Genomic DNA, 42,339 nt, shown 5'->3' with positions numbered 1-42,339 from the left:
CCAATTACTGACCGAGTGGATGCACGATTACAACACCCTGCGCCCGCATCAAGCGCTGGGGTTTTTAACCCCGATGGAATTTAAACAAGCAGCCTGACTCTGGTTTTGATTGGCCCACCAAACGGGGAAGCTTACACTACGAAAGAGTATGTTTTTCTACTGTACCAAAGAAAAACGTAGACCTTCGCGTAGGTACCAGAACGGTTGTTAGTGTCGATTTCAAGACAGATACCAGCGCAACTAATAAAGATGAGCCCGGACCCGAAACTGCCCCTTTTTAGAGCAGTCACAGTCTAATATCCATATTACGACAAGCCCCTTTCTTCTTTTACGTTCAGTAGTCTGAACTGAACCAATCATAGAAGCAAGCTAGAACAGAAAAAGCCGACCGGGTCACCCCAGTCGGCTTTTCCATTACAAACCTACGGCAGATTACTCAGCCGACACTTCGCGCTTGCCAGCACGGCTGGGGCGCTTGGCGGGAACGGCTTCGGCGGCAGTCTGGGCGGCTTGGGCAGCCTCCATCTCCTCTTTCGAGCCTACTACCTGACGCGTGTATTCGCGCAAGCCAGTACCGGCCGGGATGAGGTGACCAACGATTACGTTCTCCTTCAAGCCCAACAACTGGTCGGCCTTGCCACGGATGGCAGCTTCGCTCAGCACCTTGGTCGTCTCCTGGAAGGATGCGGCCGAGATGAACGACTGCGTACCCAACGAGGCCTGCGTGATGCCTTGCAGCGTGGGGCGCGACACGGCGGGCTGGGCATCGCGTACTTGCACGAGGGTCAGGTCGCGGCGCTTCAGGCTGCTGTTCTCGTCGCGGAGGCGACGGGCCGTCACAATCTGACCGGGCTTCAGGTTGGTCGAATCACCGGCTTCGGTCACGACTTTCATGTCGATAATCATGTCGTTCTCGGCCATGAAGATGATTTTATCAATCACCTGGTTTTCGAGGAACGACGTGTCACCGGCATCCAGAATCACAACTTTCTGCATCATCTGGCGGACTACCACTTCGATGTGCTTGTCGTTGATTTTCACACCCTGCAAGCGGTACACTTCCTGAATCTCGTTCACGAGGTACTCCTGCACGGCGCCGGGGCCCTGAATGCTCAGGATGTCCGAAGGCGTGATGGCGCCATCCGACAGCGGCATGCCGGCGCGGATGAAGTCGTTGTCCTGCACCAGAATGTGCTTCGACAGCGGCACCATGTATTTTTTCTTCACGCCGTCTTTTGACTCCACGAAGATTTCACGGTTGCCACGCTTCACGGTGCCGTAGGTTACCACGCCATCGATTTCCGATACCACAGCGGGGTTCGACGGGTTCCGGGCTTCGAAAAGCTCGGTCACACGCGGCAGACCACCGGTGATGTCGCGGGTTTTGCCCACGGAGCGAGGAATCTTGGCGAGGATGTGACCGGCCGAGATTTTGTCGCCGTTCTCCACGTTCAAGTGCGAGCCCACGGGGATGCTGTAGCCTTTCTGCCCTTCCACATCGCCTTTTTTGCCGGGGCGAACGATGATGGACGGGTTCTGGTCCTTGGCCTTCGATTCGATAATTACCTTCTCGCGGTGACCGGTCTGTTCGTCCGACTCCTCACGGAAAGTGATGCCTTCGGTGATGGCGTCAAACACCACGGTACCATCAAACTCGGCCAGAATAACGGCGTTGTAAGGGTCCCAGGTATTCAGCTCCGTCCCTTTCTCTACTTCCTGGCCTTCCGTCACGAGCATGAAAGAGCCGTACGGGACGTGGTTGGAAGTGAAGATGCGGCCGGTGCCTTTCTCCACGATGCGGATTTCGCCCGAGCGGCCCATCACCACAGCGCCCTTCACGCCTTCCGGCGTGGTGGTAGCCACGGTACGAACGTCTTCGAACTCCACCACACCGGCGAATTTGGCTTTGATGCTCGACTCAACGGCGATGTTGGAAGCCGTACCACCTACGTGGAAGGTACGCAGGGTTAGCTGCGTGCCGGGCTCACCAATCGACTGGGCGGCGATGACACCCACGGCCTCACCACGCTGCACCATGCGGCCCGAAGCCAGGTTGCGGCCGTAGCATTTGGCGCAAATACCGCGCTTGCTTTCGCAGGTCAGCACCGAGCGGATTTCTACCGACTCAATACCCGCTATGTCGATGCGACGCGTGGTGTCTTCCTTGATTTCCGAGCCGGAAGTGAGGAGCACTTCATTGGTGTTCGGGTCTACGATGTCGTGCACGGTCACGCGGCCGAGGATGCGCTCCGACAGCGGCTCCACGACGTCCTCGTTGTCTTTCAACGCGAAGGTCTCGATGCCGCGCAGGGTACCACAGTCTTGCTCGTTCACGATTACGTCCTGCGAAACGTCCACCAGACGACGGGTCAGGTAGCCGGCGTCAGCCGTCTTCAGAGCTGTGTCGGCCAGACCTTTACGGGCACCGTGGGTCGAGATGAAATACTCGATTACGTCTAGGCCTTCTTTGAAGTTCGACAGAATCGGGTTTTCGATAATCTCACCAATGGAGCCTTGCAGCGACTTCTGGGGCTTGGCCATCAGGCCACGCATCCCGCCCAACTGACGAATCTGCTCGCGCGAGCCGCGGGCTCCCGAGTGCATCATCATGTAGATGGAGTTGAAGCCCTGATTTTCTCTCTCCAGGCGGCCCATCAACGTTTCCGTAATCTGGTTGTTGATGCGCGTCCAGATGTCGATAACCTGGTTGTAACGCTCGTTGTCGGTAATCAGACCCATCTGGTAGTTCTGAGTAACGGCCTTCACGTCGTTCTGCGCTTGCAGCACCAGTTCGTCTTTCTCTTTCGGAATCTGGATATCACCGAGACCCATGCTCAAGCCGCCTTTGTAGGCCGACTGGAAACCAAGGGTCTTGATGTCGTCCAAGAACTGAGCAGTACGAGCCATGCCCGTGCGCTTGAACACCAGCGAAATGATTTGCTGAAGCTTCTTCTTGGTCAGCAGTTCGTCAACGAAACCTACTTCTTCGGGCACGAGCTGGTTGAACAGCACGCGACCGGCTACGGTCTCGACGACTTTAGTTACCAAGTCGTCATTCTCGTCGCGCACTTTGGTACGCACCTTAATGTAGGCGTGCTTCGAGAGCTGGCCTTCATTCAGGGCAATAACAACTTCCTCGTCCGAGTAGAACACACGGCCTTCGCCTTGGATGGTCTCGTTCTCGGTGCTGCGCTTGCCTTTGGTTACGTAATACAGACCCAGAACCATGTCCTGCGATGGCACCGCGATGGGTGCGCCGTTGGCAGGGTTCAGGATGTTGTGCGAGGCCAACATGAGCATGGAGGCTTCCAGAATAGCAGCAGGGCCGAGGGGCACGTGCACGGCCATCTGGTCACCGTCAAAGTCAGCGTTGAAGGCCGTACAAACGAGGGGGTGCAACTGGATAGCCTTGCCCTCGATGAGGCGCGGCTGGAACGCCTGGATGCCCAAGCGGTGAAGCGTAGGAGCACGGTTGAGGAGCACCGGGTGGCCTTTCAGCACGTTTTCCAGGATGTCCCAAACGACTGCATCCTTGCGGTCAACAATCTTTTTAGCCGATTTCACCGTCTTCACAATGCCGCGCTCGATGAGCTTGCGGATGATGAACGGCTTGAACAGCTCGGCCGCCATGTTCTTGGGCAGACCGCACTCGTGCAGCTTCAACTCAGGACCCACAACAATTACCGAACGACCCGAGTAGTCCACACGTTTACCGAGCAGGTTCTGACGGAAACGGCCCTGCTTGCCTTTCAGCATATCGGACAGCGACTTCAGGGCGCGGTTGCCTTCGGCGCGCACGGCGTTCACCTTACGCGAGTTGTCGAACAAGGAGTCAACGGCTTCCTGCAGCATGCGCTTCTCGTTCCGCAGAATCACCTCGGGCGCTTTGATTTCAATCAGGCGCTTGAGGCGGTTGTTGCGGATGATAACGCGACGGTACAGGTCGTTCAAGTCGGAAGTGGCGAAACGGCCACCGTCCAACGGCACGAGGGGACGCAGTTCCGGCGGAATCACCGGCACCATGCGGATAACCATCCACTCGGGCTTGTTCTCGATGCGGGTAGCGGCGTCGCGGAAAGCTTCCACCACGCGCAGGCGCTTCAAGGCTTCAGCCTTACGCTGCTGCGAGGTTTCGTGAGCAGCGGAGTCACGCAATGAGTAGCTCAACTCGTCCAGGTTGATGCGCTCCAGCAGCATGTGCAAGGCATCGGCACCCATGCGGGCGATGAACTTGTTGGGGTCCTCGTTGGGCAGCATCTGGTTCTCCCGGGGGAGTTTGTCGATGATGTCCAAGTATTCATCCTCGGTGAGGAAGTCGAGCACTTGCACGCCTTCCTCAGCCAGCGTACCGGGCTGAACAACGACGTACCGCTCGTAATAGATAATCTGGTCAAGCTTCTTGGTGGGCAGGCCCAGCAGGTAGCCGATTTTGTTGGGGAGCGACTTGAAGTACCAGATGTGAGCAACGGGCACCACCAGTTCGATGTGGCCCATGCGCTCCCGACGCACCTTCTTCTCGGTCACTTCCACGCCGCAACGGTCGCAGATAATGCCCTTGTAGCGGATGCGCTTGTACTTACCGCAGTGGCATTCCCAGTCCTTTACCGGACCGAAAATCCGCTCGCAGAACAAGCCACCCATCTCGGGCTTGTAGGTGCGGTAGTTGATGGTTTCAGGTTTCACAACTTCGCCGGTGCTGCGCTCCAGAATTGCTTCGGGCGAGGCCAGCGAAATGGTGACTTTGGAGAAGTCCTGAACCAGTTTCTTGTTTTTTGCGAAAGCCATTTGATTGGTTTTAAGCTGTTAGCTGTTGGCTTTGAGCTGTTTGCTTCTTCACCCTTCGCCAGAAGAGGTGCAAGAGTTCCAAACAGTTTGACACTTAGAAAAGTGCCTTTGCGGAACAGATAGGTATGTTTAGCAAAGGCACTTTCAAAAGGTCGAATTATTATATCTATCCGGCAGAACTGACCGATAAGAAGGCCTTCGATTAAGATTCGCTGGGGGGTTGATGCTGTACTGACCATATCTCGGAACAGCCCCCGCTCCTCTTTCACCGAAGCGTTTTCTCACCTTTCGTTACCAGAGTCGCTCAATCAGCGCCTCCTGTTGCCTGCCGGGTAGCAAGCGTGCTGGTTGCCGCCGAGACTTGCGCCCCGGCAGCAACCAGCGGTTCTTACTATTCCATCGTGATTTCGAGTGCCAGACCACGGAGTTCGTGGAGCAACACGTTGAACGACTCGGGGATATTCGGCTTGGGCAGAACGTCGCCTTTTACAATGGCTTCGTACGCCTTGGCGCGGCCCACCACGTCATCCGATTTCACGGTCAGGATTTCCTGGAGAACGTTGGAAGCACCGAAGGCCTCCAATGCCCACACCTCCATCTCGCCGAAGCGCTGGCCACCGAACTGCGCCTTACCACCCAGCGGTTGCTGCGTGATGAGCGAGTACGGCCCGATGGAACGAGCGTGCATCTTGTCGTCAACCAAGTGACCCAGCTTGAGCATGTAAATCACGCCCACGGTTACCGGCTGGTCGAAACGGTCGCCCGTCAAGCCATCGTGCAGGTAAGCACGGCCCCAGTCGGGCAAGCCAGCTTCGGTCAACTCACGAGCAACCTCGTCTTCGGTAGCACCGTCGAAAATCGGGGTAGCATAGGTGCGACCCATTTTCAGACCGGCCCAGCCAAGTACGGTTTCGTAAATCTGACCGATGTTCATGCGGCTTGGTACACCAAGCGGGTTGAGCACGATATCCATCGGCGTGCCGTCGGGTAGGAAGGGCATGTCCTCATCGCGCACGATGCGGGCTACCACACCTTTGTTACCGTGGCGGCCCGCCATTTTATCACCCACCTTCAGCTTGCGCTTCTTGGCGATGTAAACTTTGGCAAGCTGCACGATGCCGGCGGGCAGTTCGTCCCCCACTTCCAGGGTGAAACGCTGACGCTTGAATTTCGCGGTGATGGTGTTGCGGCGCTTGGCGTAGTTACGCACCAGCTCCAGCACCAGGCCATTCACGCGGGCATCAGCCGTCCAGCCTTCCAGAATCAGGTCCTTAAACAGGTTCACTTCTTCCGGAACGGCGTAGTTGCTTTCGTCCTTGTAAGGGTTCTTCTCGGGGAACATGCCTTCGTTGATGTTCTTGCGGTTGAACTTCACGCCCTTGGCAATCATCTCCTCGCCGAAGCGGTGTTTGATGCCCTGCGACGTTTTGCCTTCCAGCAATTGCACCAGCTTGTCAATCATGATGGCTTTCACACCACGCAGTTCCTGCGCGTAGGTCGCCTTCAGGTCTTCTACTTCCTTCTTCGACTTGGCCCGGAGGTTTTTATCTTTCTTAGGACGCGAGAAGAGTTTGGTGCCGATAACCACACCCTGCAAGGAGGGCGGCGCCTTAAGCGAAGCATCCTTCACATCGCCGGCCTTGTCGCCGAAGATGGCGCGGAGCAGCTTCTCTTCCGGAGTTGGGTCCGTCTCGCCTTTCGGCGTGATTTTACCAATCAGGATGTCGCCTTCCTTCACCTCCGCACCGAGGCGGATGATGCCGTTGTCGTCGAGGTTGCGCACGGCTTCTTCGCTCACGTTCGGGATTTCCGAAGTCAGTTCTTCTTCGCCACGCTTGGTCTCGCGCACTTCCAGCTCAAACTCCTCAATGTGAATCGAGGTAAAGATGTCGTCGCGCACCACACGCTCCGAGATGACGATGGCATCCTCGAAGTTGTATCCCTGCCACGGCATGAAGGCCACCTGCATGTTGCGGCCCAGAGCGAGTTCGCCCTGGTTGGTGCCGTAGCCTTCGCAGAGCGCCTGGCCTTTGGTCACCCGCTCGCCGCGCTTCACGAGCGGCGTCAGGTTGAGGCAGGTGTCCTGGTTGGTACGACGGAACTTGATGAGGTCATAGGTAATGCGCTCAGCGTCGAAGCTCACCATGATGTCGTCCTCCGTGAGGTCGTACTTCACCACGATTTTGTTGGCGTCAACGTAGTCAATTACGCCTTCGCCTTCCGACATAATCAGGGTACGCGAGTCGCTGGCAATGCGGCCTTCCAGACCCGTGCCCACAATCGGAGCCTCAGGACGAAGAAGAGGAACTGCTTGGCGTTGCATGTTCGAGCCCATCAGTGCACGGTTGGCGTCATCGTGCTCTAGGAACGGAATCAGCGAAGCAGCTACCGATACAATCTGGTTCGGGGCCACGTCCATATAGGAGTACTCCGAAGGATTCACCACGGGGAAGTCACCTTCAAAACGGCCTTTCACCAGCTCCTGGGTCAGGTTGCCACCCTCATCCAGCAGGGAGTTAGCCTGCGCGATGTGGTGGGTGTCCTCTTCCTCAGCAGTCAGGAACTTCACGTTCTCGCTCATGTCCACCTTGCCGCCTTTCACGTCGCGGTAAGGTGTCTCGATGAAGCCCATCGAGTTAACCCGAGCGTGCACGCAAAGCGACGAAATCAGACCAATGTTCGGTCCTTCCGGCGTTTCGATGGTGCACAGACGGCCGTAGTGGGTATAGTGAACGTCACGTACTTCGAAACCAGCGCGCTCACGCGACAGACCTCCCGGCCCGAGTGCCGATACGCGACGCTTGTGCGTCACTTCAGCCAGCGGGTTGGTTTGGTCCATGAACTGCGACAGCTGGTTCGTACCGAAGAATGAGTTGATAACGCTCGACAGCGTACGGGCATTAATCAGGTCAACCGGCTTGAAGTCCTCGTTGTCACGCACGTTCATGCGCTCCTTGATGGTACGCGCCATACGGGCCAGACCCACGCCGAACTGGGCGTAGAGCTGCTCCCCTACCGTGCGCACACGACGATTGCTCAAGTGGTCAATGTCATCGACAATGGCCTTGGAGTTGATGAGGCCAATCAGATACTTCACGATGAGAACAATGTCCTCATTGGTCAGCACCCGCGACTCCTGCTCCATGCCAATCTGCAGCTTCTTGTTAATCCGGTAGCGACCAACCTCGCCGAGGTCGTAGCGCTTGTCCGAGAAGAACAGCTTCTGGATGATATCACGAGCAGTTTCTTCGTCCGGAGCCTCCGTGTTACGGAGCTGGCGGTAAATCTGCTCAACAGCTTCTTTCTCCGAGTTGGAGTTGTCCTTTTGCAGCGTGTTGTAGATAATTGCGAAGTCCGCAATGTTCACGTTCTCACGGTGCAGGATTACCGACTTAGCGCCGGCCTCCAAAATCACGTCGATGTCAGCGTCCTCAATCGTGGCATCGCGCTCCAGCAACACTTCGTTGCGGTCGATAGATACCACTTCGCCGGTGTCCTCGTCCACGAAGTCTTCCGTCCAGGTGCGCAGCACCCGGGCAGCCAGCTTGCGGCCCACCACTTTCTTGAGGTTTTTCTTATCAGCCTTAACCTCCTCCGACAGCCCGAACAGGTCGAGAATGTCTTTGTCGGTGCCGTAGCCGATGGCGCGAAGCAGGGTCGTAACCGGGAATTTCTTCTTCCGGTCGATGTACGCGTACATCACGTTGTTCACGTCCGTGGCAAATTCAATCCACGAACCTTTGAACGGGATAATCCGGGCCGAATACAGCTTGGTACCGTTCGTGTGCTTGCTCTGGGCGAAGAATACGCCCGGCGAGCGGTGCAGCTGCGATACGATAACGCGCTCGGCGCCGTTGATAACGAACGAGCCCTTCACGGTCATGTAAGGGATGTTCCCAAGGAACACCTCCTGCTCAATCGTCTCGAAGTCTTCGTTGTCCTTATCATTGCAAATCAACCGGAGCTTGGCCTTCAGCGGAACCGAGTAAGTCAGGCCACGGTCGATGCACTCGTCAACCGAATATTTCGGCGGGTCGACGTGATAATCGATAAAGTTGAGCACGAAATTTTCGCGCGAATCCGAAATCGGGAAGTTCTCGGCAAACACTTTGAACAATCCCTCGTTAGAACGACGCTCAGCAGCGGTTTCTAACTGGAAGAATTCCTGGAACGAGCGAACTTGCACGTCCAGGAAGTCCGGATATTCAATAACCTTCTTAATCTTGGCGAAATTGATTCGCTCGGCGGCCGTTTTCTTCAGGGCAGCCGTCGTTGCTTTCGGTGTAGCCAATGCGTTGGGGATTAAAAGATGGACACAGAAGCGTAATAAAGGAAGCCAGGGTGGTGGCCGGTCAGCACTACGAAGCGGGGCCTCGCATTCCTTAACGCACTAATAAACAGTGACGTTAGCTGACGCAAAGAAGCGCGAACTAAAAAGCTCGCGCTTTTGACACACTACAAACAGGAAAAGACCTGGCTAAGTTGCCAGGTCTAATCCTTATTTGAAGCGGGTCCAGAGATGCTTCAGGAGCAGAAATTACTTAACCTCTACTTCAGCACCGGCTTCTTCGAGCTGCTTCTTCAGCGACTCAGCCTCGTCTTTGGTTACGCCTTCTTTCAGGGGCTTGGGAGCACCGTCAACCAGTTCTTTGGCTTCTTTCAAGCCAAGGCCGGTCAGGTCTTTCACCAGTTTCACAACAGCCAGTTTAGCGCCACCGGCAGCCTTCAGGATAACGTCGAACGACGTCTTTTCCTCAGGAGCTTCTTCGGTTGCAGCAGGACCAGCAGGACCAGCTACCACAGCAGCAGCAGCAGGCTCGATGCCGTACTCGTCCTTCAGGATGCCTGCCAATTCGTTTACTTCTTTCACCGTCAGGTTTACGAGCTGCTCAGCGAATGCTTTCAAATCTGCCATTTCTGTAGATTGTTAAAAAAATGTTTGTTGAAAATTTATTGTTGAAGTCGAAAAAGAGAAGTGGCGCTTAGGCGGCCTCTTTTTCGGAAAGCGTTTTGAGGATACCGGCCAGTTTGTTGCCGCCGCTCGACAGAGCAGAGATAACGTTCTTGGCGGGCGACTGGAGCAGGCCGATGAGTTCACCGAGCAGTTCCTGTTTGCCTTTGATGGTAGTCAGACCTTCGAGCTGTTCGGAACCGATGTAGATGCTGGCATCCACATAAGCGCCTTTCAGCACGGGCTTCGGCGTAACGCCGCGGCCGTAAGCCTGAGCCTTATAGAAGTCACGCAGCATTTTGGCAGGAGCCGAACCGCTCTCCGTAGAGAACAGCACGCCCGACTGGCCTTTCAGCGCGGCATCCATTTCCGACGTGTCGTGGCCGAGGGTGTCCAGTGCTTTCCGGATGAAGGTGTTTTTGTACACCTTGTATTCCAGGCCGCGGTTGAACGCCAGGCGACGGAAGTCGTTGATTTTCGCTACCGACATTACCGAAGCATCGACAATGTAGAACGAGTTGTGCGATTGCATCTTTCCGCTCAACTCATCCACGAGGGCTTGTTTTTCTTCCCGGGTCATGTTTGGTTGGTTTAATTAGCTAGCGGAATTTACTTGGCTGTCCACCGGAACGGCGGGCGACATCGTGCTCGAGAGCGTGATGCTCTTGATGTAAGTACCTTTTGAAGACGAAGGCTTCAGGCGACCCAACGTCTGGATTACTTCCAGGGCGTTTTCGGCCAGCATGCTCGGCTCGAACGATACTTTACCAACCGAGCAGTGAATGATACCGGTTTTGTCAACTTTGAAGTCGATTTTACCAGCTTTCACTTCCTGCACAGCCTTGGCTACGTCGGTCGTTACGGTGCCCGACTTCGGGTTCGGCATCAGACCACGGGGACCGAGCACACGGCCCAGGCGACCTACCTTAGCCATTACGGCGGGCATGGTGATGATTACGTCGATGTCGGTCCAGCCTTTCTCGATTTTCGAGATATAGTCGTCCAGACCCACGAAGTCGGCGCCGGCGGCCAGAGCTTCGGCCTCCTTGTCGGGAGTAACCAGAGCCAGAACGCGAACGGTTTTGCCGGTGCCGTGGGGCAGGGTGGCCACGCCACGAACCATCTGGTCCGCTTTGCGGGGGTCCACACCCAGGCGAACGTCAATATCTACTGAAGCGTCAAACTTGGTGTAGGTAATGTCCTTCACCACGATTGCGGCTTCCACGAGGCTGCGCATTTGCGTCAGGTCGTGTTTGGCAAGGGCTTCCTTGCGCTTTTTGCTTACTTGTGCCATCTGTTCGTTCTCCGTTTAATTATTCAGCAAAAGGAGAGTCGCCCTTGATGGTAATACCCATGCTGCGGGCCGTACCTGCCACCTGCTTCATGGCTGCTTCCACCTTGAAGGCGTTCAGGTCAACCATTTTAGTTTCGGCGATGGTGCGTACTTGGTCCCACGTCACGGAGCCCACTTTGTTACGGTTCGGCTCTTTCGAACCGCTCTGCAACTTGGCAGCTTCCATGAGCAACACCGGAGCCGGTGCCGTCTTCACCACGAAGTCGAACGACTTGTCGGTGTACATGGTGATGAGTACAGGACAAACTTGGCCGGCTTTATCTTGGGTGCGAGCATTGAACTGCTTGCAAAACTCCATGATGTTCAAGCCTTTGCTACCAAGTGCAGGTCCTACCGGCGGCGAAGGGTTCGCGGCGCCTCCCTTTATCTGCAGACGCAGATAACCTCTGATTTCTTTGGCCATTGTTGTTGTAAGGCTGCGGCTCCTACGTCGTAACTCGTACTCGCCTCAGTTGTATAAAACTCCTGTTTGGAAGCCCCGCCGACCCGGAGCAATTAGTCGGCGTGGTATAATCGAGAGAGGATTACACCTCTTTTTCTACTTGGGTATAGCTGAGTTCCACCGGCTGTGAACGGCCGAAAATCTTCACAACTACATTAAGCTTCTTACGCTCTTCAAATACTTCGTCCACATTACCAGAGAAGCCGTTGAACGGACCATCCACCACTTTCACGAGCTCGCCCACTACGTAAGGCTTGTCGAGAGTCGCGTCGGCTTGCTGTTCGGCTTCATCCACGATGCCGAGGATGCGATTCACTTCCGAAATGTGCAGCGGGACGGGTTTGTTGTTCGTTGCGTCCTTCTTGTCTTTGTCGCCGAGGAAACCAATCACGCCAGGCGTGCTGGTGATGATGTGGTCAACTTCACCGTGGCCGAGGTCAGCGTGGATGATGATGTAACCGGGGTAGAGGTTACGCTCGCGGACGCGCTTCTTGCCGTTGCGCATCTCGAATACCTTCTCCACCGGAATCAGTACCTGCGGAACAAGCTCGGTCAGGTTGTGCCGGCCGAGCTCCGTTTCGAGGTAATTTTTGGCTTTCTTTTCCTGGCCGCTCACTGAGCGAACCACGTACCATTTCAATTCGCCCATCTTAGTTGCTGATTAGCGAAACGAGTTATAAAACGCTTTGAGGATTGACTCAAAGCTGACGTCCATTACACCTACCACGACGGCAAACACGAGCGAACCAATCAGCACGAGGCCGGCGCTCTTCTGCAGTTCCGTCGTCGAGGGCCACGTTACATTGTAACGCATTTCCTCAATGGTGGTGCGGAAATAATTGCTCAGTTTGTCCATTGTGATAAGAAACACAGCGTTACCGCTGGAATAACATGGAGCGGGCCAATTGGCCCAGATTGCACGAGTGGAGAGATTCGAACTCCCATCAAAGGTTTTGGAGACCTCTATTCTACCCTTGAACTACACTCGTGTTTAAACATTCCCGGTTAGCGCATTTCGCCAAAGGGAGTGCAAAGGTAAGAGAAACAGCGGACAAAACAAATATGCCTTTCTGTTTCAGCGTAAAAAAGCCGCTCCCGAGAACACGAGAGCGGCTTTTTTTACTGATTAAGCCGGAGCTTAGTCGAGAACTTCGGTTACCTGACCGGCACCTACCGTACGGCCACCCTCACGGATAGCGAAACGGAGGCCTTTCTCCATTGCCACCTTGTTGATGAGCTCAACAGTGATGGTGATGTTGTCGCCGGGCATTACCATTTCAACGCCCTCAGGGAGGGAGATGATGCCGGTAACGTCGGTGGTACGCAGGTAGAACTGCGGACGGTAGTTGTTGAAGAACGGCGTGTGACGGCCACCTTCCTCTTTCGAGAGAACGTAGACCTCTGCCTTGAACTTCTGGTGAGGAGTTACCGAGCCGGGCTTGCAGATAACCATGCCGCGACGGATGGCTTCTTTTTCAATACCGCGGAGCAGCAGACCTACGTTGTCACCAGCTTCGCCACGGTCGAGGATTTTGCGGAACATTTCCACACCCGTAACCGTCGACTTCAAGCCGGCAGCAGCGCCCATGCCCAAGATGTCAACTTGCTCACCCGAGTTGATGATGCCGCGCTCGATACGACCAGTAGCAACAGTGCCACGGCCAGTAATCGAGAACACGTCCTCAACAGGCATCAGGAAGGGCAGGTCGGTCAGACGAGCAGGAATCGGAATGAACGAGTCAACCGCGTCCATCAGCTCGTTGATTTTGGGAACCCAGTTGGCATCGCCGTTCAGGCCGCCGAGGGCCGAGCCCTGGATAACCGGAATGTTGTCGCCGTCGAAGTCGTAGAACGAGAGGAGTTCGCGGATTTCCATTTCCACCAGCTCGAGGAGCTCGGGGTCATCCACCATGTCCACTTTGTTCATGAACACCACCAGCTGGGGAACACCTACCTGACGAGCGAGCAGGATGTGCTCACGGGTCTGGGGCATCGGGCCGTCGGTAGCAGCTACCACGAGGATAGCGCCGTCCATTTGGGCAGCACCCGTTACCATGTTCTTCACGTAGTCGGCGTGACCGGGGCAGTCAACGTGGGCGTAGTGACGGTTCTTGGTGGAGTACTCTACGTGAGCGGTGTTGATAGTGATACCACGCTCTTTTTCTTCGGGGGCGTTGTCAATCGAAGAGAAGTCACGCTTTTCGGCCAAGCCCTGGTTTGCCAACACCATGGTGATAGCAGCGGTCAGGGTGGTCTTGCCGTGGTCGACGTGGCCGATGGTACCGATGTTTACGTGCGGCTTGGACCGGTCGAAATTTTCTTTAGCCATTGTAAAGAGTAAAAAAAGAGGTGGTGAAGTGAATTTGAAGGTAAAATCGGACCTACAACAAGAAAGCGAGACCCAGCCCCTACTGTAATAGAAAACTGTGCGTCGCTTGCCTGAGAGAACCGCGCCGGCTGCCTGAAGATTCAGAAAGCTGGACTTTAGTTATAACCTGAGCCATTTATGGGATTTGAACCCATGACCTCTTCCTTACCAAGGAAGTGCTCTACCACTGAGCTAAAACGGCTTATTCTAAAATATGAGCGGGAGACGAGGTTCGAACCCGCGACCTGCAGCTTGGAAGGCTGCCGCTCTACCAACTGAGCTACTCCCGCAGATGGCATTGTGTATAAAGTGGGGGTAACAGGACTCGAACCTATGAACCCGAAGGAGGTGAGTTACAGTCACCCGCAATTGCCGCTATGCGATACCCCCAAATTTGGTGCTTTTCGGCCGATTGCTGAGAAGCGAGACCCTTGCGTTTCACTATTGCCGAAGCAGTAGTGTTTCGTAAGGAGTCGCAAAATTAAGGCTTTTCTGACACTGGGCAAGCAATGCCACAAAAAAAGGTTCGTATTTTTTGCGAAAAATGCCTGTATGTGCTCTTACATAAGGTTATAAAAAGCCTTGAGCCGGTCATCAGTTTCTTTCTCCCGGATATTTTGCAGCGTGGCCTTGAGGTTAGGGGTTGTGGGCATGAGAAGCGCTAAGCCGCGGTAAGCACCCAATCGAATTTCGTAGCGCGGCGCATTGCGCGCATACTCTTCGAGCACTTTGATGCCTTTGTCGCGCTCAACGGGCGGTATATGCGTCATGAGGGTGCCGAAGGACTGGAAGTAGGCGTAGAGGTCGGCTTCGGCCACATCAGGTAAGCGGCGCAAGAACCACTGGTACTGGTCGAGGCCGCCGTTGAGGGCATAATAGTTGGCCACGGCAATAAGGAGCGGGCCGCTGGTCGTGTTATCGATGGCAGCAATTTGCTGACGGGTATTGACGTCCGGCTTCTTGGCCAATACCTCAACCGCCGCCGCCGCCACCAGTGCCGAACTGTCCTTTACCGCAGCGCCATAAATGGCGCTGTAGTTCCCATCGGAAAAGCTGGATAGTGTGTTGATGGCTTGGGCCCGGACCCGAGAGTTGGGGTCGTTGGCGGCGACGCGCTGAATATCCTTGCGCATGCCTTCCGGCTCAGGGCCACGGTAGCGACGCAGATGGTCGAGCGCGATGCGGCGCACGTTCCAGAATTTATCGTTGAGGGCGTTGCGCATCAGGCTGCTCACGGCCATCTCAGAAGTCTTGTTCTGAAGAAGGTCCAACACCTCGGATTTTTGCTGGTAGCTCTGGGCGTGATAGAATTGAAATGCCAATTCGTCGGTTGTGCGTTCCTCCTCTATTTGCGCCAACAATTGGCTCTCGTTGTCAAATTTGACCAAGCTGGGCTTTTGACTGGCGGGCAGCGTAAACGTTTGTTCGGCTTTGGTGATGGTGATGCGGTGCTCGGTGGGCTGGTTGCCGTTTGTCCAGATGGCCACGGTGACGGGCAACCTAAAAAGGGGCTGAAACACGGTGTCCTGCACCTGCCGCACATGCAGGGCCACTTGGCCGTTGGCGTACGTGTGGGTGACGCGCAGTTCGGGGTGCCCGCGCTGCAAGAACCATTGGTTGAAAAACCACATCAAGTCTTCGCCGGTCGTTTCCTCAAAGGCAGTGCGCAGTTTCGAAATTTCGACTGGCGTCTGCTTGTTCTGGGTGAGGTAGCGGTTTAGCGAAGCGAAGAAGGCTTCGTCGCCGACGTATTTGCGGAGCATGTGCAATACGCGCCCGCCCTTGTCGTAGGAGTGGCGGTCGAACATGTCTTCGCGGTTGTTGTAGCGGTATCGGATGAGGGGCTCGCGCTTGCTTTGGGCCTCCTCTATGTAGTTGTTGAGCTTGATTTCCTGTACTAGGCTGGCTTCGTCGGGCCCGTATTTGTGCTCGGCCCACAGCAGCTCAGAGTAGTCAGCAAATGATTCATTCAGGGGGAGGTTGGACCACGACTCGCTCGTAACATAGTCGCCAAACCAGTGGTGAAACAGCTCGTGCGCAATGGTGGACTCGCCGCTTTGGTAGTTGGCGTCCAGCAACTCGCGGCGCGTGGCCTGAATGCTGCTGCCGTGGGTGGTGGCCGTGGTGTTTTCCATGGCACCGCTCACGTAGTCGCGTACGGCCACTTGCGCATACTTATCCCACGGGTATTCCACGCCTAATTTCTTGGAGAAGAAGTCCAGCATTTCGGGGGTGTGGCCGAAGACGGCGCGGGCGGTGCCGGCGTATTGCGGCTCCACGTAATAGTCTACTAGCTTGCCGTGCCACGAGTCGTTCACCACCGCAAAGTCGCCCACCACCATCGTGGCCAAATAGGGTGCGTGGGGCTGCGCAAGCTTCCAGGTGTCGGTGCGGGTGCCGTCGGCGTTGGCTTTGGATGAGGTCAGGGTGCCGTTGGAAAGCGTTTTGAACTGCTTCTCCACCGTCATACTGATTTCCTGCGTCATGCGCTGGTTGGGCTTGTCGATGGTGGGAAACCAGCACGAACTGGCTTCGGTCTCGCCTTGCGTCCAGATTTGACGAGGTTTGTTTTTCTCCGTCCCGAGTGGGTTAATGAAGTACAAGCCTTTGTCGGAACGAATGGCGGCCGAACCGCCCTGGGGCAATTCGTTGGGCTTGGCCACGTACACGATGCGCACCTGGTAGGGCGTGGTGCGCGGGTAGGCCCGGTCGAGGGCAATGACCAGCTTGCGCCGGTTGTAGTTGTAGTTCAAGTTTCGGTTCTTCTTCTCCCCCACTAGTTCGACCTTTTGGATGTCGAAGCCCTTTGCGTCGAGAGATATCTCGGACTGTGGGTAAAAATGCGAGCGCAGCGTGAGCACCGCCGTGCCGAGCAGATACTGCTTTTTGTAGTCGAAGCGCACGTCCAGTTTGGTGTCGACGACGTCGGTAAGAATGGTGGCAGCGGGCTGGACGGGTGCATCGGCGGGTAGCCAGGAAGGCACTACCAAGCCCGTGGAGACCGGCGCGGGCGCCGGGGCCGACGCTGCTTTTTTGTGCACTGCACCTTTGGGCGTAGTCTTGCCGGCACCGCGCGTAGGGGCTTGGGCGACAGCTAGCAACTGCACAAACAACAACAGGCTGGTAACGCCTGGAACCAGATACTTCATGCCGGCAAGTACGGGCGAAAAACGCCTCAATTTCCGAATTAATTTGAGATTTGGGCTACCTTTAACCCCCGCTCCCCTCCCACCCTATTTGCTTCAGATGCTTCAAATCAGCACCGGCCCCGACCAGCTTTGGGAAGTTGACTACCGCGCCGCCGACACTATTACGCTCAACGGACAGCCTTTTGCCTGGGACATCGCAGACTTGGGCGAGGGGCGCTACCACGTGCTTTTCCAAGGTCGCTCGTATAACGCCGAAGTTGTTTCGGTGGATTATACGGCCAAAAATATTGTGCTGAAGCTGAACGGCCAGCGCGTGGAGCTTGCCGCAAAAGACCGGTTCGACTTATTGCTCGAACGCTTGGGCATGAGCAACGCCGCGGCCACGAAAGTGAACGAACTAAAGGCCCCGATGCCTGGTCTGATTGTAGACATTCGGGTGACGCCCGGCCAAACCGTGCAGAAGGGCGACCCGTTGCTGGTACTCGAAGCCATGAAAATGGAGAACATTCTGAAAGCCCCCACCGACGGCATTGTGGGCAGCCTCAAGGTGAACTTGCGCGACAACGTGCAAAAAGGCCAAGTGCTGGTGCAGTTCTCGTAACTACTAGCCGGGGGCCGCTATTCCTTTGACAAACTCAACCCTTCCAACTTGAAATACAACCGCATTCTCCTCAAGCTCAGCGGCGAGTCGCTGATGGGCCAGCAGCAGTACGGCATCGACGCCGAGCGGCTGATGCAGTACGCCTCCGAAATTAAGTCCGTGGCCGCCTCTGGCGTACAAGTGGCCGTCGTGATTGGCGGCGGCAACATTTACCGCGGCGTGGAGTCGGTGGCTTTTGGCCTCGACCGCGTGCAGGGCGACTACATGGGCATGCTGGCCACCGTCATCAACTCCATGGCCTTGCAAAGCGCCCTCGAAAAGCTGGAAGTGAGCACCCGCCTCCTTTCGGGCCTCACCATTCAGCGGGTGTGCGAGCCCTACATCCGGCGGCGGGCAGTGCGCCATTTGGAGAAGGGCCGCGTGGTGATTTTTGGGGCGGGCATTGGCTCCCCATATTTCACTACGGACTCGGCTGCTTCGTTGCGGGCCATTGAGATTGAGGCCGACGTGGTGCTGAAAGGCACGCGCGTGGATGGCATTTATACGGCCGACCCGGAAAAGGACCCCACTGCCACCCGGTACACCGAAATCACGTTTGACGAGGTGCTGAACAAGAATTTGAACGTGATGGACATGACGGCTTTCACGCTTTGCAAGGAGAATAATTTGCCCATCATCGTGTTCGACATGAATACGCCCGGCAACCTGGAGCGCTTGCTTAACGGCGAGGCCATGGGCACCTTGGTTAGCGATGGTGGCAGCCGCGACGGCCACAAGCCTACGCTAGACCCCATCAACAGCCTGCTTCAGCCGCTGGTGGGCAAACTGCCGGAACAAGCGTAATTCTTATGTTGTCAGTTGCTAGTTGTCAGTTGTTAGTTTGTACTGAAAACTGGTAGCCGGCCTAACAACTGACAACCAATAACTGACAACCAAACAAAATGGACGAAGAAATTCAGTTTTACCTTGATGAGCTTGCCGAGTCGATGGGCAAGGCACTGGCGCACGTGAACGTGGAAATGAGCCGCATTCGGGCGGGCAAGGCGTCGCCCGCGATGCTCGATGGCTTGCGGGTGGACTACTACGGCACGCCCACGCCGGTGAGCCAGGTGGCGACCATTACGGCTCCCGACGCGCGTTCGCTGCTCATCAAGCCTTGGGAGAAAAACATGGTGGGCGAGATTAGCAAGGCCATCAAGAACAGCGACCTCGGCCTCAACCCGGTTTCGGATGCCGATGGTGTGCGGCTCAACATTCCGGCCATGACGGAAGAGCGGCGCCGGGAACTGGTGAAACAAGCCAAAAACGAATCGGAAGCCGGCAAAGTACGGGTACGCGGCATTCGCAAGGATGTGAACGAAGCCCTGCGGAAGCTGCTGAAAGAGGGTGCTTCGGAAGACGCCATCAAATCGGCCGAAGAAAAAGTGCAGAAGACCACCGATACTTACATTGCTGAGGTTGAGAAGACGCTCAGCAAAAAGGAAACGGAAATTATGACCATCTGATTTGGTCAGTCTGTGAATGAAAAAGCCCGGCAATTACTTGTCGGGCTTTTTTATGGGTAATATTTCTCGCGCAGCTCCGCAGGGGATTATACGGAGGCCCGCGGAGGCTGAAGGACTTCTTCTACGGCGGCGGGCACCAGGTAGCGGATGCTACGGCCGGCGCACAGGCTTTCGCGGATGTAGGTGGCCGAAATGTCCAGCAGTGGCGCATTCATCAGCTTTACACGGGGAAATTCTTCTAGGCTCGGCAAGTCGTAACCGGGGCGTGGGTAGACGTAAATATCAACTTCAGACAATAGGCGCGCCGACTCCTGCCAACGGGGCAAGCCGGGCACGTTATCGGAACCCATCAGCAACACGAAATCGTGGTGTGGATGGCGCTGCCGCAGAGCATCGAGCGTGGCAATGGTGTAGCTGGGCCGCGGCAAGCCGAACTCGATGGCTTCGGCGCGCAGATGCGGGTTGCCAGCCAAGGCCAGTTCCACGAGGCGCAGGCGCTCGGTGTCGGGCAGCAGGTCGGCGACGGCCTTGAACGGATTGTGCGGCGTGACCACTAGCCAGACCTCCGCCAAATCGGTGCGCGTGGCGAAGTGCTCGGCCAGAATCAGGTGGCCGACGTGCACGGGGTTGAACGAGCCAAACAACAAGCCTACCCGCGGGCCGCTCATACCAAAGCGACCTCGGCGCTGATGAACTGGCGGACCAACTTCTCGGCCTGGTTGCTGGCTTCGTCGAGGTTGTCGTTGACCACGGTCACGTCGAACCGGTCTTCGAAAGCCAATTCAAACTTCGCCTTGTAGACCCGGGAGGAAATGCTGGATTGCGAATCGGTGGCCCGCGCCTGCAAGCGCTGCTCGAGGACTTCAATGGACGGCGGACGGACGAAAATGGCCAGCGCCCGGTCTTTATAAAAGTCCTTGATGCTGAGGCCGCCTTTCACGTCCACATCCAGAATGGCGTGCTTGCCGCTGTCCCAGATGCGTTCGATTTCGGACTTGAGCGTGCCGTAGAAAGCGCCTTCGTAGACCTCTTCCCACTCCACGAATTCATCGTGACGAATCTTGTCCTGAAATTCCTCTGCCGAAATGAAGTAGTAGTCTTTGCCGTTCTCTTCGGCCCGGCCGCGACGGTCGCGGGTGCAGGCCGAAATGGAAAAGCTCAGCTCCGGCACCCGCTCCATGAGCCGGTGCACAATGGTTGTTTTGCCAGCACCCGACGGCGCCGAAAACACAATGATTTTGCCTTGCATCGCGCAAAGCTAGCCAGTAGTGCCGGGAATTAGGCCATTACGGCGCCCACACGGGCCAAAATGGCCTGCTGCAAGGTAGACGGGCTGGAACGACGGGTCACCTGCTGGTTCAAAAAACCGATGAAAACTTGCTGCTTTTTGATGTCGTCAAAGCAGGGCGAGCAGTCGGTGGCGTGGTCGTAGAGGTAGTCTTCGTCCTCCATCGTCACGGGCTGGCCTTCGATGAGTTGGTCTAATACAGTATTCACGCGTTCGCAGTCGGTGCCGTTATCGGGAATGACGGTAGCGGGGGCCGACATGTTGGTTTTTGTAGTAGCAGATGGGTTCATAATTGAAAATGCGGGAAAGGGGTGAAAGACAACGACGTGCAGAGCCATCCATTGCGTGCTCTTGCTGGGAGGGTTAATTATTTTCCTCTTCTGTTAGTTCCGTTTCGTCGTCTATTGCATCATTGCCATATCCCATTGACTGAGCATACCGCTCCAGCTTATCTTTCAAAAAATTGCGAGCACGGTGGAGCCTAGAGCGCACCGTACCAATCGGAATATCAAGCACTTTAGCCATTTCCTCGTAGGTAAAGCCCTCGAGGTCGCAGAGGATGATGACGGTGCGAAAATCAACGGGCAAAGAATTTAGCGCACTAGCTACTTCGTCGCCAATCAAGTCGCGGGCCGACTGCTGCCGCATGTCGGACGACGAAGCGCCCACTTCGCCCTCCGCCTCCACGTCGTCGGGGTTGTAATAGCCCTCAATCTCGCTGTAATCAACTTTAGCGGGCTGTTTGCTCTTCTTGCGGAAGTCGTTGATGAACGAATTCTTAAGAATGCGAAAGAGCCACGCCTTGGCGTTGGTGCCGGGCTCGAAGTACTCGAAAAAGCGATACGCCTTGAGGTAGGTTTCCTGCACCAAGTCGTTGGCATCGTCCTCGTCCAGGGTGAGGCGATAGGCAAAGTTGTAGAGCGGGTCGAGCACGGGCATGAGCTCGGCCTGAAAGCGCCGGTCTTTTTCCTCTTTGCTCAGTTTAACCCGTTCGGGAGAGTCGCTCATACAGGTGGGCGGGGGAAATTGTGGGTCGAAACCTACGAAATAATGAGGGATTGAGACAAATTTGCTTAAACCTACTACTCGATGACGACCGGTGGGCGGTTGCCTCGATGGCTGGGCCGTTCGCCAATCGGTTACTTACGCCTGGCTGTGAAAAAAGCTGCACTTTTTGCGCAGAAACCAGCAGACGGAACCGTGTTTGGCGAGTGCGGCACTGCCCGATGTACGGATAGCAGCGCCGGGTAGGTTGCACTGCAGCTGATGGGCCAAAGCCAAACCACGAGAATTAGCCATTGTTTGGGGGCGCCTTTTCGGCTTGGGGCAGGGGTTGCCAGGCCAGCACACGCGTGGCTACTTCCACGGGCGCGAGGGCACGAATGCACGTGCACGCCGTGGGCTGGGTCCGGCATTCTTCGCAATTGGGCTTGTTGAACACCAGGTATTCGGCGTGCGGCCCCAGGGGTGCCCACCGCCCCGGGTGCATGGGGCGAATGGGCGGGTACAAGCCCAGCGCGTGCCGCCCCAACGCGGCGGCCAGGTGCAGCGGGCCGGTGCTGCCGGCTACTAGGCCATCGGTCGCAGCAATGAAGGCCAGGAATTGTGGTAGGCTGAGCTGCCCGGTAAAGTCAGCAGTTATGTAGGCGGCGTGCTGGGCGAGCCAATCCGCCAGCTCTTCCCCTTCGGCCGCGGTGCCGGTGATGAACACGCGGTGCCCGGCCTGATGCAGCAGCTGGGCGAGCTGTCCGAAATGGTCGAGGCCCCATTCGCGGGCGCTGCCCCGGCTGCGCGGATGCAGGATGACGCTGAGCTGACCGGGTGGGCGGGCGGCCAATTGCCCCGCCCATTGTTGCGCCAGCGGCTCGGTGGGCACGAGCCGAACCAATTGGCCGACCTGTGCTAGCGAAAACTCGGGCTGCTTGCCCAGCGGTTGCAGCAGCTTCAGGTTCAGCTGGGCCTCGTGGAACGTGGAATGGCGCCGGCTCAGGGCCACCAAGCGGTTGCAGGTGAGCCAGTGCCGCCACCGGTTGCGCGTGCCGATGCGAATGGGAATGCCCGCTTTTTGGGCCAGCCGGGCCAGCGTTGTGTTGGGGAAAACGTGAACGATGGCCGCGGCCTCGTATGCGCGCAGGGCTGCTACCTGAGCCGCGCCCGCCTGCGGCAGCAGTTCATCCAAATTCAGGAAATCATCAACCCACGGACATGCGGCGGCCACTGGCGCGGTGTAGGTGCGCCCAATGAGCACCACGCGGCAGCCCGGAAACAGCTGCTTGAGCCGCCCACAAACCGGCAGGGTCAGGACCACGTCCCCGATGGCATCGGTACGGGACACGAGGAAGGTTTGGCGCGTTTCGGGGCTCATGCTTTGGCGTGCTGGGTGCGGGTTTTCAGCTTGGCGAATTTCAGAAATACGCCCCAAGCCGAGACGCCGGCAATGCACAGCCCGGCAAACCCATCGAGGAAGCCCAACCGGAAGAAGTACCCGTGCACAAACTTCCAGAGCGGCTTTAGAAGCAAGTGAAACACGTTGACGTTTGTTTTGCCCCGCAAGGCCAGCTCCTGGGCCGTGATGCTCGTGAACTTGTTGAGTTGGCTCACGTGCTGCGCTATGGAAGGGTAGCTGTAGTGCAGGGCGTCGCCGCGAAGGTCGCCCGTGGTCTGGGCTGGGTCGACCTCGTAGCGCTCGTGCAGCAGCAGCCCCGTCCAGCGGCCGAGGCGGCGGTCGTAGAGGCGCAGCTTGCGGTCAGGGTACCAGCCGCCGTGGCGCACCCAGTGGCCGCAGTAGTTGGTGAGGCGGGCCAGGGAATAGGCGGCGTGCTGCCAATTCTGCTTAGCCGCCGAGATGGACTGGCGCAGCTCGTCGGTCAGCACCTCGTCGGCGTCGAGCTGCAGGACGTGGTCGAATTTGGCCTGGCCGGTGGCGTAGTTCTTCTGCTCCACATACCCCACGAAGGCGTGCTGAATGACGCGGGCGCCGTGCTGCCGGCAGATTTCGACGGTGGCATCCGTGGAAAAAGAATCCACCACCAGCACGTCGTCGGCCACGTTGCCCAGCGCCTGCAGGCAGCGGGCAATGTTGGCTTCTTCATTGAAGGTGATGACGACGACGGAAAGAGAAACGCCCATGGGCCGGCAAATATGCAGCCATTTCACCGGCCGCCGTTTCCAGCCCCTTGCGCATTTTTTTCGTACCGCAACCAACCGAGCGTGCGTAACTTGCGCCCGTATTCGTTTTCCCACACATGAAAAAAACGCTTCTTCCTGGCCTGCTGGCCGCTGCTCTGTTGTCGTTCACGCTGCCTTCGTGCGGCCCTTCTGTAGACGCAGGCGATGATGATATTCCGACCGCCACGCTGCCGCCCCTGCCCGCCGCGCCCGACACCACCAAAGGCGCTCAGCAGCCCGAGCAATACCGGGAGCTGAACTCGGTGAACGCGACGGAAGACATCAAGAGAATGCAGCCCCAAATGTAATTCGCGCGTTTTCGCGTTTCTCCTCCAGGTTTATTCATTAGGCCGTTGCTGCTGAGGCGGTGGCGGCCTAATTTCTTTTTTGTGCCGCCCGGGTGGCCCGCTGTAATATGGAAAACAACATTGTGCTACGCCGGGGCGTGGAAGCCGACTTGCCGCAGGTATTGGCCCTCATTCAGGAGCTGGCCGAATACGAGCGCGCCCCTGAGGCCGTGACCAACACGCTGGCGGCCATGCAGCGCGACGGGTTTGGCCCCGCGCCAATTTTCAGTTTTTTTGTACTCGAAAACACCGCCTCCGAAATCGTCGGCCTGGCGCTTTTCTATACCGCTTACTCTACCTGGAAAGGCCGCATGCTTTACCTCGAAGACTTGGTGGTCACCGAGTCGGCCCGCCGGGGTGGGCTCGGCAAGCTGCTGTTCGATGCCGTGGTGGCCGAAGCCCGCGCCACCGGGGCCATCCGGCTGAAGTGGCAAGTGCTTGAATGGAACGAATCCGCCATCAGCTTCTACAAAAAGCTGGGCGCCACCATCGAGGACGAGTGGTTCAACGGCAACCTCGACGAAGGGCAGCTGGCTAGCTACGCCGTGGCACCCGAGGCCGCGTTGGCAGCGGCTCCGGCCACGGGGCGCAGCTTGTAGCACCACGCCACCGAAGCCAGCACAAACATTCCGCCCAGGGCGCCGGCCCACAGCAGGAAACTGCTTTCCCACAGCAGGGCCACCAACAGGGCCAACGACGCAAGCAGTCGGGGGACTTCGAGTTGCCAGGCCCAGCTGCGGTTTTCGAGCAGTCCCCCGCCGGCCACCACGCCGGCGGCTATCCAGCCGGCCAGGAGGTAGCGCGTGGCGGGCGGCATGCTCTTCTGCGTGAACACGAACAAGGCGGCCACGCCCACCAGCACCACGTATTGCGCCAGCACGTAGCCCGGCACGCCGCGCGCAGGCGTGGGCTGGTACTTGCGGTAGGTGTCTTCGGCCACGGGCGGAATTTCCAGGGGTCCACCCTGTTCTGCAGGCCGCCAGCCGGGGCGGCCAAACACCACCCGCAGCCGGTTGGCTAGGCCGGGCGTGGCCTGGACCTGCCGCCACAAAGCCGGGTAGTGGCTCACGTTGGCCCACAGCGGGTTCCAGGACTGCAGCGGCACAGTGATGCCGTAGACGGGGCGCTCGGTTTCGGGCTCAAAGGTGCCAAAAAGCCGGTCCCAAACGATGAGGGCGCCGGCGTAGTTCTTGTCGATGTAGCGCGGGTTGCGGCCGTGGTGCACGCGGTGGTGCGAAGGCGTGTTCAGCACCCATTCCAGCGGGCCCAAACGGCCAATGAATTCGGTGTGAATCCAAAACTGGTAGAGCGTGACGAGGGCCGAGATGTAGACGAAAAACACCGGCTCGAATCCGATGACGGCCAGGGGCAAGTACACAAAAAAGGTGAACAGGCTTTGCAGCGAGCTTTGGCGCAGGGCCACGCTCAGGTTGTAGTCTTCGCTTTGGTGGTGCACCACGTGGCCGCCCCAAAACAAGTTTATCTGGTGGCTGAGGCGATGGGCCCAGTAATAGCCCAAATCGGCCAGTACGAAGAGCAAGATGCCGGCCGTCCAACTCTGCTTGATGTGGAGGAAGGCGAAATGCTCGTACACAAAAGCGTAGGCGCCTACCCCCACCACGCGCATGAACACCCCCGCTACTTGCGACGTCATGCCGCAGCTGATGTTGGTAAGGGCATCGGCGAAGCGGTACCGGTGGGTGTGCTGCCACCGCTCGGCCAGCAACTCCACCCCAATCAGGACGAAGTAGATGGGAATGCTGAGAACGATGGGACTGAGCGACACAGGCAAGTGTGCTAAAAGGTGATGGCGCTACAGGCGGACGAATGTGTAGCTGCCGGTTTTGCCCTGCGCATCCAGCCACCGCAGAATGTACAGCCCCGGCCGCAGCCCTCCCACGGGCAAGGGAAGCACGTTGAGGCCCGACGCCACGTTGAGGGTGACGCCCCGAATGCGGCGGCCCACCGAGTCGTAGAAACGGAACAGCACCGGGCCTTCGGTGGCCGAGGGATATTGTAGGTTGAGCGCCTCGGCACCGGCCGGCACCGGATTCGGGAAGACCGAAACAGCGGCCGTGGTGGCCTCGGTGGAAAGCAACGTGGGCGCGACGTTGTCGAGCGAGCCGTCGGGGCGTACCAACCGCAGGCGGTAGTACACCAGGCCGCCGGGCGTTTCGGTATCGGTGTACTGGTACTGCGAGCCCGGAGGGCGGGTGGCCACCGTGCCAAGCCGCACCCAGGTGGTGGTGTCCCGGTTCAGGCTCCGCTCCACTACGAAGCTGCCCAGGAAGCACTCGTTGCGCGTGGTCCAATTTAGGGCCACGCCTACGCCGGCCGTGTATTGGGCCGAATAGGCGGTGAGTGGGGCAGGCAGCAAGGCGGGCCCGCCGCAGCCCAAGTTGCGGAAGCTGCGGGCCCGCAGCACCTGCCGCCCGCCGGCCACGTCGCTGGTCGGGTTCAGCGTGCGCGTGTTTTGTCCCCGCCCAATGGCGAAATGCATCACGGCGCCGGGCAGGTTGAGGTGGCTGAGCTGCTGGGCGTGGCCGAGTTCGTGCACGGCCACCGTCTCGAAGTCGATTTGGTTGAGGGCGCCGATGGCCGGGGCCGGGCCGAACTGAAATACGGCCCCGTCATCAAACTGCATGTCCAGCTCTTTCACCCAGAAAATAACCTCGCCATTGGGCGCGTAGCAGCCGCGGTAGTAGCTGCTGGTGCGGCCCAGCACCTGCGTCGGCAGGTCGGCGCCCGCGTCGAATGCGACGACGTTCTGGCCGTCGTCGGCGATGGCGTTGGTGGTGTTGGGAGCGCCTGTTTCCCAGTTCATGCCCGTTTGGCAGCGCCACGTGGCGAGGGCCCGCTGGAAGGCGGCGGTGGCGGCGGCATTAGCGCCGAAATTGGGCCCGGAGCGGAAGGTGATGCCCCCGCTGGGGTTTTGGGCCACGTGGTTGGGCCGCTGCAGGATGGTGCCATCGGTGCTTTCCACGTTGGTTAGGGCGTACACCACGGTGAGGCTGGTGGTGGTTTCCGCCGTCAGGCCGTCGGGGCCGGTCACGCGCACCGGGCCGGAGCCCGCGGGACGGCCGCTGCTCACGGGCTGCCCGCCGCTGGCCGCCGACGGCACCCGCACTTGAATGCGCGTGTTGGTCCAGCTCACGTAGTCGTCTTCGCGGGCTTTTACGCGGGTTACGCCGCCGTCGTCGGCGTTGCGGAACTCCACAAAGCCAGTGCCCCGGGCATTCCCAAACCCGTCGCCGTTGATGGTGAGCACCGCGCCTACGCCGGCTGCCAACCGCTGAGGCGTGAAGCTGGAAATGGTGGGCGCCAGCGTCTTGTTTTTAGGGGCCGGCGCTTGGGCCACCAACGCCGGATTGGCCTGTAGCACCCGCCGCGGCTGGCCAGTGAGCTTGGTTATTTCCTGGTAAAAAGCGGCATTGATTGCCGGGTAAACCCGAAAGGGCTCGCTGGCGGTGCGCTCGGTTGGATTAAACTCGATAAAGCCTTGCTCGCTGCCAAAAGGTGTCCAGGCACGGCCACTGAGCGTTGGCAAACCGGGCCAGGGCGCCGCGGCCAGAAAGAAAACGCCCTGCTGGCCGGGGGTGAGGCGCAAGGTGTTGGTCAGGAGTTGCTGGTCGAGGCCCAGCCGGCCGCCTTCGGTGATGACGGCGAGGGCGGCGGTGTCGGCCACTTGTCCTTTCAGGAGGGAAAACACGCGCAGCCGGTGCCGGGTAAACAAGCGGCCGTGGCCCTCGTCCCAGAAGCTTTGGGCGTCGAGCACCTGCGCTTCGACCACCAAGGCCGACTGTTGCGCTCGGCGCGCGGGCTCAATGGGCAGCATCAGGCAGCGCAGCTCTGGCACCTGCGCCTGGGCCAGGGCTGCACTGCTCAGTCCCACCATCAGGGCCAAGCCCAACCGGCGGCCCACTACTTGAAAAAAAGGTAACACGGATAGCATAGGCAAAATTGAGCGCAGATGGGCGCTGCCCAAGATACGGAGAATGGCTCTGCCAAGGACTGCAAACCAGGGCCGATGACGCATAGCCGACGCTACGGCTGGGCTGGGGTAGCAATGGGCGCGGGCTGGGGCTGCCACGACGGCGAGTTGCCCTGCACCACGGGCCAGCCGTCGGTATACTCCACCCTGTCGAGGAGCAGGACTCGGCGGGAGTAGCCCTCGGAGTCGTCGATGGCGTCGAAGGTGGGCTGGCGTGGGTCGATGGCATGGTAGGCCAGCCAGTCCTGCCCGGCGGCGTCGGTCACCACGCAGTTGTGGCCGGGCGCGCGCCAGTGGGCGTTGGCGGCGAGCAGGGCGGTGCGCGGGTTTGCCGTGGCCGCGGCGTAGGTTTCGAACGGGCCGGTGGCGTGGCGGGCGCGGGCCACCAGCACGGCGTAGTGCGCGTTGGCGCCGCAGCAGTTATCGCCCGAAAAAAAGAGGTAGTACCAGCCGTCGCGGTAGTGCACCCAGGCCGCTTCCACCAGCCGGTGGTAGTCTTCGTCATCGTCCGACACGGTGGGGTGCACTACGGCCTGCGCCACGCTGTCGGGGCGGAAGCTAAGCCGGTCGGCGGCCAGCTCGCGCACCCAGATGGGCCCGAAGCCCGACCCCCAATACAGGAGCCGCTGCCCCGTGGCGGGGTCGTCGAAGGCCATGGGGTCGATGCAGGTGAAGCCTGGGCCGGGCAGCAGGGGCTGGCCGCTGTCTACAAACGGGCCGCCGGGGGCGTCGGCTACCGCGACGGCCAGACTCAGGTAGTCGGCGCCGGTGGGCCGGGCCGAGTAGTACAGGAAGAACCGCCCGTGGTGCTCGCTCACGTGCGGCGCCCAGATTTTTTGGCTGTCGGTGGCCCAGTTGGGTTTGTTGGGCAGGGCCTCGCCGAGGTATTCCCACGCCACCAAATCCTGCGACCGGGCTACTTGCAAATTGATAATGACGCCGGCCCGCTTGGTTTGGGTGCCGTAGGCGTAGTACCAGCCATCGGTGGCGCGAATGATGGTGGGGTCCGGGAAATTATCGTCGAGGATGGGGTTGGTGTACATGGGCAGCAGGCAAAGTCTGGCTCGCAGCTTCCCCGGCGCGGCAATGGCCTATTGGTTCAACCGGGGTTGCTGCTGTAACCATACGTAAGCTGAGCCGATATCGTCAAACGTGGCCACCAGCGGCTGTTGAATGACGTGCACCCTGGTTTGGGTGGTGTGCTGGGTCAAGAAGGGGTGTTGTATTATTTAGCCATTTCAACTCAAGGCCAATGGTTTGATAACGCCGGCTAACCGTGGCCTCACAGGCAGTTGCCGTAGCTTTGCGTGCTATTTCCGCCGCAACCTATTTCAAGCCGCGCTCAGGCGCCCATTCTCATTCCTGTTGTATGTTTTCAAAAAGTGTTGCCACCCTGGCACTGTTGTGTGCTCCGTTTAGCGTGTTGGCCTGGGGCGTGGTGGGCCACCGGGCCGTGGCCCGCATTGCGGAAAACCACCTCTCGGCCGCTGCCAAGCGCGAAACTGCCCGCTTGCTGGGCCAGGAAACCCTGCCGTTGGTCAGCACCTGGCCCGATGAAATCCGGTCGGACCCGCAGTACAGCAGCACCGGGCCCTGGCACTACCTCAACGTGGCCAGCGGCCTGGACTTCCCCGCCTTCGTGCGCCAGCTGACGGCCACGCCCGCCCCCGCCACACCCACCGACGCCTACACCGCCCTGCTGCAAGTGCAGCGCGACCTCAAAGACGCCAGCAAAACCCCGCAGGAGCGGCTTTTCGCCTTGAAATTTCTGGTGCATCTGGTGGGCGACGTGCACCAACCCCTGCACGTGGGCCACGCCGAAGACCGCGGCGGCAACAGCATCGTGGTGAGCTGGCGCGGGCGCGACACCAACCTCCACAGCATCTGGGACGGCGACTTGGTGGAATACCCGGGTTTTACCTATTCAGAAATGGCCGCGACCTACGACCACGCCACGCCGGCCCAAATCAAGCAGTGGCAGAAAGACGACGTGACCACTTGGCTGTTTGAATCTTACCAGCACTGCACGCCCATTTATGCGGCTGCGACGGCTACGCCAAAGTTCGATTATCATTTCTACCCGGCTTTCGGCCCCACCGCCCAGCAGCAGATTCTGAAGGCGGGTATTCGGCTGGCCGGGGTGTTGAACGAGGTGTTTAAGAAATAACTAGGAGCTTCTTCCAGCCAAACGGGCCCCGGTTGCACGCGCGAAAGGGGCCCGTTTGGCTGGAAGGCGCCTTCGCCTACGCGCCGTTCAACCACGTCGGCATAATCCATAAACAATCTATTATCTGTATATTAACCTCAGTATCACAATCAATTGTAGCTTTATAACCCACATCGCTAAGAAGAATATTTTATTATGATAACCCCCATCTTTCAGATTTCAGATTACCAACAAGCGCGTGACTTTTACCTCGATTGGCTGGGGTTTAAGATTGATTGGGAAGACCGGGGCTCCAAAGGCATATACTTACAAGTGTCGCGGGGCGACATCATTCTTCACCTCAGCAGCTACGTCAACGACTGCTGCCCCGGCGCCAAAGCCATAGCCGAAATGAAAGGGCTCCTCACCTACCAGCACTTTTTGGCGCAGAAAAAACAGCCCTTTGTGTGCCCCGAGCTGAAAAAGACCAATTGGAGCGACAAAGTGGTGCAAACGGAAGTCACCGACCCCTTCGGCAATCGCATCGTGTTTGTGGAAGCCTGCATGTAAGCCCCACGGCGCCTGCTCAGCATGTTTATTTGGGGCCTTTCGGGGCATCGGCGGCCGGCACCAAGCTGTTGAGGTAGCTCTCCAGGTTGGTGTAGCCGTCGGTGGCAAACAGGGCGCGGTCGGCGGCGTTGGTCGGGTTCAGGTCGTTCTTTTTCTCCCAGGCGTCGGGCATGCCGTCGTGGTCGGTATCAGTGGGCGCCGGCGCGGACTTGAGCACCGGCCAGGCCCGCTTCGTGACGCTGTAGGGCGTGCCGTGCGGGTAGTGCCCCTGCACGTCGATGATGGTGCCGGCGCCAGCGCGCACCTCCCGCACAATGCGCTGGTCGAGCGTGTCGCGGCGCGGGCCCGTGGCGCCGGCCCCCCGCAGCACCGCTTCGTAGGCTTCGGGTGCCGGCTGCAGGGTTATCGGCCCCAGGGCGAAGGGTTTTTCAACCTTTGAAAGCACGGTATCGGCCGCTGTGCCGCCGTTCATGGTTACGCCGCGCCAGTTGCGGGCCGTGACGGCCGGAGCCCCCGCCACGTAGTTGCCGGCCACGTAAAACTTGCCGTAGGGCAGGCGGCCCGGGTCTTTGTCAATCTTGTACGGATTCAGCACGCGGGCCCGCACTTTGGGGTCGGTGCTGGGGCCGGGCTTGTAGTAGTTGTTGACGATGTTGTAGTTGCCGCCCTCGCCGGCGTACACGTTGTTGTCGCCCCAGTTGTAAATGACGTTGTTGCTGAAATCGCAGTTTTCGAAACCCGCCGGGTGCGTGTAGCGGCTGCCGTTGAAGCGGGGCGTCCGGTTTTTGCAATGCGCAAACAGGTTGTGGTGAAACGAGGCGCGCTGCCCGCCCCAGATGCCCCCAAACCCGTGGCGCTCAAAATCGGTGTCGCCCGTTTCGAAATGGTAGGAGTAATTCAGCGGCTCGGCAATGAGGTTCCACTGCAGGGTGGTGCTGTCGCCCTCGTACACCGACAGGGCCTCGTCGGTGCTCCAGCTCATCGAGCAGTGGTCGACGACGAGGTGCTTGTTGCGCGTCCCGCCGAAAGCGTCGTCGCCCCCTGCGCCGGGCTTTTGGCCTTGGTTCTGGTTTTTGTCGCCCATTCGGAAGCGCAGAAAGCGCACGATGACGTTGTTGGCCTTCACCGACACCGGGTAGTCGGCGAGGCAAATGCCGTCGCCGGGAGCGGTTTGGCCGGCCAGGGTGGTGTTGGGTTGTTTGATTTCCAGCGGCGAAGCCAAATGGATGGTGCCCGACACCCGAAACACCACCGCGCGGGCCACCGCCGGCCGGCTCAAGGCGTAGCGCAGGCTGCCCGGCTTGTTGTCGTCGTTCAGGTTCGTGACCTCGAACACGGCGGTGGGCGCCGCGGCCGAACCGCGTCCGCCGGTAGTGAAACGCCCGGCTCCTTCGGCGCCCGGAAACGCAACCAAGCCTTGGGCCGAAGCTGCAACCGGCACCAGCAGCAGGCCGAACCCGGCTGCAGCGAGCGCAAAAGACCAAGAAAGTCGCAAGGAAAGACTACTGAAAGGACTGAAACGAAGCATAGCTCAACATTGAGCAGGCAACTTAAGGCCGCACGAGGGAACACAGCCTGAACGCTGCACCTGTGGACAAATAAAAACCGCGTCAGTTGGCTACCCGGGCTGGTTAGTCCGCATTCGGCGGCGGCAACGAAACTTCTGGGCACCGCTGTTCGTGTTATGCGGAATAATCGGTTAGATTGCAAAAGAGTTGGTTCACAACCGCCTTCTACGGCCTTTTTCCTTTTCTATGCGTTTAGTTTTCCTCGCTGCTGCTTTTGGGTGTGTGTGTGTTGCACGCTCGGGAGCTGCCCAAACGGCTGGTGCTTCTACCACTGCCGCCAAAACCCAGGACCAAATTGCATTGTCCGCGCGGCCCGCTGAGGCCGAAGCCAGTGGGCGAATGAAGTTGGCTTGCGCGCCGCTCAGCGGTGAGATTTTTGAAGCCAACGGTCGTCCTTTGGTCGGTGCCACCGTCCTCATTAAGGGGACTCATCAGGTGTACGTCACCAACTCCGATGGGCATTTTGACCTGACCGAAACCGTGTACCAGGGCCAGGTGCTCACCGTGCAAGCCGCCGGCTACAACACCCAGGAAATACCACTGGATGACTGCAGCTTGCCGCGGCTGGTGCTGGAGCGCTCCAGCACGGCACGCATCAAAAAGAGCGGCAAGCGGGCAGGCCAGGTGACGCGCTTGAACAAGCGCAACACCAATCTGAAGTAAAGCCGCTGCAGTTGGGCAGGCGCTACTGGCAAGCAGTTTTAAGCGGCTTCTTCCCAACATTCGCATTAGGCCTCCTTTACTCAAGAGAAGCAGTTAATCGATTGCTGCCAGTAAAAAAGCCACCCGAGTATGCTCTCGCGGTGGTTTTTTTAATGACAATAAAGCGGTTTGGGCAGAATGTCGCTTGCCGGTCCGACGCCCGAGGCGTCGGACCGGTTGTCGTTGAAAGGTGACGGGGAGGCGGCCCAGGCGGCGCGGACGGCAACCGGTCGGACGCCTCGGGCGTCGGACCGGGCGGAACCGACTTCCTAAACAGGTTCCATGACCTTTTCTGAATCACAATAAAAAAACAAGCATATGCATTTCGCGGGCCGCCAGCATCAGGGAGGATATCCTTACTGCCACGCCGCCTATGCGCCCTCTCCTACTCTTCGCTGCCCTGTTCTTGCTCCTGTGGCGCCCCGCTCTTGCCCAGCAGCCGGTGGCACAAGCCCGGCAAACGAGCTACCTCACCAAGGTTTTCCGCATCACCGACGAGCAGGCACGCACGCTCTACGAGCGTGGCATGAACGCGGCGCGGCCGGCATTTTTCACGCAGGTAGCCGACTCGTTTCCGTCGGGTAAGCCATCGAGGCGCCGGCTGCCGCTGGGCTACTACCTGGTGGCCCACACCGAAGGCGCCCAGCTGGTGTACTCGCTGCGCACCGAAACCGACCGCGAAGTAGTGGTAGTCGACAACCAAGTGGACGTGAGCTTGGTGGTACGCGACTCGCTGGGCCGGCTGCTGCCCGACGCGCAAGTGGCCTTGGCGGGCAAGCCCCTCCCCTTCGACACCGCCACCCACACCTACCGGCGCACGGGCCGAAGCAAGGAAGGCTTGGTGGCCGTGACGCAACGCGGGCGCACCACCTTCCACGCGCTCGACCAGAAGTTTCCGGAGGAAGGCGAGCGCTACCGGCCGCAGGGCCAGTGGCTGCGGCGGGCCTACCAGCGGATGGTGTACGGCTTCCCGCTGGGCTACCTGTCTAGGCCCGTGCGAAACCTAGTGAACGACCTGCGCCACGCTTCCGGCGTATCGACGGGACTGGTGGGCCTGGTGCGCGCCCCCTTCAACGAAGACGTGCGCGACGAGCGCCGGGAGCGCCGCGAAGGCCCCCGCGACCACGACCGACCGCAAGAAGACCGCCGCTGGACCAATTACGTGGCCACCAGCCAGCCCCGCTACCGCCCCACCGGCGACACCCTGCGCCTGAAAGCGCGGGTGCTGCGCAAAGCCAACGGCCGTCCCTACCGCCGCCCCCTCACCCTCTGGCTGGGCAGCTCCCAAGGCGAGGAGCAGGCCGGCAAGCGCATTGCCACGCTGCGGCCCACACGGCCCGGCAGCTACCAGTACACCCTGCCCCTGACCGATACGCTGGGCCTACGGCCCGATACCTACGTGGGGTTCCGGCTGCAGGACCGTCGCCAACGCGTGCTGGCCAGCGGCCAGTTTCGGCTCGAAGACTATGAGCTTAAGAACAGCCATTACACGCTGCGCGTGGGCGAGAAAACGCAACATACCGGCCAGGCCCAGGCCATTTTCCTGCGCGGCGCCGACGCCAACGACATCAACCTGCTCGATGCCCGGCTACGCCTGAGCGTGACGCCCGCCGGGGCACCGGGCCCACTGCCGCGCCGCCAGCTCTTCATGCCCGACACGCTCTGGACCAAGCGCCAGCCCCTCGATGCGCTGGGCGAAACCCGCCTCGACCTGCCCAGCGCCGCGCTGCCCGACGTGGACTTTCGCTACCACGTGCAAGCCACCTTCCTCACTTCCGACAACGAGCGCCGCAGCGAAAGCACCACCGTCGATTTCCGCCACGACCCCGGCGAACTGCGCCTGGAGCTGCGCGGCGACTCGGTGCACCTCGAATACCGGCACCTGGGCAAGAGCCAGCCCCACCGGGCCACGCTTGACATTTCTACGGACAACGCCTTGGGCAGCGGCTGGCTGTTTCGCGGCCCCGTGCCGCTGCCGCACGCGGTAAAAGTGAATGGGCAAGCCGACTATTACGAGCTGCGCGACGAGCAAGGGCGCAAGGCCAGCCTCGAAATCGACGAGCGCAACGCCGAGCTCAGCCTGCTTTCCGACCGCCAGGGCGACTCGCTGGTGCTGGCCGTGAGCAACCCGCGCCAACTCCGTTTCTGGTACTACATCTACCAGGGCAACCGCCTGCGCTGCCGCGGCTATGGTTCCGACCTGCGCCTGGCCGTGCCCCACGCTGGCAGCCAGCCGTGGTACGCCTCGCTGCACTACTGGTGGGGCACCGAAATGCGCACGGCCGAATTCACCATGGCTCTGCCCGCGCCCCAATTGGTCGTCAGTGCCGAGCATCCCGCCGTGGCCTACCCCGGCCAGAAAATCAGCCTGCGCTACGCCGTCACGGACGAGCGCGGCCGCCCCGTGCCCAACGCCGACCTCACGAGCTACGCCTACACCAGCAAGTTTGGGCAGGCCGCCGCGCCCAAGCTGCCGGTGCTGCGGACGAGCCGCCCGGTGCAGGGCCGCCAGTCGCGGCGGCGCTTCGAGCTGGGCGATGACTTCGATGGCTCCTCGGGGCAGCAGCTCCTGGCGTGGAACCGCTGGCGCGGCGTACTCGGGCTCGATTCGCTGGCTTTTTATAAGTTTTTATACCCGGAGAGCGGCTTCTTTCACGAATACCGGCCGGCGCCGGGCGGGCTCACGCAGGTGGCCGTTTTTCTGGTCGACTCGGGCCGGGTGCAGCCCCCGGTGGCCTTGTACGTCGACGGTCAGCCCAGCTACATCTACGACCTCAACCGCAACGCCCCCTACACGGCGGTGGCCGACGGAGGCCTCCACACGCTAAGCGTGCGCACCGCCAACCGCCTGGTAACGCTACACGGCGTGTACCTGCGCCCCCTGCACAAGCTCACCCTGAGCATCGACGTAAACCGCCCCTGCGCCGAGATGAGCGTGGAAAAGCGCAAAGCAGCGTTGTTGCCTGACGAGCTGCTGGGTCTGCAACGCTCGGTGATGGTGCTGGACAATTCGCTGTCGTCGGCCACCACGCTCCGGCAGGGCCAGCTGTTGCGGCCCCTCACGCCGGGGCACTTTGGAAACACGGTGGTGAGTGGCCCGTTCCGGCCCGACTCGGTGTTGCTGCGCGACGCGTATGGGCTGCGGCGCAAGTTTGTGTTTGAGCCCCTGTATCGGTACTCGTTTGGGCGCAACCTGTTGAAGATGCAATGCCTGGACCCCAGTCAGCTGGGCCCGCTTAATGGCACGGCTTCTTCCGGTTGGCTTCCGCTGAAGGATTTTGCTTACACCGAAGCCGATTTTAAGCGCCAGCCCGCTTGGGTGGCCGCCGCTACGCCGGACTATCTCACCGCTCGGCTCGAGGTGCCTTATACCACGCCCCTGGGCCAAGGCCGGCTGGAGCTGCGCCTGCCCGAGCGCCCGACTAAAACCACCCCGGAGCTGGCGGCCCCGCGCTACGTGCTGCTCACGCGGCCGGGCCAACCCAAATTCCTGCGGCTGGCGCACGGCAGCGGCCTGATTCACGCCCTCGCGCCCGGCCGCTACCGCGTAGCCGTGCTGCTGGCCGACAGCTCCTGCCTGGCCCCTGCCGAGGACGTGTTCATCAAGCCCAACGGCCAGACCTATTTCCAGCTCCGCCTCACCGACCGCGTGCCGGCGGGCCGCCTCAGCCGCCGCATCAACCAGCAACTGTGGCTGCGGCGCCCCATTAAAAGACCCATTATCATGGCTGACGATGTGCCGGCCCGGCGCGAAATTCGGGTCGAAACGCCCGCTGCGCCTCGGCCCGATTGGCGCACGGTGCGCGGGCAGGTCCTCGACCGAGCCAGCGAAGAAGGCCTGCCCGGCGTAACCGTGCTGCTGAAAGGCACCACCATCGGCGTGTCTACTAGCGCCGACGGGAGCTTTTTGCTGCAAGTGCCACCCGATGGGCGCAGCACCCTCACGTTTAGCTACATCGGCTATGCCACCCAAAACGTTGCGCTGGAATGGCAAAGTGCGTTGGTGGTCAAGCTGACAGTTGACACAAAACAGTTAAACGAGGTGGTCGTGACAGGCTATGGCATGCAGAGCCGAAAGTCAATGACCGCCTCCGTATCCTCCGTATCCTTGCAAGGCCGGGTGGCCGGTGTGCAAATCAATGGCGCCCCCTCCGTAAGAATCCGCGGCAACTCCTCGCTTGCCGGCAGCAACCAGCCACTCATTATCCTCGACGGCTTGCCCTTCAATGGCTTGCTGACCGACCTCGACCCGGCTATCATTGCCAGCATGAACATCTTGAAAGCCGCCCAGGCTTCTGGTATTTATGGCTCCCAAGGTGCCAACGGCGTGGTGCTTATTACCACCAAAAAGAACACCGATACCACCGGCTCCGGCCAGGACCCGCGCCTGGCCATGCGCAGCCATTTCCGCGACTATGCCTGGTGGCGCCCTTTGCTCGTGACCGACGCCCGCGGCCAAGCCCGCACCGACGTAGTGCTGCCCGACGACGTGACCAGTTGGGACAGCTTCGTGCTGGCCTCCGACGACCATGGCCGGGTGGGCCAGGCCACCGGCCGCCTGCGGTCCTTCAAGCAACTGCGGGCCGAACTGGCCACGCCCCGCTTCCTGGTGGCGGGCGACCGCACCCAGCTGCTGGGCAAAAGCTTGAACTACGGCTTCGACACGGTCCAGGTCGCGACCACCTTCCGGGCCGGCGCACAGGTGCTGCGCACGCAAAACCGGCTGGTTAGCCCCGTGGCGCTTGATACGCTCACTTTCACCGCGCCCTCGCCCACGGTGCCCGACTCGGTTACCCTCAGCTTCGCACTGGCCCAGCCCACCGGCTACCAAGACGGGGAGCAGCGCAGCCTGCTGGTGTTGCCGGCCGGCACCCTGGAGCGGGTGGGCACCTTCGCCACCCTCGCGGCCGCCGATACGACGGTGCAGTTGCCCATCAACCCGGCCTGGGGCGAGGTAACGGTGCGCCTGGAAAGCGACGCCCTGCCGCTGCTGCTCTCCGAAATCGACCACCTGCAACGCTACGCCTACCTCTGCAACGAGCAGGCCGCCTCTAAGCTGAAAGCGCTGCTGCTGGAACGGCGCATCCGGGCGGTGCAGGCGCTGCCGTTCCGGGGCGACAAGGCCATCAATTTTCTCGTTAAAAAGCTACTGGCCGGCCAGCACAAGCCCGAGCACCTGTGGGGTACCTGGCCCAATTCGGCGGTGAGCCCCTGGGCTACCACGCACGTACTAGAGGCCCTACTGGAAGCCGAAAAGGCCGGCTACAAGGTGGCGTTCGACCGCGCGCCGGTGCAGGCCTACCTGCTGCGCGAGTTGGACGAGCACCTGAGCGAAGCCGCGACGGTGGCCACCCTTCAAGGCCGCTCGCTGCCCAGTTACTACAGCACCTACCGCGCGCCCGACGACCTCATTCGCCTGCTGGCCCTGCTTCACCGCCTGGGTGCCCCGGCTGACTTCCAAACGTACGTGAGCCGCTTCGACCGCCTCCAAAAGGGTCGCCAGCCCCTCGACCGTTACCTGGCGCTGGTGGCGCTGCGCCAACAACTCGGCCTGCCCTACCAACTCGATACGCTGCGCCGCTACCGGCTGGCCACCCAGTTGGGCGGCGTGCTGTACGGCGACACCCTGCACGCTTCTTCCTACTATGGCTACTTGCTGCGCGACCGCGTGGGCACTACGCTGCTGGCCTATCGGGCCCTGCGCGCCAGCAGCGGGCACGAGGCCGAGCTGGTTCGCCTGCGCATGGGCCTGCTCAACCTGCGCCGGGGTGGCCACTGGACCAGCACCTACGAAGCGGCAGAAATACTCGAAACCATCGGCCCCGACCTATTCGCGGCAGGCAAGCCGGCCACGTTTGCGCGGGCTCAGCTCAGCGGCGGCCTCAACCAAACCGTGACGCAGTTTCCCTTCACTGCCAAGCTGGCCAGTAGTTCGGGCCCGCTCATCTTGCACAAGGAAGGCCTGCTGCCTATTTACGCCACCGCCTATCAAAACCACTGGAACCCGAAGCCTGCGCCCGTTTCTGCCGCCTTCACGGTGCGTACCGAGTTGGCGGGGCAAACCGGCACCCGCGTGGTGCTACGCGCCGGCCAGCCCGCCGAACTGCTCGTGACCGTTGATGTCAAGGTCGAGGCCCGCTACGTGCTGCTGGAAGTGCCCATTCCGGCCGGCTGTTCCTACGGCGACCCAGCCCCGACCAATTCCCTCGAAACCCACCGCGAGTACCTGCGCCACCAAACAGGCGTCTTCCTCGACCGCCTGCCCATCGGCCAGCACCAGTTCCGCATTGCGCTGCAACCCCGGTTCCGGGGCGTGTACACCGTCAATCCTGCCAAAGCCGAACTGGTCTACTTCCCTACAAAGTTCGGGCGCTCGGCCAGCAAGCAGGCAGTGGTGAAGTAGTGAGCGAGTAGGCCGACGTCCCAAACGGGTACACTGCGAAAATTATCCCTAATAATCAATGATTTACAGAAGCTCTTTCCTGTACACGTTTCTTCACCGGCACACTTGGCGCAGCTGCCTAGTAAAGCGGCTATCACCCAAAACCTTCATGCCCCAACGCTGCTCCTGTAGCGCCTTCTAGGGCTGGGTTGCCGCTGAGGGAAGCGGGAATGAACATTTGGCTATTAACAAGAGGCTGATACCACTCTGCCAAAGATTATGCCCCGCATGCCCCGAACGTTAGGGCACCTGCCTAATTTTTTCCCTAAATTCTGCTAGTTATCAAAACTTAAGCATTAAGGCACTGCAGCGTTTGTTTATATCAATTTTATCCCCCTGCTTGCAAACGTTTGTGTAATAATTGGCCCTAGTTTTATTTTGTTAGCTTTCAGTCTGCTATAATTGCTAAAACGTTTTTGTTAATGATTAACTTTACGCAATGCTCACCTCTGGCAAGAAGGCAAGGTGGCGTCAAAGCCAGTATTTGTTTTTCTGTCGTAGAGCATGCCTCATTCAGCAATTAATTCTACAGAACCTTTTGCAACCCTAGCAACTCGCTTCTACCACTCCTTTCCTTCCCTCACACCTGGCACTGCGAATTCCCTGGCCTAAAGCACCGACACCGGCCCATACATAACTATTAGCCCAACAGTTACACATGAGTAAAATCATACCAAAAGAAAGCAAACACTGCATTGTCCTGGTCGCCTTGAGCGTGCTCGGAGTGACTCCGGCGTTTGCCGCCCCCGCAACCAGCCTGCGGCTCTGGCAAGCCCAGACGCCGCTTGCTACTGCACAGGATAGCGCTGCAACGAACCTGTTTATTCCGGCCATCGTCGACGAAAACCAGGAACCCCTGCAGGGCGTGGAAGTTTCCAGTCGGCGCGGTACGTTGTCGGCGGTATCGGATGCGGATGGACGGGTTAGACTAGCCATTGGGAGCGGCGACACTGTATTGCTAAAAGCATTTAGCACGGTGCTGCTGCGTTACGTGGTGCAGGCCAACAACTTGTCGCCGGCCCTCGTGCTGAGCACCAAGAATCCGGCCGTCGCCCGGCTCAAGCCCGTGCGGCTGCTTTACAACACCGCCCGCCCCGACTTGACGGCTTCTTCTACACAAACGATTTACTACAGTGACTTGCGCAAGCTGCCGGTGGCTTCGTTCCTGAACGCACTGTCGGGACGGGTGGCCGGCATGACCACTAACCAGTCTTCGGGGCAGCCCGGCAGCGACGAGGTAGCGCCCAACCTCCGGGGCCAGCGCCCCCTGGTGGTCATCGACGGCATACCGCGGGAGCTGACGGTGTTCGACTTAGAGGAAATTGAGTCCGTGACGGTGCTCAACGACGCACTGAGCACCGTGATGCTCGGGGCCCGCAGCTCCAACGGCGTGCTACACGTGACCACCCGCCGGGGCACGCCCGGCCAGCCCCGGATTTCCTTCACGGTGCAGTCGGCCCTGCAGCAGCCCATGAAGATGCCCAAGGCTCTGGACGCCTACAACTACGCCCTGCTGCACAACGAGGCCCGCACCAACGACGGCTTGACGCCGCTGCTTTATTCCCCCGCCGACCTGCAGGCCTACCAGGACGGCTCCGACCCCTTCGGCCACCCCGACGTGGACTGGCGCAAGCAGGTGCTCAAAAAGTCGTCGCGCCTGGACCGCTACACGTTCAGCGCCTCGGGGGGCAACAGCTTCTCCAAGTATTTTGTGTCGCTGGAGCACCTCAACCAGTCGGGCTTGCTCAAGGAGAGCGACATCAATCCTTACAAGACCAGCAACACCTTCAAGAGCTACATCGTCCGCTCCAACGTGGACTTGCAGCTCAACTCGAAGCTTTCGGCCGGGGTGCATTTGCTGGGCCGCATCGTCGACACCAACGAGCCCGGCCTGAACGCGCTGCTCGATGCCGCCAACTTGGGGCCGGGCACCGCCACCAACAGCATATTCAATGCGTTGGTGAACACGCCCAACAACGCTTATCCTCTCTACAACGAAGATGGCTCATTCGGCGGCAACCAGCAGTTTCAGAATAACCTCTGGGGGCAAACCATCAATTCGGGCTACCAGACCAGCTACCGGCGCGACATGCTGGCCGACTTCTACCTGAAGCGGACCTTCGATGAGTTTTTGCCGGGCTTGTACCTGAAGGCGGTGGGCTCTTACTACACAAACGTTTCCGAGAACATCAACCGGAGCAAAGTGTACCCCGTTTTCGGGCGGCGCAACACCACCCCCGTCAGCTACCAGCAGTTTGGCGTGATTGGCCAGCAAATCAACCTGGTTTCGACGGCCGTGCAGTTCCGCACCGACTACGTGGAGCTGAGCGCGGGCTACGACCACCAGTTTGGCGCCCATGGCCTGAATGCCACCCTGCTGGCCAACCGCCAAAACTCGGTAGCGGGCCGAAACTTGCCCTACACGTTCACGGGCGGCTCGGGGCGGCTGGCGTATAACTTCAAGGAGAAGTACGTGGCCGAGTTCGCGTTCGGGCTGAACGGCTCCAACCGCTACACCAGCGACGACAAGCCCAAGCTGGGCTTCTTCCCGGCCGGGGGCTTGGCCTGGAACGTCTCGCGCGAAGACTTCATGCAGTCCGCCACCTGGCTGTCGCACCTGAAGCTGTTCGGCTCGTTTGGCAAGACCGGCAACGACAACCCCGGCGACTTCGTCTACATTCAGCGCTACTTCGACACGGCCAACCCCACCTTTGGCACCGCGGCGGGCACTCAGTTTTCGCTGAGCGAGTCAGCCCTGGCCAACCCCAACATCACCTGGGAAAAAGCCCTCAAGCTGAACACGGGCATCCAGGGCGCGGTGCTCAACAACCACCTGGGCTTCCTCATCGAGTACTACAGCAACAAGTACTACGACCTGCTGACTCAGCGGGGCCGCAACACCGCGCTGCTGGGCAACTTCTACCCCAATGAAAACATTGGCCAGAACCGCTACAGCGGCTTC

The 42,339-nt window shown here is 59.5% G+C and carries 31 protein-coding genes and 4 tRNA genes; 11 read left to right on the top strand and 24 right to left on the bottom strand.

What is annotated here, in order from left to right:
* The first annotated feature begins 7 nt into the window (after positions 1 to 7).
* Positions 8 to 97 (top strand): integrase core domain-containing protein, encoded by a 90-nt coding sequence (locus VF629_RS25840; protein WP_414653921.1) that lies wholly within the window; start codon positions 8 to 10, stop codon positions 95 to 97.
* A gap of 335 nt (positions 98 to 432) precedes the next feature.
* On the opposite strand, the gene rpoC is transcribed toward VF629_RS25840, so the two are convergent.
* The 14 genes from rpoC to VF629_RS21860 form a co-directional block, all read right to left on the bottom strand.
* A complete protein-coding gene (gene rpoC, locus VF629_RS21925) occupies positions 433 to 4,785 on the bottom strand; it encodes a DNA-directed RNA polymerase subunit beta' (protein ID WP_331060641.1) in 4,353 nt (1,450 codons plus the stop codon).
* 391 nt (positions 4,786 to 5,176) lie between these two features.
* On the bottom strand, positions 5,177 to 9,046 hold the full coding sequence (gene rpoB / locus VF629_RS21920; RefSeq protein ID WP_331060643.1) for a DNA-directed RNA polymerase subunit beta: 3,870 nt from the start codon (positions 9,044 to 9,046) through the stop codon (positions 5,177 to 5,179).
* Positions 9,047 to 9,322: 276 nt separating this feature from the next.
* Positions 9,323 to 9,700, bottom strand: a complete 378-nt coding sequence (gene rplL / locus VF629_RS21915) for a 50S ribosomal protein L7/L12 (RefSeq protein WP_331060640.1) — start codon at positions 9,698 to 9,700, stop codon at positions 9,323 to 9,325.
* A 67-nt stretch (positions 9,701 to 9,767) separates the two neighbouring features.
* Positions 9,768 to 10,316, bottom strand: a complete 549-nt coding sequence (rplJ, locus tag VF629_RS21910; protein WP_331060639.1) for a 50S ribosomal protein L10 — start codon at positions 10,314 to 10,316, stop codon at positions 9,768 to 9,770.
* Between the two features lie 15 nt (positions 10,317 to 10,331).
* Positions 10,332 to 11,030, bottom strand: coding sequence for a 50S ribosomal protein L1 (gene rplA, locus VF629_RS21905; RefSeq protein WP_331060638.1), 699 nt, complete (start codon positions 11,028 to 11,030; stop codon positions 10,332 to 10,334).
* A gap of 19 nt (positions 11,031 to 11,049) precedes the next feature.
* Entirely contained in the window at positions 11,050 to 11,493 is a 444-nt protein-coding gene (gene rplK / locus VF629_RS21900) for a 50S ribosomal protein L11 (RefSeq protein WP_046245265.1), read from the bottom strand.
* Positions 11,494 to 11,614: 121 nt separating this feature from the next.
* Entirely contained in the window at positions 11,615 to 12,181 is a 567-nt protein-coding gene (gene nusG, locus VF629_RS21895) for a transcription termination/antitermination protein NusG (protein ID WP_196290995.1), read from the bottom strand.
* A gap of 12 nt (positions 12,182 to 12,193) precedes the next feature.
* Positions 12,194 to 12,388 carry a preprotein translocase subunit SecE gene (gene secE / locus VF629_RS21890; RefSeq protein ID WP_331060637.1) on the bottom strand — a complete coding sequence of 65 codons (195 nt, stop codon included), beginning with the start codon at positions 12,386 to 12,388 and terminating at the stop codon, positions 12,194 to 12,196.
* 62 nt (positions 12,389 to 12,450) lie between these two features.
* A tRNA-Trp gene (locus VF629_RS21885) sits at positions 12,451 to 12,521 on the bottom strand.
* Between the two features lie 149 nt (positions 12,522 to 12,670).
* Positions 12,671 to 13,861, bottom strand: coding sequence for an elongation factor Tu (gene tuf / locus VF629_RS21880; protein WP_046245268.1), 1,191 nt, complete (start codon positions 13,859 to 13,861; stop codon positions 12,671 to 12,673).
* Positions 13,862 to 14,030: 169 nt separating this feature from the next.
* A tRNA-Thr gene (locus VF629_RS21875) sits at positions 14,031 to 14,102 on the bottom strand.
* A gap of 15 nt (positions 14,103 to 14,117) precedes the next feature.
* Positions 14,118 to 14,190, bottom strand: a tRNA-Gly gene (locus VF629_RS21870).
* 20 nt (positions 14,191 to 14,210) lie between these two features.
* Positions 14,211 to 14,290 (bottom strand) — tRNA-Tyr (locus VF629_RS21865).
* 170 nt (positions 14,291 to 14,460) lie between these two features.
* Positions 14,461 to 17,049 (bottom strand): M1 family metallopeptidase, encoded by a 2,589-nt coding sequence (locus tag VF629_RS21860; RefSeq protein WP_331060636.1) that lies wholly within the window; start codon positions 17,047 to 17,049, stop codon positions 14,461 to 14,463.
* Positions 17,050 to 17,146: 97 nt separating this feature from the next.
* Between VF629_RS21860 and VF629_RS21855 the strand changes: the two genes are divergently transcribed.
* From VF629_RS21855 to frr, 3 genes are all read left to right on the top strand, one after another.
* Complete coding sequence (locus tag VF629_RS21855; protein WP_331060635.1) at positions 17,147 to 17,650, top strand: biotin/lipoyl-containing protein; 504 nt, start codon at positions 17,147 to 17,149, stop codon at positions 17,648 to 17,650.
* Between the two features lie 48 nt (positions 17,651 to 17,698).
* Complete coding sequence (gene pyrH / locus VF629_RS21850; protein ID WP_331060634.1) at positions 17,699 to 18,493, top strand: UMP kinase; 795 nt, start codon at positions 17,699 to 17,701, stop codon at positions 18,491 to 18,493.
* A 98-nt stretch (positions 18,494 to 18,591) separates the two neighbouring features.
* The gene (gene frr / locus VF629_RS21845) at positions 18,592 to 19,155 is read left to right on the top strand and encodes a ribosome recycling factor (protein ID WP_331060633.1); all 564 of its coding nucleotides are present in this window, start codon (positions 18,592 to 18,594) and stop codon (positions 19,153 to 19,155) included.
* Positions 19,156 to 19,241: 86 nt separating this feature from the next.
* On the opposite strand, the gene nadD is transcribed toward frr, so the two are convergent.
* The 6 genes from nadD to VF629_RS21815 form a co-directional block, all read right to left on the bottom strand.
* Positions 19,242 to 19,823, bottom strand: a complete 582-nt coding sequence (gene nadD / locus VF629_RS21840; RefSeq protein WP_331060632.1) for a nicotinate (nicotinamide) nucleotide adenylyltransferase — start codon at positions 19,821 to 19,823, stop codon at positions 19,242 to 19,244.
* Positions 19,820 to 20,404, bottom strand: coding sequence for a guanylate kinase (gene gmk / locus VF629_RS21835; protein WP_331060631.1), 585 nt, complete (start codon positions 20,402 to 20,404; stop codon positions 19,820 to 19,822). Before gmk ends, nadD begins: the two co-directional genes overlap by 4 nt.
* 29 nt (positions 20,405 to 20,433) lie before the next feature.
* Positions 20,434 to 20,733 carry a hypothetical protein gene (locus VF629_RS21830; RefSeq protein WP_331060630.1) on the bottom strand — a complete coding sequence of 100 codons (300 nt, stop codon included), beginning with the start codon at positions 20,731 to 20,733 and terminating at the stop codon, positions 20,434 to 20,436.
* Positions 20,734 to 20,806: 73 nt separating this feature from the next.
* Complete coding sequence (locus VF629_RS21825) at positions 20,807 to 21,451, bottom strand: sigma-70 family RNA polymerase sigma factor (RefSeq protein WP_331060629.1); 645 nt, start codon at positions 21,449 to 21,451, stop codon at positions 20,807 to 20,809.
* A 283-nt stretch (positions 21,452 to 21,734) separates the two neighbouring features.
* Positions 21,735 to 22,808, bottom strand: coding sequence for a glycosyltransferase family 9 protein (locus tag VF629_RS21820; protein WP_331060628.1), 1,074 nt, complete (start codon positions 22,806 to 22,808; stop codon positions 21,735 to 21,737).
* Entirely contained in the window at positions 22,805 to 23,572 is a 768-nt protein-coding gene (locus tag VF629_RS21815) for a glycosyltransferase family 2 protein (RefSeq protein WP_331060627.1), read from the bottom strand. Before VF629_RS21815 ends, VF629_RS21820 begins: the two co-directional genes overlap by 4 nt.
* A gap of 116 nt (positions 23,573 to 23,688) precedes the next feature.
* On the opposite strand from VF629_RS21815, the gene VF629_RS21810 reads away from it, so the two are divergent.
* Together VF629_RS21810 and VF629_RS21805 are read left to right on the top strand one after the other, a co-directional pair.
* Positions 23,689 to 23,919: a hypothetical protein gene (locus VF629_RS21810; RefSeq protein ID WP_331060626.1), complete on the top strand. Its 231-nt coding sequence runs from the start codon at positions 23,689 to 23,691 to the stop codon at positions 23,917 to 23,919.
* A 107-nt stretch (positions 23,920 to 24,026) separates the two neighbouring features.
* Positions 24,027 to 24,557: a GNAT family N-acetyltransferase gene (locus VF629_RS21805; RefSeq protein WP_331060625.1), complete on the top strand. Its 531-nt coding sequence runs from the start codon at positions 24,027 to 24,029 to the stop codon at positions 24,555 to 24,557.
* Here the strand turns inward: VF629_RS21805 and VF629_RS21800 are convergent.
* The 3 genes from VF629_RS21800 to VF629_RS21790 form a co-directional block, all read right to left on the bottom strand.
* Positions 24,497 to 25,744 carry a sterol desaturase family protein gene (locus VF629_RS21800; protein WP_331060624.1) on the bottom strand — a complete coding sequence of 416 codons (1,248 nt, stop codon included), beginning with the start codon at positions 25,742 to 25,744 and terminating at the stop codon, positions 24,497 to 24,499. The two genes, VF629_RS21805 and VF629_RS21800, sit on opposite strands and share 61 nt — an antisense overlap.
* 27 nt (positions 25,745 to 25,771) lie before the next feature.
* Positions 25,772 to 27,901: a matrixin family metalloprotease gene (locus VF629_RS21795; RefSeq protein ID WP_331060623.1), complete on the bottom strand. Its 2,130-nt coding sequence runs from the start codon at positions 27,899 to 27,901 to the stop codon at positions 25,772 to 25,774.
* Between the two features lie 101 nt (positions 27,902 to 28,002).
* Positions 28,003 to 28,992, bottom strand: coding sequence for a glycoside hydrolase family 43 protein (locus tag VF629_RS21790; protein ID WP_331060622.1), 990 nt, complete (start codon positions 28,990 to 28,992; stop codon positions 28,003 to 28,005).
* 326 nt (positions 28,993 to 29,318) lie between these two features.
* On the opposite strand from VF629_RS21790, the gene VF629_RS21785 reads away from it, so the two are divergent.
* Both VF629_RS21785 and VF629_RS21780 read left to right on the top strand, forming a co-directional pair.
* The gene (locus VF629_RS21785) at positions 29,319 to 30,116 is read left to right on the top strand and encodes a S1/P1 nuclease (RefSeq protein ID WP_331060621.1); all 798 of its coding nucleotides are present in this window, start codon (positions 29,319 to 29,321) and stop codon (positions 30,114 to 30,116) included.
* A gap of 195 nt (positions 30,117 to 30,311) precedes the next feature.
* Positions 30,312 to 30,665 (top strand): glyoxalase superfamily protein, encoded by a 354-nt coding sequence (locus tag VF629_RS21780; protein ID WP_331060620.1) that lies wholly within the window; start codon positions 30,312 to 30,314, stop codon positions 30,663 to 30,665.
* A gap of 25 nt (positions 30,666 to 30,690) precedes the next feature.
* On the opposite strand, the gene VF629_RS21775 is transcribed toward VF629_RS21780, so the two are convergent.
* On the bottom strand, positions 30,691 to 32,160 hold the full coding sequence (locus VF629_RS21775) for a pectate lyase (protein WP_331060619.1): 1,470 nt from the start codon (positions 32,158 to 32,160) through the stop codon (positions 30,691 to 30,693).
* A 259-nt stretch (positions 32,161 to 32,419) separates the two neighbouring features.
* On the opposite strand from VF629_RS21775, the gene VF629_RS21770 reads away from it, so the two are divergent.
* From VF629_RS21770 to VF629_RS21760, 3 genes are all read left to right on the top strand, one after another.
* The gene (locus tag VF629_RS21770; RefSeq protein ID WP_331060618.1) at positions 32,420 to 32,896 is read left to right on the top strand and encodes a carboxypeptidase-like regulatory domain-containing protein; all 477 of its coding nucleotides are present in this window, start codon (positions 32,420 to 32,422) and stop codon (positions 32,894 to 32,896) included.
* Between the two features lie 412 nt (positions 32,897 to 33,308).
* Complete coding sequence (locus VF629_RS21765; RefSeq protein ID WP_331060617.1) at positions 33,309 to 39,338, top strand: carboxypeptidase-like regulatory domain-containing protein; 6,030 nt, start codon at positions 33,309 to 33,311, stop codon at positions 39,336 to 39,338.
* 754 nt (positions 39,339 to 40,092) lie between these two features.
* Positions 40,093 to 42,339: SusC/RagA family TonB-linked outer membrane protein (locus VF629_RS21760; RefSeq protein ID WP_331060642.1), on the top strand; the 2,247-nt coding region annotated here is incomplete at its 3' end.

The sequence above is a fragment of the Hymenobacter sp. genome, assembly GCF_036388155.1.
In the GTDB taxonomy this organism is placed as follows: domain Bacteria; phylum Bacteroidota; class Bacteroidia; order Cytophagales; family Hymenobacteraceae; genus Hymenobacter.
Note: the sequence above shows the minus strand (reverse complement) of the source record. Positions and strands in the feature narration are given on the sequence as shown.

What these genes read in the sequence shown, in the direction of transcription:
- VF629_RS21825 (WP_331060629.1), bottom strand. Translation starts at nt 21,451, where the DNA reads ATGAGCGACTCTCCCGAACGGGTTAAACTGAGCAAAGAGGAAAAAGAC.
- VF629_RS21780 (WP_331060620.1), top strand. Translation starts at nt 30,312, where the DNA reads ATGATAACCCCCATCTTTCAGATTTCAGATTACCAACAAGCGCGTGAC.
- VF629_RS21765 (WP_331060617.1), top strand. Translation starts at nt 33,309, where the DNA reads ATGCGCCCTCTCCTACTCTTCGCTGCCCTGTTCTTGCTCCTGTGGCGC.
- secE (WP_331060637.1), bottom strand. Translation starts at nt 12,388, where the DNA reads ATGGACAAACTGAGCAATTATTTCCGCACCACCATTGAGGAAATGCGT.
- VF629_RS21810 (WP_331060626.1), top strand. Translation starts at nt 23,689, where the DNA reads ATGAAAAAAACGCTTCTTCCTGGCCTGCTGGCCGCTGCTCTGTTGTCG.
- nusG (WP_196290995.1), bottom strand. Translation starts at nt 12,181, where the DNA reads ATGGGCGAATTGAAATGGTACGTGGTTCGCTCAGTGAGCGGCCAGGAA.
- VF629_RS21820 (WP_331060628.1), bottom strand. Translation starts at nt 22,808, where the DNA reads ATGAGCCCCGAAACGCGCCAAACCTTCCTCGTGTCCCGTACCGATGCC.
- gmk (WP_331060631.1), bottom strand. Translation starts at nt 20,404, where the DNA reads ATGCAAGGCAAAATCATTGTGTTTTCGGCGCCGTCGGGTGCTGGCAAA.
- tuf (WP_046245268.1), bottom strand. Translation starts at nt 13,861, where the DNA reads ATGGCTAAAGAAAATTTCGACCGGTCCAAGCCGCACGTAAACATCGGT.
- rplJ (WP_331060639.1), bottom strand. Translation starts at nt 10,316, where the DNA reads ATGACCCGGGAAGAAAAACAAGCCCTCGTGGATGAGTTGAGCGGAAAG.
- rpoC (WP_331060641.1), bottom strand. Translation starts at nt 4,785, where the DNA reads ATGGCTTTCGCAAAAAACAAGAAACTGGTTCAGGACTTCTCCAAAGTC.
- VF629_RS21770 (WP_331060618.1), top strand. Translation starts at nt 32,420, where the DNA reads ATGCGTTTAGTTTTCCTCGCTGCTGCTTTTGGGTGTGTGTGTGTTGCA.
- frr (WP_331060633.1), top strand. Translation starts at nt 18,592, where the DNA reads ATGGACGAAGAAATTCAGTTTTACCTTGATGAGCTTGCCGAGTCGATG.
- VF629_RS21805 (WP_331060625.1), top strand. Translation starts at nt 24,027, where the DNA reads ATGGAAAACAACATTGTGCTACGCCGGGGCGTGGAAGCCGACTTGCCG.
- VF629_RS21790 (WP_331060622.1), bottom strand. Translation starts at nt 28,992, where the DNA reads ATGTACACCAACCCCATCCTCGACGATAATTTCCCGGACCCCACCATC.
- rplL (WP_331060640.1), bottom strand. Translation starts at nt 9,700, where the DNA reads ATGGCAGATTTGAAAGCATTCGCTGAGCAGCTCGTAAACCTGACGGTG.
- VF629_RS21860 (WP_331060636.1), bottom strand. Translation starts at nt 17,049, where the DNA reads ATGAAGTATCTGGTTCCAGGCGTTACCAGCCTGTTGTTGTTTGTGCAG.
- VF629_RS21855 (WP_331060635.1), top strand. Translation starts at nt 17,147, where the DNA reads ATGCTTCAAATCAGCACCGGCCCCGACCAGCTTTGGGAAGTTGACTAC.
- nadD (WP_331060632.1), bottom strand. Translation starts at nt 19,823, where the DNA reads ATGAGCGGCCCGCGGGTAGGCTTGTTGTTTGGCTCGTTCAACCCCGTG.
- VF629_RS21830 (WP_331060630.1), bottom strand. Translation starts at nt 20,733, where the DNA reads ATGAACCCATCTGCTACTACAAAAACCAACATGTCGGCCCCCGCTACC.
- VF629_RS21785 (WP_331060621.1), top strand. Translation starts at nt 29,319, where the DNA reads ATGTTTTCAAAAAGTGTTGCCACCCTGGCACTGTTGTGTGCTCCGTTT.
- rplA (WP_331060638.1), bottom strand. Translation starts at nt 11,030, where the DNA reads ATGGCACAAGTAAGCAAAAAGCGCAAGGAAGCCCTTGCCAAACACGAC.
- VF629_RS21815 (WP_331060627.1), bottom strand. Translation starts at nt 23,572, where the DNA reads ATGGGCGTTTCTCTTTCCGTCGTCGTCATCACCTTCAATGAAGAAGCC.
- rplK (WP_046245265.1), bottom strand. Translation starts at nt 11,493, where the DNA reads ATGGCCAAAGAAATCAGAGGTTATCTGCGTCTGCAGATAAAGGGAGGC.